The organism is Harryflintia acetispora (assembly GCA_004340125.1).
In the GTDB taxonomy this organism is placed as follows: domain Bacteria; phylum Bacillota; class Clostridia; order Oscillospirales; family Ruminococcaceae; genus Harryflintia; species Harryflintia acetispora.
Genome location: SLUK01000009.1, coordinates 1 through 57671, shown reverse-complemented (window position 1 = coordinate 57671; position 57671 = coordinate 1). Strand labels below are relative to the sequence as shown.

Sequence of the window (57671 nt, the reverse complement as noted above, 5' to 3'; positions counted from 1 at the left end):
ACCACCCCGCCGGTGACCTGCTCCTCGCTGCCCGCGTCCAGCCGCACGCTGGTGGATCGCATCTTGGCCGCCGCGCCCGGCAGCGCGACCGCCAGGCTGAGCACCCCTGCCAACACGCCGACAATCAGCTTTTTCATTCCTTGACACTCCTTTCTTGGGAACCGGTTTTGGCCTTGGCGAAATGGCAGTATTACAACTGCCAAGGTGAAGAACCGGCCGCTTGAAAGACAAACCTTTCAAGCTTTTCCCTCTTTTTTCGATCCTTTAAAACGGCGCCGCCCCACAGTGGGGCGGCGCCGTGTAAAGTCGTCCTTCGCTTTCCAAATTACTCGTAAAGCGGATATTTTTCACACAGCGCATTCACGCCCGCGCGAATCTTGTCGGCACTTCCCTCGAAGTCGGTGGCGGTAAGATAGAGGAACTCGGCGATTTTGTCCATGTCCTCCTCGACCATCCCGCGCGAGGTGACCGCCGGGGTGCCCAGGCGCAGGCCGCTGGTGATAAAGGGGCTCTGCGGGTCGGCCGGGATGGCGTTCTTGTTGGCGGTGATGTACACCTCGTCGAGCTTCTTCTCCAGCTCCTTGCCGGTGATCCCCAAGTTGCGCAGGTCGAGCAGGATCAGGTGGTTGTCGCTGCCGTCCGAAACCATATGGAAGCCTCTCGCGCGCAGCCCCTCCTCGAGCGCCTTGCAGTTTTTGAGGATCTGCTGCTGATAGGATTTAAACTCCGGCTGCAGCGCCTCGCCCAGGCAAACCGCCTTGGAGGCGATGATGTGCATGAGCGGGCCGCCCTGGGTGCCGGGGAAGATCGCCTTGTCGATCGCCTTGGCGTACTCCTCGCGGCAGAGGATCATGCCGCCGCGCGGGCCGCGCAGGGTCTTGTGGGTGGTGGTGGTCACCACGTCGGCATAGGGCACCGGCGAGGGGTGGAGCCCCGCGGCGACCAGGCCCGCGATGTGCGCCATATCCACCATGAACAGGGCGCCCACCTCCTTGGCGATGGCCGCGAAGCGCTCAAAGTCGATGGTGCGCGGATAGGCGCTCGCCCCCGCGACGATCAGTTTGGGCTTACATTCCTTCGCCTTCGCGAGCACTTTATCGTAGTCGATCCGGTGGGTCACCTCGTCCACGCCGTAGGACTCGAAATGATAATACTTGCCGGACATGTTGACCGGCGAGCCGTGGGTGAGGTGCCCTCCCTCTGCAAGGCTCATGCCCAGCACCGTGTCCCCCGGCTGCAGCAGCGCGAAATAGGCCGCCAGATTCGCCTGCGCGCCCGAATGGGGCTGCACGTTGGCGTGCTCGGCGCCGAAGAGCTCCTTGGCGCGTTCGCGCGCGATGTTCTCCACGATGTCCACGCACTCGCATCCGCCGTAGTACCGCTTGCCCGGGTACCCCTCGGCGTATTTGTTGGTCAGCACCGAGCCCATCGCCGCCATCACCGCCGGGGAGACGATATTCTCCGACGCGATCAGCTCGATGTTGCGGCGCTGCCGCGCGAGCTCCTTGTCCATCGCCGCGGCGACCTCGGGGTCGCTCTTTCCCACATACCCGATCGTATCCATCAGATCCCTGTACACCTTCGCCATACCTCCATCTCGTCGGGCCCGCGCCGGGGCCCGCCCATATTCTCTCTCTATTATACATGGTCGGCGCGAAAACACCAATAGCTATGCGGTAAATTTTCTTGTCAGCACAACTTATTCAGAAATCCTTCCCTTCCCTTTTGGAAATTCTATCATCTTGCCACTTGTTTTTTTTGCTGAATAATGGCAGAATAAAATCAGTATATGTATACAAAATTTCGCCCGCGGGCGCGGCCGACAATCGGAGGTAATAATCTGTGGAACATCAACTGGTCCTGGTCCTGGATTTCGGAGGACAATACAACCAGCTCATCGCGCGCCGGGTAAGGGAATGCTCGGTCTATTGCGAGGTTATCCCCTATCACACCCCGCTTCATGAAATCGAACGGCGCGCCCCCATCGGGATCATCTTCACCGGCGGGCCGAACAGCGTCTTCGCCGGCGAGGCGCCCTCGGTCGATCCGAAAATTTTTGAGCTCGGGATCCCGGTGCTCGGCCTTTGCTACGGCTGCCAGCTGATGGCCCAGCTGCTCGGCGGGTCGGTTTGCAGCGCCGAGGTCAAGGAGTTCGGCAAGACCGAGACCCAGTTCGACTTCCAGTCCCCCCTCTTTAAGGGCCTGCCGGTCTCGGGGATCACCTGGATGAGCCACAACGACTATATCGACAGGCTGCCCGCCGGCTTTCAGTCGGTCGCCCATACCAAGGGCTGCCCGGTGGCGGCGATGGAATGCAAGGAGCGCCGGCTCTACGGCATGCAGTACCATCCCGAGGTCAACCACACCGAGAACGGGGTCGCCATGCTGCGTAACTTCCTCTACGAGGTCTGCGGCGCAAAGGGCGACTGGACCATGGGGGACTACGCCAAGCGCTCGATCGAGACGATCCGCGCGCAGGTGGGTGACGGCCGGGTGCTGCTCGCCCTATCGGGCGGGGTGGATTCGTCGGTCGCCGCCGCGCTGATCTCCAAGGCGGTGGGCAACCAGCTGACCTGCATCTTCGTCGACCACGGCCTCATGCGCAAGAACGAGGGCGACGAGGTCGAGGCGGCCTTCGGGGGCGGAGACCTCAACTTTATCAGGATCAACGCCAGGGACCGCTTCCTCGGGAAGCTCGCGGGGGTGGAAGAGCCGGAGCGCAAGCGCAAGATCATCGGCGAGGAGTTCATCCGTGTCTTTGAGGAGGAGGCCAAGAAGATCGGCGCGGTCGATTTCCTGGCCCAGGGCACCATCTATCCCGACGTGATCGAGTCCGGCACCGGGGATGCGGCGGTGATCAAGAGCCACCACAACGTCGGCGGACTGCCGGACTATGTCGACTTCAAGGAGATCATCGAGCCGCTGCGCCTTCTCTTCAAGGACGAGGTGCGCCGCCTGGGGCTCGAGCTCGGACTGCCGGACTACCTGGTCTGGCGTCAGCCCTTTCCGGGGCCGGGATTGGCCATCCGGGTGATCGGGGAGATCACCGAGGAGAAGCTTGAAATCCTGCGTGACGCCGACTTCATCTTCCGCGAGGAGATCGCCAAGGCCGGGCTGGACCGGGACATCCACCAGTATTTCGCGGTGATCACCAACATGCGCTCGGTGGGCGTGATGGGCGACGGGCGCACCTATGATTATACCCTCGCGCTGCGCGGCGTGACCACCACCGACTTCATGACCGCAGATTGGGCGCGCATCCCCTACGAGGTGCTCGACCGCGTCTCGGTGCGGATCATCAACGAGGTGCGCCACATCAACCGGATCGTTTACGACATCACCTCCAAGCCCCCGGCAACCATTGAGTGGGAATGACGCTCGAAACGGCGAAAACCCGCATGAATACAGGCTTTTTTGCCCGTCCATACTGCTCTTGATACTGGATTGATACTATTTGTGTCCGCCCGGTATTCTCAAGAGAAAAATCCCAAAAGGACAAGCAAAACCGCCCTGCTGAACGACAAATTCAGCAGGGCGGTTTTTTTGCTTGTCTTATTTATTTTTCCGCCAAGGGATATAATATTCGCTTTCCAGGCCATCGTCGCAGGTATGGGGCCAGTTGAGTTTCCATTCAAAATACTCTTCCCTGGTGATCTCCCCGGCGTGTAACTCCTGCTGACGAAAAAGCCATTCCCGCATGAACTCGTCCACAAGGCCATACTGGAAGTACATACCCACGGGAGGGTGTGCGGGCCAGTCATCGCTATCATTGTACCGTACAGCGGTATCATCAGCGGCCCCTGCTCTGCCCGGATTGCGGACAAGTTGGAACAGGCGGATAGCGCCAGGGCTGTCCTCGTCCAGCCAGAAGAATGTCCGCATGAAGTCCTCGGCAGAGCCGGGGGCGATGGTGTAGAAGTTCTGGCGGTCTACCCGCAGCGCCTCGGCCATCTTGTCCAGCAGTTCCCGTTTCGGAACACGGTAATTCGTCTCATACTGGGCGATCCGGTTGTCCGCTCCCTTTTCCTCAAAGCCGATAGCAAGCCCCAATTCCTTTTGTGTCATGCCTCGAAAGGTGCGGATTTTCTTTATCTTGTCTCCGACTGTCATAATATCCCACCGCCTTTGCCAATAGTATAGCGCAAAAAAGCGAAAGATGCAAGATAATCTTTAACAAAAATGCGAAATAAATTCTTGACATTAACACTTATGTTAATGTATAATGAAGATGGTGACATTAACATATTTGCGAAACTAAAATAAGGAGGTGCTGACCATGGAAAAGGAGCTGTTTGTGAGAGCAGAGGAGGTCGCCAGGGAGCTGGGCATTTCCAAGCCCTACGCCTACAAGCTGGTGCGGGAGATGAACGAGGAGCTGAAGAAAAAAGGCTTTCTCACCATTCCCGGACGGGTAAGCAGGCGCTACTTCGAGGAAAAATTCTATGGGCTGCGGGACAGACAATAAGGAGGGAACCACAATGCCGGCATACAAAGACAAGGCAAAGGGCACATGGTATGCGTCCTTTTACTACGAGGACTGGACGGGCAAGAAAGTAAAGAAAATGAAACGGGGCTTTCCCACCAAGCGGGAGGCTCTGGAGTGGGAGCGGACATTCCTGCAACAACAGACCGCCGACCTGGAAATGACCTTTGAAAACTTCGTGGCTGTCTATGTGGCGGACATGAAAGGCCGTATCAAGGAAAACACCTGGGGGACGAAAGAGCATATCCTCTACAAGAAGTTGGTGCCGTACTTCGGCAAGCGGAAGATGTGCGACATTCACTCCAAGGAGGTCATCGCCTGGCAGAATGAAATGCTGGGTTACCGGGACAAGAACGGCAAGCCCTACTCTCCGGTGTACTTAAAAACGCTGCACAATCAGTTGAGCGCCGTGTTCAACCATGCGGTACGGCACTACAATCTAAAGGTCAATCCCGCTGCCCAGGCGGGCAATATGGGAAAGCCAAAGGGACGGGAAATGCTGTTCTGGACAAAGGCGGAGTATCTGAAATTCGCCGAGGCCATGATGGACAAGCCCCTTTCCTATTACGCCTTTGAAATGCTCTACTGGTGCGGCGTCCGGGAGGGGGAGCTGCTGGCCCTCACTCCTGGCGACTTCGACTTTGAGAAACAGACCGTCACCATCTCCAAGTCCTACCAGCGGATTAAGGGCAAGGATGTGATTACCGACCCCAAGACCCCTAAGAGCAACCGGGTCATTCAAATGCCCGCTTTCCTCTGTGAAGAAATGCGAGACTATATCAAGAGCCTGTATGGGGTGAAGCCCACCGACCGCATTTTCACGGTGACAAAATCCTACCTCCACCGGGAGATGGACAGGGGTGCGAAAGAGGCCGGGGTAAAGCGGATCAGAATACACGACCTGAGGCACTCCCACATTTCGCTGCTCATTGACATGGGCTTTACGGCCCTGGCAATCGCTGACCGGGTGGGACATGAAAGCATTGATATTACCTACCGCTACGCCCACCTGTTCCCCACCCGGCAGGCGGAGATGGCGGACAAACTGGACATGGAGCGAAAGGGGGCCTAAATCATGTCAGTGAAAAATCTTGACCGACACAACCGCTGGAGAAACAAAACTGTGGCTTTCCGGGTGTCCCCGGATGAGGACAGGGAAATTGAAACCGCTGTGCGGCTCTCCGGCCTTACCAAACAGGACTACATCACCCGACGGCTGCTGTGCCGGGATGTGGTGGTACAGGGCAACCCCAGGGTGTATAAGGCCCTGCGGAACGAGCTGGCCGCCGTTCTGGAAGAACTGGAGCGTATCGAGGCCGGGAATGGCGTGGATGGGGAGTTGCTGGACACCATCCGGCTGATCGCCGCCATCATGGACGGCATGAGGGAGGATTGATAGATGGATAGATTGCAAGAGAAAACGACTGCCCCATATCCGCCTGTTGGCGCAGACGGGGGACAGTCGCTCTCACAAAAACCTAACCAAAGTATAGCAGAGGGCGTGACAGAACACAAGCCCCCGGAAAGAGATTTGGAGGAAATCCTGCGGCAGATAAGCCGGGTCAATGACCCGGCCTATCTGCCTACCGTGTCTATGAATGACCTCTACGAACAGGTGTACCCCGGCAGACCTCCTGTGGTAGACGGTCTGCTCTATGCGGGGACATATCTCTTTGTGGGCGCTCCCAAGGTGGGCAAGTCCTTTCTCATGGCCCAGCTTGCCTATCATGTGAGTATGGGCCTTTCCCTGTGGGGGTATGAGGTGCGCCAGGGGACAGTCCTCTATCTGGCCCTGGAGGACAACCACCGTCGCTTACAGGAGCGGTTGTACCGGATGTTTGGAGTAGAGAGTACCGGAAACCTGTTCTTTGCCATCGGAGCTAAGCAGCTCGGCGGTGGCCTGGAGGAGCAGCTAAAGGGCTTTGTCCGGGAACACACGGACACCCGGCTTATTATCATCGACACCCTGCAAAAAATCCGGGAGGCCGGGGCAGAGAAGTACAGCTATGCCAACGACTATGAGGTAATCACCAAACTGAAACGGTTTGCCGATATAAGCGGGGTTTGCCTCCTGGTTGTACATCACACCCGCAAGCAGCAGGCCGATGATAAGTTTGATATGATCTCCGGCACCAACGGCTTATTGGGTGCGGCAGACGGGGCCTTTCTGCTCCAAAAGGAGCGGCGGGCAGACAACGCCGCCACCCTGGACATTTCTGGGCGGGATCAGCAAGACCAGCGCCTCTACCTCAAGCGGGACGAGGAACGGCTTGTGTGGGAGCTGGAGCGGCGGGAAACGGAGCTGCGGCAGGAGCCGCCTGACCCGGTGTTGGAGGCTGTTGCCGCCCTGGTAACGGCGGAACGGCCAGAGTGGAGAGGGACGGCCACGGAACTTGTCGCCGCCCTGGGGCTGGATATGAAACCCAATGCCCTGGCTATGCGGCTGAATGTCCGGGCGTGGCGGCTGTCCTATGAGTACCACATCCACTATGAAAGCGCCCGAACCCATGCCGGGCGGAGTATCAAGCTCACGTTGGAGGAACCCCAGGCGTGACGACCGTGACAGCTGTGACAGCTTTTCGGAGTGCGGAGGCGGTGTGTAAAACATCGTCACGGTCGTCACGGCTGTCACGGGGAGCGGGGGCGAAAGTCAAGGGGGGCATACCTGCGGGTGGAGATTGCCGCAAGTCAATACAACCCGTACCCCTTGACTTTCGGCCCACGGAAAACACTTGCCGGGCGGTGGAAAGGCCCCTGGCCTTTCCACCCTGCCCAACGGCGAGTGACAAAGTTTAGGCGGGGTGCAGGGTGCCCTTTTCAAAGGGCGGCCCTGCTGGGGGAGGCAACCGCAGTTGCCGGGGGCAAAGCCCCCACACCACCCCGTAGGGCGCAAATGCGCTTTTGATGGCCGTCAGGCTGTCAAAAGTGCTTTTGCGTTACTTTCGCAGAAAGTAACAAAGGCTCGCCGCTTGCGCGGCGGAAAAGGGAGGAGGGATTGATTTGAAAAGGACAATCAGCGCCATGGTGGGCCAAGGATCGGTGAACCATAACAGTAGAAAATTCCACGCCAAGAACACTGACCCGGAACGCTCCCACTTGAATATAACCTACTGCCAGGAGAATATCAAGGCGGTGTACCATGAACTCTTTGACGAGGCTCTGGAACGGTACAACGCTAAACAAACCAGGGCCGACAGAAGGATAGAGGATTACTATGAGAAGATCCGCTCCGGCAAGCAGGAAAAGCCGTTCCATGAAATCATCCTGCAAGTGGGCAATCGAGATGATATGAGCGCCGACAGCGAGGAGGGACAGCTTGCGGCAGCGGTTTTGGACGAGTACATGAAGGGCTTTCAAGAGCGCAACCCCCAACTCCGGGTGTTCTCTGCCCACCTCCACATGGACGAGGCTACGCCCCATCTGCACATTGACTTTGTACCATTCACCACCGGGAGCAAGCGAGGGCTGGACACGAGGGTATCTTTGAAACAGGCGTTAGCGGCCCAGGGTTTCCAGGGCGGCACCAGAGGGGACACAGAGTGGAGCCAGTGGGTGCGCTCGGAAAAGGAGCAGCTTTCCCTGGTCATGGAGCGCCACGGGATTGAGTGGGAGGACAAAGGCACCCACGACAAGCACTTGTCTGTGCTGGACTACAAGAAAGAGCAGCGGGCAAAGGAGATCGCCGTTCTGGAGACGGTCAAGGCGGAGAAAGAAAACCAGGTGGAGAGCCAGGAACGGCGGCTCAAAGAACTTGCCCCGGCGGTGAAAAATATGGAGCGGTTGGCAGCGGATTTCTCCGCCAATCCGGAGGAGATTTTGCCGGAGCCGGGAACGCTGGAAACAGGCCGGGCCTACCGAGAGAAAAAGGCAAAGCCCCTGCTGGCCCAAATCGTCAAGGTGCTGCGCTCCCTGTATCTGGCCTATGTGGAGCTGCGGGGGAAATTTGAGCGTCTGCAAGGGGACTATGGCCGGGTGAGGGAGAGCAACATCCGCCTGTCTGATCGATTGCAGGAGGTCAAGTTGGAAAACAAGGCCATGCGGCAAGTCTCCGCTGACTATGAGCGGGTCAAAAGGGCCTTTGGCCCAGAACAAGTGGACAGAATATTAGAGGCAGCTTACCAGCAGGAACATGCCGAAAAGGAACGGAAACGGGCCGCAAAGTCAAAAATTCGGATAGACGCACGATAATCACCAAAACCGGAGGGTATTCCAGTGAATACCCTCCGATTTTATTTGTGGAATCGGTAAAATGATTTCTTGTTTTTTAGAGCGTACTATGATATACTGCTATTATCCTGATTTGAGGAGTCTATCAAATATGCGGCAAGGTATTCTTAAATAAAATTTGATAATGGGCGCAAAAATGATTGCCCCTTGCAGGGGCTTGGTTTTTGTACCCAATTTTAAGAATACTTTTGCCTTTTTAGTAAATATCGTGACGGACCGCGGCTTATGTAAGTCGTGTATGTTTCTGTGTGTCCGAAGTCATGATCCCCAGCGGTAAAAGTATTAGCCGCTGGGGATTTTTGCGCCCATTCGGGCCTTGTATGGAGGATAGACATGAACATTATCAATATCGGGATTCTTGCCCATGTAGACGCTGGAAAGACGACCTTGACGGAGAGTCTGCTATATGCCAGTGGAGCCATTTCAGAACCAGGGAGCGTCGAAAAAGGGACAACGAGGACGGACACCTTGTTTTTGGAGCGGCAGCGTGGGATTACCATTCAAGCGGCAGTCACTTCCTTCCAGTGGCACAGATGTAAAGTTAACATTGTGGATACGCCCGGCCACATGGATTTTTTGGCGGAGGTGTACCGCTCTTTGGCTGTTTTAGATGGGGCCATCTTGGTGATCTCCGCGAAAGATGGCGTGCAGGCCCAGACCCGTATTCTGTTCCATGCCCTGCGGAAAATGAACATTCCCACCGTTATCTTTATCAACAAGATCGACCAGGCTGGCGTTGATTTGCAGAGCGTGGTTCAGTCTGTTCGGGATAAGCTCTCCGCCGATATTATCATCAAGCAGACGGTGTCGCTGTCCCCGGAAATAGTCCTGGAGGAAAATACCGACATAGAAGCATGGGATGCGGTCATCGAAAATAACGATGCATTATTGGAAAAGTATATCGCAGGAGAACCAATCAGCCAGGAAAAACTTGCGCGGGAGGAACAGCGGCGGGTTCAAGAAGCCTCCCTGTTTCCGGTCTATCATGGCAGCGCCAAAAAGGGCCTTGGCATTCAACCGTTGATGGATGCGGTGACAGGACTGTTCCAACCGATTGGGGAACAGGGGAGCGCCACCCTATGCGGCAGCGTTTTCAAGGTTGAGTACACCGATTGCGGCCAGCGGCGTGTCTATCTGCGGCTATACAGCGGAACGCTGCGCCTGCGGGATACGGTGGCCCTGGCCGGGAGAGAAAAGCTGAAAATCACAGAGATGCGTATTCCATCCAAAGGGGAAATTGTTCGGACAGACACCGCTTATCCGGGCGAAATTGTTATCCTTCCCAGCGACAGCGTGAGGTTAAACGATGTATTAGGGGATCAAACCCGGCTCCCTCGTAAAAGGTGGCGCGAGGCCCCCCTCCCCATGCTGCGGACGACGATTGCGCCGAAAACGGCAGCGCAAAGAGAACGGCTGCTGGACGCTCTTACGCAACTTGCGGATACTGACCCGCTTTTGCGCTGCGAAGTGGATTCCATCACCCATGAGATCATTCTTTCTTTTTTGGGCCGGGTGCAGTTGGAGGTCGTTTCCGCTTTGCTGTCGGAAAAATACAAGATTGAAACAGTGGTAAAGGAACCCACCGTCATTTATATGGAGCGGCCGCTCAAAGCAGCCAGCCACACCATCCATATCGAGGTGCCGCCCAACCCGTTTTGGGCATCTATCGGACTGTCTGTTACACCACTCCCGCTTGGCTCCGGCGTACAATACGAGAGCCGGGTTTCGCTGGGATACTTGAACCAGAGTTTTCAAAACGCTGTCAGGGATGGTATCCGTTACGGGCTGGAGCAGGGCTTGTTCGGCTGGAACGTAACGGACTGTAAGATTTGCTTTGAATACGGGCTTTATTACAGTCCAGTCAGCACGCCGGCGGACTTCCGCTCATTGGCCCCGATTGTATTGGAACAGGCATTGAAGGAATCGGGGACGCAGCTGCTGGAACCTTATCTCTCCTTCACCCTCTATGCGCCCCAGGAATACCTTTCCAGGGCTTATCATGATGCACCGAAATACTGTGCCACCATCGAAACGGCCCAGGTAAAAAAGGATGAAGTTGTCTTTACTGGCGAGATTCCCGCCCGCTGTATACAGGCATACCGTACTGATCTGGCCTTTTACACCAACGGGCAGAGCGTATGCCTTACAGAGCTAAAAGGGTATCAGGCCGCTGTCGGCCAGCCGGTCATCCAGCCCCGCCGTCCAAACAACCGCCTGGACAAGGTGCGCCATATGTTTCAGAAGGTAATGTAAAGATACATAATCGTCAAGACGGCAACAATCAGAAGTTATGGAGGGTAACAATGGAATATCGTAAGGAAGATTTAATGGAAGCAAAAAAGCAAATTTTGGGAGTGGGAGAGAACATGGGAACAGAGGAAAGTAAAAAAATCTGGGAGGAGAACGCACAATTTTGGGATAATGCAATGGGTGACGAATCTAATGAATTTCACAGAGAGGTAGTGCGTCCCAAAGTAACGGAACTTCTATCTCCTAATCCTGCGGATTATATTTTGGATATTGCGTGTGGCAATGGAAATTATTCTTCGTATCTTGCACAAAGAGGCGCTTCGGTTGTCGCTTTTGATTACAGCAAAAAAATGATAGAATTGGCTAAAAGACGGCAATCACAATATGCAAAACAAATTGAATTTTGTGTGGCGGATGCGACCAATAGAAAAAGTATATTAGAATTAAAAAGAAATCGAGCCTTTACGAAAGCAGTTTCTAATATGGCAATTATGGATATTACGGATATTGAACCACTTCTTATGGCTGTTTATGAACTGTTGCAGGAAAGCGGAATTTTTGTCTTTGCAACGCAACACCCTTGTTTTGTCACGTTGACTGAAAAATATATGACACCGCACAGTTACTATGATATAGCGATTGAAGGGCAACCGAAAGAGCAGATTTATTATCATCGTTCCATACAAGATATTTTTAACCTTTGTTTTAGAGCTGGATTTGTCATTGATGGATTTTATGAAGAATGTTTCAAAACCAACAAAGAAATTCCTATGGTAATGATAGTAAGGCTTAAGAAGGTAAAACGTGATACCTTACAATAAATTCAAGTTTGTCGGGTAAATAGCAAAGCCAGCCGAGCCAGCGGGCGGTCAAGATGAACGGGCTTCGCCCACCGTTGACAGCCCCGCCCGGTTTCGCAGTTAGGCAGTCAAGGAGCGACAGCAAGGAGTGCTGCCGCCCCGCACTATTATTCAGAGAGGGGGAATTTCCATGACAGACCAGAAAGCCTATCAAGAATATATCCAGCGCAGGTACAACGCCTCTTGCAAGGCTGTTATCCGCTGTGCCTGACAGCGTCCGTCCGTGCCGGAATTATGTAGAGCTCCACATAATTCTGTTGTATTTCCCAGCCTTTTGTGATACTATTTTGATACTAATAAACTTTACAGCCGAAAATAGCAGGTGGAATATTAACATATTTGCGAAAGTTTTTCCTGCGAAATCACCTCAAATACACCCTACTATATCTGAATTTGCCGAGTGGGAATGATGTCATAGGCCGAAAAAAGCCAGTAATATCGGGCTTTTTCAGCGCCTAACTCCCGCTATGGCAACGATTTGGCAACACTTTTCATTATTCCATCAAAAAAGGACTATCTGATTTTTAAAATCAGATAGTCCTTTTTTTGCTATTTATCAGACTTTAGGCCCTCTATCAGCATATCACTCAAAGCCTGGGAGGGAACCTTGGCCCACCGCTGTGTGGTGTCAAACGCCGATGGCATTCTACAGCCGTTCGGGTAAGTATTGAGAGGAGTGATATTTCATTCAGCTGCTCCCATTTATTTCCAATCCAACAAACAGAAATAGTAATAGTTGGATTATCTGCGGTCAGAGTAAGGGGCATGACCATACAGGAAACCAATGATGAATCAAGATGGTGGCGTTCATGACGTCTCCAGAATTATGTATAGCAAGCAGTGCATATCCCAAATAAATCAAGAGTAGACAACTCAACTTTACCCGTTTGGTTTCATCCTTTTTCTTAAACTATTTATTATCCGTTGCGCTAGATGATATGGGAAAACAAACTGCTTGTACTTTAGCCCCTTTTATGATAGTATAATTATGCTTTTAATCATCATATGGGTATCATCTTCAGCCTTCAGGCTGCATAAATCTTTCGACGATTTCGTCGGGTTTATGCAGCCTATTTTTGTACAATTAAAACAAAATACGAAACCCTATACCGCTCTTAGAAAAGATATACTATTTATAATTATGCTATTGTTTGGAAATGTCGTTTGCTCTTTGTTCGACGAAGCTTCAGCAAACGATAACAGTAAAAATTATAACTTCGGATTCGCGGGAATGCTTTTTTATGTTTTATGATTCGTCGAAAGAAGAAAGAGCATATGTCTATTTGCTAATGGAGGGTTTACATGGATTTGTCAATTATAATGCCATGCTATAATATGGAATCCACTATATTGAGAGCTCTCAATTCTATTTATATCCAAAGTGTGGATTTTAAATTTGAGGTTATTGTAGTCAATGATGCGTCTACGGATAACACAGAAAATTTGCTTAGGGACTACGCTAATAAACATGAAAATTTAAAAATTGTAAATAATGAAACGAATTGTGGTAACGCTCAGTCATTTTACACGGCATTATGTATAGCACAAGGAGACTATTTCTGTGTATTGGATGGCGACGACTACTACACCGTTCCGAATAAATTGCAGCGACAAATTGACTTTTTCCGGCAGGATATTCGTGAAGAATATGCTGCAGTAACACACTACTACATTATGGATTTGGGAAATGGAAACGTCAATATACCAGATCAAACTATACGAGAAAGCTTTACTTATCCAGATTTTTTAACTCAGAATGCTGGTTATTACCATACTTCAACTTACATGTATCGAAATCTTTATCGAGGACATGTCCCACTACATTTTCGCAGTGATGTTTTTCGCGGCGACTCTTCACGAACCTTTTTTACTTTAATGTATACTGGTAAAAAAGTCAAGGTACTTAATTTTGTTGGTTCAGCATATGTGTTTACATACAACGGAATTTGGTCAAGTATGTCACAAAAAAAACAATATCATAGACAATTGCTCTTCCTTCATGGCTGGAATGATATTGTACGATCTTCATTTGAAAAAAACAAAATACAGGCACAAATTGATTGGTGGACAAAAGGACAAGATCAGGCAACAGATGAGCAACGTAGTTATGTTTCCGTTTCTATCGAGGAAGCACTTAGACGTCTTGAGAGACAATGTGGAATATATGCTTTTCGAGAAAAAGATTTCATTTTAAATGCCCTCTATTATTCCGAGTTTATAGATAGTTTGTGTGCAACTTTAGGATATATTTATCGTCTATATCATCCAGAAACTGTTCAGACAGTTGCCGATGTTAACAAAGTTGCTATTGTTGCTTGTGCTCTCAAACCGCATGGTGGTGGCATTTTTCGTGAAATCTTTGAACTAATTGAAATGAATGCAGGGCAACAGGTATATCTATTTGTAACAAATCCCGACAATGTTGATGATGAGGCAATTCAGTTGCTTTCACATTTTCACAATTTGCAAATTATAATTGCCCCTATAGAATTTGAAAAACGTTTGGATTATTTACAGCACCAATGGACACGGATATCTCCTGCTAGAGCGTATTATTATTGTTCACACATGGATACTCTAGCTACTGCTTTAATACAGCAGGGTCCATGTCAAAATGTCACTTTGTTTTCTTATGACCATGGTTTTATCTGTGGCATTTCCAATCCCAACATAAATTATATTATTGCCAAGCGATCGGTAGATGTGGAGCTGCTAAAAAAGTATTTTGAAAATAAAGTTCTGTACATACCTGCTTGGTCGACTAAAAATTCCCACAGTATGGCCCCCTACTCTCCTTTTTTCAACCATTCCTCTTTAATTACCTGTAGCGGAGCTGCGCGATTTTATAAATTAGATGGTTGTCAGCCAGCTTATATAGATTTGGTACTCGACTTACTAAATGTAACGCGCGGAGTACATTATCATTTAGGGCCGTTGCCGGAGGAAAAACGCGCATATATATCTACATATTTAAAAGAGCATAATCTTCCGAAGGATGCTTTTCGCCAGACAGAATGGGTGGAAGATGTTTCCAGCTTTTTGCTGGCTCAGCATGTGGATGTATTTATTGAACCGTTTCCAGTAGTTTCATATAAGCTGAGTCTGGAAGTAATGGCTGCTGGAATTCCTATTGTTGCCTTTAATGGATTTACTCGACTTTCTAATCCAGATTTTATTTATCCTGGTGCAATGCTTTGGAATACTTCAGAGGAATTCATTGAAACATTAAATAATATTGGATCCAAGGAATTAATGGAGCATTCTGCCAAAGCGAAATCTTGGTTCGAAAACAATTATTCATATGAAAAGGTTTATACTTATTTACAAAATAATGTCGCCATGCCACTTCCAGTATGTTCCAAGTCGGAGGATAATGTTTTACGTGAAATACGAGATTATTATCGAATGTTTGGGGAGGATGCTTTCGTAAGATTAATGCTGCCGGAATTCAAAGTCCTGCAAAAAAAGCGCATTGAGATCCAAAATAAAAAGAAATATAAGAAAGAAAAGGAAATAGAAACGGCACAATTATATGCAAGTCATACTTGGCGTATTGGACGAGCCGTTACTTGGTTACCAAGAAAAATTAAAGGCATATTTATACATCCGCTTTGTTCTACTATTCCCATAGAGAAAACTCCGGATGCGATCCGAAGTTCCAATAGCTGGAAGGTAGGGCGCATTATAATGTTCCCTGTGCGCGTTGTGAAAAAAGTCCGTTGGGGTCTTTTCCATATCACTGGAACTCGCTATCAGTTGAATCAGCTCGACAATTTACAAAATCAAATTCTGGATATTCACAACATAAATATCCAGTTAAGATCGGCTCTAAGCAATGTAAATAAAGAGATGCAGGAAATTGAAACACAGCGCGGAAAGGATCTTAATGATATTCTCAAACTTATCCAAAAAGATACCCAATTAACTGATGTTATTTACCATGGGTTACAGCAAGATCGGCAAATAATAAAATCCGATATTGATCTAACTACTTCTCGGATGAATCAAATAGTTAATACAATAATAAGAGCAAATAAAGAAAATAGTTTATTGATGTCCCGGACTATTCAAAGAAATTTTATTGAGCATCTGGACTATCATTTAGTGGATCAATGTAACTTAAACTGTAAATGCTGCAGTACTTTCTCACCAATAGCTAAGAATCATTTTGCCGATCCTCAATCATTTAAACAAGACCTTCGTAAGCTGCATGATCTTGTTGGTGATAAAGTTCTACAAATTCATCTACTGGGTGGAGAGCCTTTGTTACATCCCGAAATAGAAGAGTTTGCTCGAATCGGCAGAGAAATTTTTCCATATGCAAGAATAGATTTTACCACCAATGGTATTTTGGTGTTTAAAATGTCTGATTCATTTTGGAAGACAATGAAAAAATATGATATTGCTTTAAAATATACTCAATACCCCATTGATATGGATTACAAGAAAATGGAGGAATATGTAATTGAACGAGGGGTTAACGTATTTTCTGCTGGAGGGCAAGAAGCGATCCGTTATTTCCGGAGAATACCGCTCAATACGAAGGGGACTTTTAATTCATGGAATTCCTATCTTCGTTGTCCCTACACGGATTGCGCACAATTAAGGGACGGGAAATTATATCATTGTCCAGTTCCTCCTTTCTACGACACTTTGAATGAGCATATGGAGAAAGATGGTATAACTGGAAAGTTCAGGTTATCCAACTTGGATTATGTAGATTTAAACCAAGCAACAGATGGTAAAGAGATTATGGAGTTTATGGCAAATGCTCAACCCTTCTGCCAATATTGTGATATGAATAATATTACAGATGTAGAATGGGGACAGTCTAGTCGAAGTATAAATGAATGGGTTGATAGATAGTCTTAAAAGACTAATCGATTGGAGGACCTTTTAGATATGCGGCATTATAAAATTGCAGTCGCAGGGGCTGGTTACGTCGGAATGGCAAATGCTATGTTAATGGCCTTGCATAATAAAGTTACGGTGTTGGATATTGACGAAGAACGTGTGCAAATGCTTAATCGAAGTGTGTCTCCAATTGCTGATGATGAACTTGAAGATTATCTCACAAATAAAAAATATTGTTTGAGGGCAACGTCATCAGCACAGGAGGCATTTGAAGATGCAGATTTTGTAATAATTTGTACACCCACAGATTATAATTTTGAAAAAAACTATTTCGATACATCTTCTGTGGAAATGGTGTTGGATCATATCATATCTATTTGCCCGAAAACTGCCGTTATAATTAAATCTACTATTCCAGTAGGGTACTGTAAGGGCATTTTGCAAAAAAAGAAATATGCCTCTTTAAGGTTATTATTCTTCCCGGAATTTTTGCGAGAAGGTCACGCATTATACGATAACTTGTATCCATCTAGAATCATAGCGGGCATTACTGGACAAGCAGTTCAGCCTTATGCGGAAACTTTTATTTCTTTACTAAAACAAGGTGCACTCAAAAAAGACATTTCAACTTTGATTATGGATTCCACTGAAGCAGAAGCTGTAAAATTGTTTGCCAACTCATATTTAGCAATGAGAGTTTCTTTTTTTAACGAGTTGGATACCTATGCCGAGTCGCGCAACTTGAATTCTAAATCTATTATAGAAGGCGTATGTGCCGATCCCCGAATAGGAAGTCATTATAATAACCCCTCCTTTGGATATGGTGGGTACTGTCTTCCTAAGGACACCAAGCAACTACTGGCAAATTACAATGATGTACCTAATAATATAATTCAGGCTATTGTTGACGCTAATCGTACTCGTAAAGATTTTATCGCTGAACAAATTTTAAAAAGGGCTGGATATCCCCAAAAAGCGAATCCTATAGTTGGTGTTTACCGCCTAACAATGAAAACTAATTCTGACAATTTCCGTCATTCATCTATTCAGGGAATTATGAAACGCATTAAGGCCAAAGGAATCACTGTTGTAGTTTATGAGCCAGCCTTGGCAGAAAAGGTGTTCTTTAATTCTCGAGTAATTAAATCGCTTGATGAATTTAAGCAAATATGTGATATTATTGTAGCAAACCGTAATAATGAAGCACTGTACGATGTACAAGAAAAGGTTTATACTCGAGACCTTTTTAATAACAATTAGGTTAAGAAACGATATACAGACACCTGCTGCCGGCAGAAGAAGGACTGATCCCAAGTCAAACAGTCGACCTTTTAAGTTGTTACGCGGCCAAGTCGCGCGAGATTTCTCTCAAATGAGACCTTTTTGATCTGATAAGCTTTATTTCAGGCTACCAAATATGTCAATTCGCAAAAAACTGCACTGGTGATATCTTTTTCCGGAAAGAATCTGTCTCACAGAAGGTTTTGGTTAAGCATGATACAATATGTACTGCGGCGAAAGCAGATAGGTTAAAAGTTTTCTCTCACAATTTTGGTACTTCTTGCTGAAGCTTTTATCCAGTTTGTTGGGCTGTGACCAAAATTGGTAGATCAGCTTTGGTATTCAAGCCGCATTTCTTATATTTTAGCTGTAACAAACAGGCACAACAGCTCAAATGGCTTAATTTGTTTTGAATGAATGACAAAACTGTTTATCTGTAGCAATCCCCATCCTTTGCGAGACTTAATTTTAGCAAGAACCTTGGGGATTGGCGTGTAATAAGAAGGCTGGTCAGAGCATTAAGGTCTGACCGGCCTAGTTTGGCGAAGCGGAAGGGTTAACCACTTGTAACATAATTTAATTTATGTTATCATATCGTTGTTAATCACTTACTAATAACGTTGTCCTCATTAGGATTAACAAATGAATAATTGTTTATACTGATAAGACATGGGAAAAAGGCATGCAGCAGAATGTAAAAAGAAGAGGCGGCCAACTGTCTGTCCATTTATTGACCGTCGAGATTTGTTGCTCCCAGAATATGTGAGATGAGAAAGCGACCTCCAGCCAAAGTTGGCTTGGGCAGAGTACCCTTTCTGTTATAGGCGAAGCTGCCGAATTTCGCACAGTACATAGGAGTGCGATCCAGCTCGGTCTTTGGTGTAAAATGTATCAATCAGCATTTATTGCCGTTGCGACGTATACCTCATCGGAAAAGGGAGATTCCCATAGCTGTGTCAGCTTTATCATTTGACCCGCGCTGATATCCGCAGAAGTTTTAGTCTAGATACGGTGGCGAATTAAATGTGTGACAAAATGCTTGAAGCTGAGCAGGTAGCTGTTGGTTTGGAATTAGACCGCCAACTGCTGCGAAAGGAGAGCCGTGAAATTACTTCGTTATATTGCAAATTCATGGGGAAATCTTGGTACGATTGCGCTTCTCTCAAAAGCGTGGGAACGATATGTGATCGATAGAAAACGATTTCGCTCAGGAATTTATAGAACAGTTCCTGATATTGCAATACGGTGTGCTATACCGTCGGAAAATCAAAAGGTGTTTGCAAGTGAAGCTGGCCGGCCTTTCAGAATTTGTTATTTAACACATTGTTTTTTCCCTGATAAAAGCGGTGGTACCGAGCGTTTTGTCCTGAACCTGGCGAAAGAGCAACAACGAGCCGGCAACGATGTCCGAATCATTACTTTGGGGAAGCGTGATATACACTGCTACCATCATAGGGTTCAGAACATCCTTTATGAAAATTTTGAGTATGAGGGGCTCCCCGTCACTCAGCTTCGCTACCAACGGACACCGCGCGGATTATATTATGACGCATTTCTTGACGAAGAACCAAGTATGGCCGCCTTTGCACAAATTATTCTGGATGAATACCATTTCGATTTAATCCATGCGGCCTATCCACAGCCCTTTGCCGCTTTTCTTAAAGTATGCCGCATGCAGAAAGTTCCATATCTTGTAACCACGACCGACTTCAATGTCATGTGCCATTACTCAACCCTTGTTAATAAATCGGGTCAATTTTGTATTAGCAGTAATAAAGGGGCGCAGTGCCGAAAAGACTGTAAAACATATGGGCTCAAGGATCCATTAAAACGCTATCAAAAGGCTTCTGAGCTGTTGTGGGGCGCAGGATATATCACAGCCCCCTCGGAATTTGTCGCCCGTGTGCTGGCCCCGGAATTCGACAAACTTCCGATTTTGGTCGTACCGCACGGTATTTCAAAGGATTTTCACCCTACTTGTAACAGAATCCAAACCAGACGCTTTGTTTACGCAGGAACTCTTTCAGGTCTGAAAGGTGTTCATCTTTTGCTTGAGGCATTTCACAAGATATCGGGCAACGATTTAATACTGGATATTTATGGTGACGGAGATGCGAAATATATCAGTCAATTGAAAGCCCTGGCCAAAGGAGATTCGCGCATCGTTTTTCATGGTGGCATCTCCAATTCCGAGATAGCACAGGTATATCAAAATAGTGACTGCGTGATTGTTCCTTCGATTTGGTTTGAAACTTATAATTTCGTTCTTCGGGAGGCTCTTGCTTGTGGCTGTCTGGTCGTCGCATCGGAAATTGGCGCAATGCCGGAAGCAATGGCCGAAGGGAGGAACGGCTTTTTGTTTCCAGTAGGAAATGTTACGGCGCTACAAGAAGCTATAGAAAAGGCCATTGGGTTTGACTGGAATCTTTATCTACAGGCGTCATTCCCAAGAATTTCTGATGAAGCCGCGCGATATGAGGCGCTTTATCGTAAACTTTTGACGGGAGAGAAGTTCCATGCCGAAAATCAGCGTCATTATTCCGGCATATAATCATGAAAAATATATTGCAGCTACTATAGATTCCATTCTTGCGCAATCCTTTTCCGACTTTGAAATCGTAGCGATTGACGACGGTTCACCTGATCATACTGGGGAAATCCTAGATGCCTATGCCTGCAAAGATGCACGAGTACATGTCTATCATCAAAAAAATGTCGGTGTTGCTGAAACTTCAAACCGTGGAATTCAGTATGCCACAGGTGAGTGGATTGCCTTCTGCGGCAGTGACGATACCTATCCTCCCAGAGCGCTGGAGCATCTGCTGAAAAAAAGTGATCAAATGGATGTAGTGATTGGCGAGTACACCTGTCGCTCGGATCGGGGATTGTCCCAGTATATGCGTTATCGCCGCAGAAGGAACTCGTTCACTGGTTTGATGTTTGCCTCCGGCGCGATGTGGGGAAAGCTTTTCCGCCGCACATTTTTGGTTGAGCACCAGCTTTACTTTCCAACACTTACCATGGAAGAGGACGTTGTGTTCATTGCGCAGATGGCAGTTCTCTCCCCGCAATATTCAATTGTTAGAAAAAACACCTATTATTATTGGAACCACGATGGCGATGGCGCACCATCGCTAACTCACCGCAGCGACATTAACTCCTTCGAGCAGCGACTGAGAGGTAAGCAGATGATGCTCGATATTTTTCGTGAGCATTACTTCACTGCGGATTGGGAAACCCATTTTATTGGCAGTGCATTAACCTTGGCAGATTATCTGTTGGGCCTCTTTCAGCCACAGGATCGGGAACGGGCATTTGCACTTTTTTGTGACTTTCTCTTCCAATATGACTGGAGCGGTAAGGACCGCCAATTTGAAGGGTATTTTAACATGCGGTTGGACGAAATGCTCGCCGGCGGAATCGAGCTGTTCTACCAAAGGAATATGCAGTTTGATCTTAAAGATAGAATCTATTATAAGTTTGCCACAGGGCAAATTGGCTTCCGATATATTATAAAATATATGGAGGCATGGGCAAGATTCAAACTTTCCCTCTACAGAAAACGAGGAGGATAAAACAGTGAATGTTAAAAAGACAACCTTCGCTCAACGTCGTAACGATACGGGAATGCTGACCTTTCTAGAGGCTCGTCGAGACATTCCGTTTGATATCAAACGTATCTATTATATTTTCGATGTTGCCCAGGGGGCGCGTCGCGGCTTTCACTCCCATAAAACGTTAGAGCAATATCTTATCTGTATCCATGGAAGTTGTAAAATCTTGTTGGATGACGGGAAAACTCAGGAGAATATCCTATTGGATGATCCAAGTACCGGTTTATATGTTGGTCCCGATACTTGGAGGGAGATGTACGATTTTTCATCAGGGGCCGTGTTGTTGGTGCTCGCTTCCGAGTACTATAGCGAGGACGATTACATCAGGGATTATAATAGCTTCTTGGCTTACTTGAAGGAGAAACAGATATGAGGGTTCCGTTCTCAGATTTTTCTCCCATGCACGGAGAAATTCGAAACAAAATGATTGATACTTTTGTTAAGGTTTACGATGCCAACTGGTTCATCGGCGGTCAGTATTGCGATAAATTTGAGAAGGATTTTGCCCGTTTTTGTGGAACTTCTCACTGCATTGGATGTGGAAATGGTCTTGATGCATTGCATATGATACTGCTGGCGGCGGGTATTGGCAAGGGCGATGAAGTGATTGTTCCAGCGCAGACCTACATTGCAACGGCGTTAGCAGTAACATACGCCGGAGCAAATCCGGTATATGTGGATATTGAATCTCAATATTATTCGCTTGATCCGATGCTTGTGGAAGCTGCGATTACCCCCCGGACCAAAGCAATTATCCCGGTGCATCTGTATGGACAAGTGGGCCGTTTCGACGAAATTGCTGCCATCGCCAAGCAACATAATCTACTGTTGCTTGAAGACGCCGCACAGGCGCACGGAGCCTCCTACAAAGGTTGCCGTGCGGGCAGCCTTGGCGATGCCGCGGGCTTTAGCTTCTATCCCGGAAAAAACCTCGGGGCGCTAGGTGACGGCGGCGCGGTTTGCACCAATTCCGACAGTATTGCCGACATGGTGCGCGCGCTGGGGAATTACGGCTCACACAAAAAATACATGCACGAATACAAGGGTTTTAATTCTCGCCTTGACGAGCTTCAGGCGGCATTACTCGACATTAAGCTCGACTGCCTTGAGCGCTGGCATGAGAGTCGGTCACGGATCGCACAACGCTATTTGGCAGGAATCAAAAACCCAATAATACAGCTCCCCGCCGTCAATCCAGACAGTGTGCACGCCTGGCACTTATTTGCTGTGATGGCCAAAGACCGTCCCCGGCTCGAAGAGCATCTTTGTAAGCACGGTATTGGCTATCAGATCCATTACCCAGTGGCGATGCATCTGCATCAAGCTTACCGCGATCTTGGGTACCACAAGGGGGATTTCCCTGTAGCGGAGAGGTCCGCAATGCAGGAACTGAGCCTGCCGATTTATTATGGAATGCCAGATGATCAGATTGATTATGTGATTAATGTGTTAAACGGTTTCTAGAATTTTTATTAGCAACAAACATTACACTAAGTTCATTTTACAGGTACGGGAGAGGTATATGGCACGGATAATCGTTAGTTACTACAAAATGCAGGAAGTAGAAATAAATAGCCGGATGTACTACTTTGAAGCATTCGCTAAGGAACTTAAGGAGCAGGGTAACGATGTATTTATATTAAATACTGCGTATTTTAATCAATATAACTCCAATATTGTCCACAAAAAACATTTAAATAAATTGCTTTTGGATGCCGCTATTCACTTTGATCCGGAACTAATTATCACTTTTAATCACAGGATTCCAAAATCATTTTTAGAGTATTTTGATCTCCCAATTATAATCTGGGATGGTGATAGTCCGGAATATTTGTGTGATTCGGAATATATAAAAGCGAATATAGGTAGATATAAGATCTTTACGATTACTAATAGCTGGAATTCCCAATATTTGAGTTGGGGGTTTTCCCCATCCAACATCTTTTATATGCCGAATGCCACATCGATAAAAGCTGTTCCGATGGAACAAACTATGAATGTTTCCTTTTTAGGGGCGCGTCTCTGGACAGATTTAACGGTATCTCGAAATCTCAAACGCAACGATTTGCTGACAGAGTTTAAATCTATTGTTGAAGAAAGCTTGACGACAGGAAATGTAAACCCTGACTATTACCTCAATAAGTATTTAAAAGGCGAAAAAGAACTCTATGGATGGGACAAGAAGAAAATATATTCGCTTTTTGACTATCGTTGGTTAACTTTGTCCAATATGCTCGACCTCGGATTAACCATCAGTGGACATCACGCTAGGTGGAACGATTTTGCGGAATTTATGCCTCAACTAGTAGCAGCTTACAATCCGCAGCGCGTCTGGACGTTGGAAGAAAATTGCTCATTTTATAACAGTTCAAAGGTGTCCCTTTGTCCTATGCATCCACAGGCGGCTGGCCATGCGTTTTCTTGGCGTGCCTTTGATGTTATGGCATCAAATGCCTGTCTGTTGGCTTCTGAGAGTTCCGAGCTTCGTGACTTAACAAAAGGCTATTTAGAAATACCGACCTTTTCCTCCCCTTACGATGCACGGACTTTGTGTAAGCAGCTCCTTTTAGATAATAACAGACGACGGGAGTACGTGGCAAAATCCCAACAATATATTGAAGAAAATGCACGATGGGTCTATCGTTTTAGGGATGCACAGGACATACTTCATATTCCTTTGGTTGAACTGAATAGAGAAGGGCAACTTGTTGATATTTTGGTTGAAGACGAGGATATCGTTTGCTGTTTGAATGCCCATAGCCCAGATGTTGACAAAACCAGCATGCCATGCTTTTTATTCAACAGAAATGCAGATATTTGTGATTTGAAGGTTAATCTACAAAGAATATTTGAGAAAAGAAATATCAAGCGCGGAATGAAAGTGGGATTGGGGTGCGTTATTATCGCTGCTCTTCTACGTTTAACACAGACGGCCGGAACGATAATACCTTTATTTACGGCTCTGTTTTCATATACTTTCTTTATATATTTATCTGTGGCACTTTGTTGGATTGGATTTTTTATGATAGCAGCGGAATGCATTGTTGTTTCAATGAAATTAGTAGCCAAATTTCAAACATACTTCAAAAGAAGAAACGGTGGGATGTCCATATGAGCGTTGTACCTTTATCAGCCTTTATATTGAAAGGCATCCAGTTTTTGAAAAAAAAGGGCTACGATCGACCCATGCGGGAATTAGGGTACATGGCTTCCTTAGCCGGAATTTTGGCTATGATAGCATTTACTGGAGCCAGTTTCTTTCTTTTTGGTGTAGCTTTATTTGTCGGCGGAGTTTTTCTTGGTGTAGGAGGAATTGCCATCCCACTACTGTTGGCTTTGAGGGGGAGAATGCAATATAAAGCAACCAACTTGAAAACAGATTCACAGCGAGCGAGGGTTTTACAATATAAAAAAAATTTAAGAAAAGTAAGGAAAGAGCATAACTTGATTCATGTTGTTTTTTATTGTGATGGGGGTGAATTTTGGAATACATTTGACGCCTTATATCATCGCTTACAAAAAGATGCTCGATTTAGAGTATCCATCCTCGCTGGTCCTGAAATGTTGCATGATAACATTGTTCATTATCATGCTTGTAATTTTTTAGAGTCCCTTGGGCTTCCATATATCAAGGGATATATAGAAGAGGATAAACGGTGGATTAACTTACATGAAATTACGGCGGATTATGTCTTTTACAACAGACATTATCTTTCCAAGCAGCCGAAGGCACTGTCGCACATTGCAGCAAAACAAATAGGAAAGACTTGTTATATTCCTTATGCTACATGTTCAGCCTCCGGAGAAACTCAAGATACCGTTTGCGGATTCAATGAGCTAAAACACTTTGATTTTGTGTTTACAGAAAATGAAAAGCTAACAGAAATTTATGAAAGCTATAAGCATAAATGTCCTGGGGCCAGGACTACCATTGCTACTGTTGGAAGTCCAAAATTTGAAAAGATTAAAATGCTTTCACTAGCCTCCGTAGATGATAGTAAAAAATACAAACAAATCATTTTGTATACACCAAGATGGCGATTTACAGAAGGAACATGTAGTTTCTTTGATTTATATGAGTATTTCTTTGAGTTAGTACAGAAACATTCAGATGTTTATTACATATTTCGCCCTCACCCATTGATGCAATCAGAGATCTCAATTAATTGGGGTAGAAAAAAATGGGAAGATTTTCAAGCCTTATTTAAACAGTACCCAAATTGTGAGATAGATACGAATGCATCCTATGACTTATCCTTTACTCGTGCTACGGTTTTGGTATCAGATTTAAGCTCTATGATGTTTGAATTTATTGTAACGGCAAAGCCTGTAATATATATACATAAAAAAGAGGTTTTCAACCGCTTTGGCAGTAGCGTAGCGTGCGGATTTTATCATTGTGTCAATGTTGATCAGGTTGATTCTTGCTTGGATGCGCTTAGGGAAGGAAAAGATTCCTTAAAAGAGAAAAGAGAAGCTGTACTTAAAAAAGAGTATCTTTTGAGTGATGGACATTCTATCGACAGAATTAGGGACATCTTAATAGAGGATACTGCATTAACTTGTCATGTAAAATGAACGGGGGGGAAAATAGTGATACATCCATTGTCTGATGTGACAAGCAAGCACATTGGAGAGGGCACAAATATTTGGCAATTCTGTGTTGTACTGGATGGAGCTAAGATAGGAAACGGTTGCAACATTTGCAGTCACTGCTTAATTGAGAGTAATGTTGTAATTGGAAATAATGTTACAATTAAGTGTGGTGTCCAAATTTGGAATGGAATGACCATTGATGATAATGTTTTTATTGGACCAAATGCAACATTTTGTAACGACAAATATCCGATCTCGAAAAATAAAAACTTTAAGCTGGAAAGAATACATATACATAAAGGCGCGTCTATTGGAGCCAATGCCACTATTCTTCCGGGTGTGGAAATTGGCGAGTACGCTTGTATCGGGGCTGGGGCTATAGTGACAAAAGACGTACCTGAAGGTGCTTTAATCATCGGAAAATTTTAAAATGCATTTTTATTGGCAAAATATTAGCATTTTGCAGAAAGGCAGGATTAAATGGATATTGCAATAATAATCGCCGGCGGCAGCGGTCACCGGATGCAGCAGGATATCCCAAAGCAATTTTTAAATGTATATGATAAACCCGTCTTGGTTTATACATTGGAAGGCTTTCAAAGGCATCCTGAAATCGATGCAATAGAAGTGGTTTGCCTTGACGGATGGCACGATATTCTATGGGCCTATGCGAAACAATTCAATATTGATAAGCTCAAATGGGTTGTTTCGGGCGGAGCGACCGCGCAGGAATCCATTCGCAATGGTGTGTTCAACTTAAAGGAGGTGTGTACTTCCGATGACATTATCGTCATACATGACGGAATACGCCCCATGGTAGATAATGGAGTGCTAAACGATATCCTAATCAAGTGTAGGCAGTATGGCAATGCTGTAACATCGCTTCCGTATACAGAACAGATATTTGTGGCGGATGATGATGAAATTTCCACAACACGGTATATCCCGCGTGATATGTTGCGACGCGTATCCACGCCACAGGCTTATCGCTTTAAAAAGTTGCTTTGGGCTTATGAAAAAGCATTTGCAGAGGGAGTTGGAATTCAAAACTCTACTTATGCAAATACATTGATGGTGGATTTGGGAGAGCGCCTTTATTTGGCTGCAGGTTCTGAAAAAAACATTAAGTTGACTACCAAAGACGATCTTGAGATGTTTAAGACGTATATAAAGATGGAAAAGGATAGTTGGCTGAAATAGGAGATTTTAAAAATGCGATTGTTGGAAAATAAAAAGTACCAACAGATACTCGATCGTCTACTTTTGGATTTTCCAATGTGGGAGAAACTTAATGGAAAGACCATTTTTATTTCTGGCGCTTCAGGGATGATAGGCAGCCTCTTGGTAGACGTGATTATGGTACGAAATATGCGTTCTTCTAAGGAGTCGCGCTGCCATATCATAGCCTCTGGTAGGAATGAAGCAGTGGCAAAAAAACGTTTTTACAAATGGTATGATCAAGAGGAATTTTCTTTTCTGCCACATGATATCAGTAATCCGCTCAGGCTGTCGTATACGCCGGATTTTTTGATTCACGCCGCAAGTACGACTCATCCACTCGCATATTCACAGGAACCAATAAACACGATTCTTGCCAATATTATGGGAACACACAATCTTTTGGAGCTTGCCGCTGAAAATACGCAAAGCCGTTTTTTACTTCTTTCCAGTGTCGAAATTTACGGAGAAAACCGTGGCGATACAGAATACTTTGCGGAGGATTATTGTGGGTATATAAACTGTAATACACTACGTGCCGGTTATCCAGAGGCGAAGCGCACCAGCGAGACGCTCTGTCAAGCCTATATTACACAGCGAAATGTGGATGCCTGCACTATTCGCTTGCCGCGTATCTACGGCCCCACAATGCGAATGTCGGATACAAAAGCGATTGCGCAGTTTATAAAGAAAGGATTATCAAAAGAGGATATCATCTTAAAAAGTAAAGGAAACCAGCTCTACTCTTATGCTCATACCGCTGATGCTGTCCAAGGTATCTTATGGGTGCTTTTGTGTGGGGAGGTTGGGCAGGCTTATAATTTAGGCGACCATCGTTCTGATATCACATTGTATGAACTGGCTCAAACTGTTGCACAATACACGCAAACAAAGGTGGTATCCGAACTGCCCGATGAAATAGAAGGCAGAGGATACTCAACAGCAACTAAAGCACTGTTGAATGCAGAAAAGCTGTCTAAACTCGGTTGGAAATCACGATATGATATTAAAACCGGTATTTGTGAAACCATCGATATTTTGCAGGACGTATTTCAGAAGGGTGATATGACATGAAAGGAATTATTTTAGCAGGAGGTTCTGGTACCCGCCTTTATCCGCTGACCCGTGCGGTTTCCAAGCAAATGCTCGCAATCTATGACAAGCCGATGATTTATTACCCGCTGTCTACCCTGATGTTGGCAGGAATTCGAGAAATTTTAATTATTTCAACACCTCGCGATATCCCTGCCTTTAAAGAACTGTTGACGGATGGAAAACAGCTTGGTCTCAGCCTTACCTATGCTGTGCAGGAAAAGCCAAACGGTATTGCGGAAGCGTTTATCATTGGAGAAAAATTTATCCACAAGGACTCGGTCGCATTGGTATTGGGGGATAATATTTTCTACGCTCGCGGTTTTACCGAAATTCTGCAAAGAGCTGCCTCCCGTGAAAAAGGTGCAACAATATTCGGTTATCCGGTTCAGAATCCGAGTGAGTTCGGCATTGTCGAATTCGACTCTGATGGCAACGTCCTTTCCCTGGAAGAAAAGCCCAATAAACCAAAATCGAATTATGCCATACCGGGATTGTATTTCTACGATAACAGTGTGGTGGAGATTGCTAAAGAGATTAAGCCTTCTGCGCGCGGTGAAAAGGAAATTACGTCGGTAAATAACGAGTACCTACTTCGTGGCCTGCTACGGGTCGAGCTGCTCGGCCGCGGTATGGCATGGTTGGACACAGGAACATACGACGGGTTGCAGGAGGCCTCAACATTTGTTAATATTATTCAAAAACGCCAGGGACTCTACGTTTCATGTATAGAGGAGATCGCTTACCGAAAAGGCTTTATCGATAAGGATCAGCTTTTAAAACTAGCCCAACCACTAATGAAGACAGAATACGGAAAGTATTTGGTGATGATTTCGGAGGAAGAAATATGAAAAATATTCTGATTACCGGCGGGGCGGGATTTATCGGTTCAAATTTTGTGCACCACGCATTGGAAAAATATAAAGAAATTAATGTTGTGAACCTTGATGCCTTGACCTATGCCGGAAATCTGGAAAACTTGAAATCGATCCAAAACGATCCGCGTTATACTTTTGTAAGAGGGGATATTCGCGACCGGGCTTTGATAGAAGATTTATTTAGGACGTATAATTTTGATACTGTAGTAAACTTTGCTGCCGAAAGCCATGTGGATCGCAGTATAACAGAACCTGAAGTTTTTCTTACGACCAACATTATCGGCACACAGACGCTGCTGGATGCCGCCAAAAGGGCGTGGAAGAAAGCGCCGGAGGACAAGTACTCCCGCGAATATATTGACGGTGTGAAATTTTTGCAGGTATCCACCGATGAAGTTTATGGGGCACTTGGAAAGACGGGTATGTTTACAGAGACCACTCCGCTTTCCCCAAACAGTCCATACTCCGCTTCTAAGGCTAGTGCGGACATGGTGGTGCGCGCCTATCATGAGACATATGGCATGCCGATTAATATTACGCGCTGTTCCAATAACTACGGCCCCTATCAATTCCCTGAAAAGTTGATCCCGCTGATGATCCATAATTGTCAAAATGACATCCCACTGCCGGTATATGGCGACGGTATGCAAATTAGAGATTGGTTATATGTTGAAGATCATTGCAGTGCAATATGTACAGTTTTGGAAAAAGGAGTTATCGGCGAGGTATATAATATCGGTGGCAATAATGAGAAAGCAAATATTGAAATTGTAAAGCTATTATTGAATTCTCTGGGAAAGAGCGAGAGCCTGATAACCTATGTGCAGGACCGCCCTGGGCATGACAGGAGATATGCCATAGACAATACCAAGATAACCACGCAGCTTGGCTGGAGCCCGGCGTATACATTTGAGCGGGGAATTGAGAAGACCATTGACTGGTATCTGAATCATTGTGATTGGATGAAGAGAATTACATCAGGAGCGTATCAAAATTATTATAAAGCCATGTACCGATAAAAAGAGATAGAGTGAGGGATTCCTGTGTTTCAAAAAATGATACGGTATCGTTTTTTATTTGAGGAGCTGGTTAAGCGAGATTTTAAACAAAAATATAAACGAACGGTGCTGGGAATGCTCTGGAGTCTTCTTGCGCCTTTGTTACAATTGGCCGTGATGGCGCTGGTCTTTACCCGATTTTTTGGCCGCAGCACCGAGCATTATGTTATTTATCTATTCTGTGGAAACCTCCTTTTTTCCTATTTCAATGATGCCACTACTGGTGGAATGCGATCCCTAATGAGCAATGCTTCTGTCTTTACAAAGGTCGATGTACCAAAATATATGTTTTTACTTTCTCGTAATATCCAGGCATTTATCAATTTCTGCTTGACACTGGTTATCTTTTTCATTTTTATTGCAATCGAGCCAGGGTTGCCTTTTCGCTGGAGTTTCTTTCTCCTGCTCTACCCTATCGCTTGTATCACCATCTTCAATATCGGGGTTGGAATGGTACTTTCGGCGCTCTATGTGTTCTTCAGAGATATTGAATATCTGTATAGCGTTTTTACTATGCTGTTGATGTATCTTTCAGCAATCTTTTACAACATCAGCGCCTATTCTCTAAATATCCAATATTTATTTTACGCTAATCCTGTTTATGTCTATATTCGTTACTTCCGCAAGATTGTTATTGATAACAGCATTCCCGCACCAAGTTTTCATTTGCTCTGCGCCTTCTATGCGCTGGTGATGCTCGGAATCGGTTGTTGGATGTACAAGAAATATAACCACAGATTCCTGTATTATGTATAAGGGGGCAGCAGTATGATTTTAGAGTTGCACGATGTTGCTATCCGTTATATGACCGGAGATTTCAAGGAGATCGGCATTAAAGAATATGTAATACGAAAACTCAAACACAACTACACTGTCCGGGAATTCTGGGCAGTGGACGGCGTAAATTTTTCACTTGAGCAAGGAGATATGCTCGGCATTATAGGAACAAACGGTGCAGGAAAATCAACACTTCTCAAAGCAATTTCCGGCATTATGGAACCGACCAAAGGCAGTGTCTACCGCGAGGGCACAATTGCTGCGCTACTCGAATTAGGCAGCGGCTTTGATGGCGACCTGACAGTAAAGGAGAACACTTACCTGCGCGGTGCAATGCTGGGCTATACCCGTAAGTTTATGGATAAAACCTACCGTGATATTATTGCATTCGCTGAATTGGAGGAATATGAGGATCGGCCGTTTAAACAGCTCTCCTCCGGGATGAAATCCCGTCTGGCCTTTTCCATCGCCTCTCAAGTTCGCCCTGATATTCTGATCCTCGACGAAGTGCTTTCGGTTGGAGACGGCGCGTTTCGTCAAAAGAGCGAAAATAAAATGCGGGAGATAATCGGTAGCGGAGCCACGACGATCTTGGTTTCCCATATGCTGCAACAAGTACGCGAAATGTGTAGCAAAATACTTTGGTTACACAAGGGCAAACAGATTGAATTTGGCGATGATGTCGAGGCTATTTGCGATAGGTATCAAAATTTTTTGGATGGTAAGATAAAGCTTTAGTTTAATTTTGTTTATCTGTTCACCTGCTCATTGTCTTAGCCTGTCCAGGTCTTCCTCACTCAGTGACTTCTGGAATTTACCTCTAATAATAATTTTTGGTCAGTATCCCGCGCTTATTGCTAGCAACCTATTGGCTAAATCTCTCTGGTAAACATCGCGATGATATCGCGGAAATCAAACTACTATAGTTCCAGATATCTCAAATAAATGAGGACCATATGCAAATCATCTTTTACCCCCAGCAGGATTCCTCGCAGGAGTTGCGTGAACAAATCCTCGCGCTCGAGGACCGTGCCTGGCCATCTTTGCGCGGTGCCCCCTGGCCGCAGAGGGAGCACCGCGTTTCCCTTTGCGGTAAAGAGAACGGCCTGCTGATCGCCCACGCCGCCGTCGCGGCTGCCGCGCTTTCCTATAAGGGACAATCCTACCGCGCCTTCGGGCTGTGCGAGGTGGTCGTTGCCCCCGAATATCGGGGCCGGGGATTGGCCCTTGCTCTGATCGCCGCCGCCCGGGAAACTATGCAGCGGGAGGGCGCAGATTTGTGCGTTTTCACCTGTGAGCCTGAGCTTTGCGGGCTGTACACCCGTGCCGGATGGCGGCAATTGGACCGTCTTTCCGTTTGCGGCGGGACCGCCCCAGGAGCCCTTCACAGCGATTCACTGGGGCTGTGCACCCTGCTGAGCTTATTTTCGCCCAAGGCGGTTTCCCATCAAAGCGACTTTGCATGCGGGGAGCTGATCCTCCCCCTGGAGGAGGGCGAGCTGTGGTGAGCGCGCCCGGCAAACCATCTGAAACGGAGGTACCTTCATGAACCGTTCGCTCGGCGTCGGCTACTGCGGGCTGGTCTGCGCCCTGTGCAGCGAGAGCGAGGGCTGCCCCGGCTGCAAGCAGGGCGGCTGTCCTAAAAAAGACAGCTGCAAAAATTATCTCTGCTGCACACAAAAGGGATATTCCGCCTGCCACGAATGCGCCGGGTTTCCCTGTACGGATAGCATCCTACATAAAATGCGCATACGCGCTTTCGAGCGCTTCATCGCCCGCTGGGGCGAAGAAGCGCTGCTCGACTGTATGGAACGAAATGAACGCCAGGGGCTGGTCTACCACTATCCGGGCGGACATGTCGGGGACTATGACAAGCCGCAGAGCGAGGAGGAGATCATCGCCCTGGTTTTAAACGGAAAGGAGCAATCACAACTATGAAAAACTTTTCTTATTATACCCCCACCCGGGTGGTCTTCGGCAAGGGGGCCGAGCTGCAGACCGGGGAGCTCATCAAGGCGCAGGGCGCCAAAAAAGCGCTGATCCACTACGGCGGCGGCAGCGTCAAGCGCACGGGGCTGCTGGAGAGGATCTGCCAGTCCCTGGATGATGCGGGGGTGGAATACGTCCTGCTCGGCGGGGTGGTGCCCAATCCCCGGATGTCCAAGGTCTACGAGGGGATCGAGCTCTGCCGGCGCGAGGGGGTCGACTTCCTGCTCCCGGTGGGCGGCGGCAGCGTGATCGACTCGGCCAAGGCGATCGGCTACGGGCTGTGCTACGACGGGGATGTCTGGGACTTCTACGCCAAGAAGGCGGTCCCCAAGGCCTGCGCTCCCATTGGCGCGGTGCTCACCCTCTCGGCGGCGGGCAGCGAGATGAGCGATTCATCGGTGCTCACCAACGAGGAGGGCTGGCTCAAGCGCGGCTGCAACAGCGATTTGTGCCGCTGCCGCTTCGCGGTGATGAACCCCGAGCTGACCTACACCCTGCCCCCCTACCAGACCGCCTGCGGGGCGACCGACATCCTCATGCACACCATGGAGCGCTACTTCACCCGCGAGCCGGACACCTCCCTGACCGACGCGCTGGCCGAGGGCCTCATGCGCACTGTGATCGAGAGCGCCAGGACGGCGCTGCGCGATCCTCAAAACTACGACGCCCGCGCCCAGATCATGTGGGCGGGCAGCCTCTCGCACAACGGCCTCACCGGCTGCGGCACGGTGGGCGACTGGGCCAGTCACCAGCTCGAGCACGAGCTGGGCGGCATGTTCGACGTGGCCCACGGCGCGGGGCTCGCCGCAATCTGGGGCAGCTGGGCGCGGTACGTCTATAAGGAAGACCCGGCGCGCTTCGCGCAGTTCGCGGTCAACGTGCTGGGGTGCAAAAACGATTTTGCCGACCCCCGGCGCACCGCCCTGCGCGGGATCGAGGCGATGGAGGACTTCTACCGCTCAATCGGGATGCCCACCAACCTGCGCGAGCTGGGGGTCGAGCCGACCGAGGAGCAGTTCCGTGAGCTCGCCTACAAGTGCAGCTTCCAGAACACCCGCACCATCGGCAGCTTCAAGGTGCTTAACATCGACGACATCGAAGCCATCTACCGGATGGCGAAATAACGATAAAAACGGGGAGCTTTATGAAAAGCTCCCCGTTTGTTTTATGTAGCCTATTTTACCTTCGCGGCGGCGCGCTGCTGGAACTTGTCCCGGTTGACGATCAGCCGCAGGTGGGTCCCCTTGCCGACGATCCCCTCCCGGTCCTCGCAGAAGATCTTGAAGAGCACCTTCTTCCCCTCGATCTTGATGATTTCGGCGGTAGCGGTGATCTCCATCCCGGCGGGCACGGCGCTGATATGGGCCAGGTCGATCTGCGCGCCGACGGTGGTCTCCCCCTCCTTGAGGCAGTCCTGCACGCAGGCACAGGCGGCCTGTTCCATCAGCGAGAGCATGACCGGCGTGGCCAGCACGCCCACATCCCCGCTGCCCAGGGCGCTGGCGAGCATCCCCTCGTCAACCTTGGCGCTGACCTGATACGATTTCCCCATATGCATATTCTGTTTCCATTCCTTTCCCAGACACCGGCGCCGATTCCACCCGGCAGTTTCACCAAACATCTATATGTTGCATTATAAAAAAAGACGAATTGTTTGTCAATCCTAAATCGACATGTTATAATACCTTTGGTTTATTTTTCTTAATAAAAGGTGGTGCTTTGCTTGCTGCTCGAGCTCGATCATATCTGTAAAAGTTTCGGCGTGGACGTCGTGCTGCAGGACGTCTGTCTCTCTTTGGAGGAGGGGGACCGGATCGGCCTGCTCGGGCGCAACGGCGCGGGCAAGTCCACTTTACTGAATATCATCACCGGAAGGCTGGACTACGATTCCGGCTCGCTTTCCATCGGCCGCGGGGTAACCCTCGGCTATCTGCAGCAAAACGGCGCGCTGGACCTGCAAAACACCATCGAAAGCGAGGCCGCCTCGGTCTTCCACGACACCCTTGAGCTGGGGCGGCAGCTGGAGGCGCTGCGCCTGCGGTTGTCATCCCTCCCGCAGGACGATCAGTCCCGCGCCGGGCTGCTCGAGGAATATGACCGGATGAACACCGCCTTCGAGGCGCAGGACGGCTACCAGATCGACGTGAAGATCAGCACCGTCCTCAACGGCATGGGCTTCGGGAATTACGACCGCCGCCAGCCGGTGGCTGAGCTCAGCGGCGGGGAGAAGACCCGCCTGGCCATCGCCAAGCTCCTGCTGCAAAACCCCCAGGTGCTGATTTTGGACGAGCCGACCAACCACCTCGATTTCGTCACGCTGGGCTGGCTGGAAGAATACCTGCGCGCCTACCGCGGGGCGCTGATCGTGGTCTCCCACGACCGGTATTTTCTGGACAGCGTGGTCAGCGACATCTGCGAGCTCGAGCGGCATGCCCTGACCCGGTACAAGGGCGGGTATTCCCAGTTCGTGCGCCAGAAGGAGGAGCGGCTCGACTACTGGCGCAAGCAGTACGAACGCCAGCAGGAGGAGATCGCCAAGATGGAGGACTACGTCGCGCGCAACCTGGTGCGCGCCTCCACCTCGGGCAGCGCCAAGAGCCGGATCGCCGCGCTCGAGCGCATGGAGCGCATCGACCGCCCGCCCGGGGAGCTAAAGGATTGCAAGCTGCGCTTCGCGCTGGATTTCGAGCCCTACAAGGACGTGCTGATCGCCGAGGAGGTTTCGGTGCGCGTCGGCGAGGGGGAAAGTGAAAAGCTGCTCTGCCAGGACATTGGCCTGCACATCGAAAAGGGCGAGAAGGTCGCCGTCATCGGCCAAAACGGGGTGGGCAAGTCCTCCCTGCTGCGGGCGCTGCAGGGGATGATCCCCCACGGCGGCCGGGTTAAATGGGGTACCAACGTCAAAATTTCCTACTTCGAGCAGGAGAACCGCCAGCTCTCGCCGCAAAAGACGGTGATCGCCGAGCTGCGCGACCGCTTTCCGCGCAAGAGCGAGACTGAGCTGCGCACCCTGCTCGGCTCCCTGCTGCTGCAGGGGGACGACATCTATAAGCAGATACGCGACCTCTCGGGCGGCGAGCGGGCCAAGGTCGCCTTCGCGCTGATCATGCTCGAGCGGGCGAACGTGCTGATCCTCGACGAGCCGACCAACCATCTCGACTACTCCACCAAGGAGGTGCTCGACGAGGCGCTCTCCTCCTACCAGGGCACCATCCTGATGGTCTCGCACGACCGGTACCTGCTCAACCGCGTCCCCAGCCGGATCATCGAAATGTTCCCCGACCGGCTGCAGAGCTACGCCGGCGGCTACGACTACTATAAGGAGCACAAGGTTTCCCCGCAGGAGGTGCCGCAGCAAAGCGAGCCGCAGGAGCAGCCAAAGCAGAACCCCTATTACCGCTCCAAGGCCCAGCGCGCCGCCGAGCAGCGCCGCAAAAGCCGGCTCTTATCACTCGAGGGCGAGGTCTCAGCCCTCGAGGAGGAGATCGCCGCGATGGAGCGGCAGCTCGCCTCGCCAGAGCTCGCCAGCGATTATCAAAAGCTGGGTGAGCATTGCGCCCTGCTCGAGGAGCGCCGCGCGCTGCTCGGCGCGCGCATGGACGAGTGGCTCGCCCTCACCGAGGAAACGGAGTAATTATGCCCCATAAGGGATCGATGCAGGAAGGGCCCGCCGGCTTCGGCGGGCCCTTCCTGTTGGGGATGTTTTCCTCAGCGGCGAAATTGGGGGATCGCCGCCATATAGACGGGCCGTAGGCCCGCCGGTAAACCCATGGGGGGATATGGGTGTTACCCGATGTTAATCAGCCGCCCTGGAAGACCCGCAGCACGGGCGCGGTGGCGGTCACGGCGTTGCCGGAGGCGTCGGTGTAGGAGACCTCTCCCATCACCCAGACGTTTTCAAAATCCCAGCCCGCGTCTTCAAAGCGGGACTGATCTGCGAACTGCGAGAGCTCCAGCGGGGCGGCGTTGGTGTTGTCGCCCGAGGGTAGGCTCCCGTAGCTGGCAACACCCTTGAGGTAGAAGGAATTTCCCACCGTACCAGAGCGGATGTAGGCGGCGATGCCCGCCGGCTTCGGGGAGGTGAGCTTAGCCGGCATGGCATAGGTCTTGTCAATCTGTGAAGAGTAGGACATGCAGCCGGTGATCCCGCCTGCACCGTAGGACTCGTCCTTCGTTGTCGTCAATTGGCCGCCCACGGTGTAGCAGTTCTCGATCCTGCCCTCGGCCCAATGTACAAGGGGGCTGGCATGGTTGTTTGCGCTCGCGTCGATGTCCTTGCCGTAACAATACTCCACAACCGACGTGGTATCCCCAGAAACCGGGCCCGCGCCGTTGGTGCCGGAAAAGGACAGCTCTTCAAAGCCTAGGTTGCGCAAGGTCGATCCCTTTACGCCAAAGATCGCCGCGCTGCTGTTCGCAGCGGTGCAACGCACCGAGCCGTCCCGGATGACATGCCCGTTGCCGTCATAAACGCTGCCGGCGCCGAGCTTTACCTCTTCGTTTTTTTGCTGCGAGTAGGTGTGGTCCCCAAAAATGATGTCCGCCGTCTGCATATAATAGCATTTCTGCGTGGCGTGCTGGTTGATGTGCAGCAGCTGCCCGAGCGTCCCGACGAGATAGGGGTCGGCCTCGGTGCCGCTGCCGATCTGGAAGCGGTCCGCCGTGGCGCAGGAACAGCCCTTGGCCGCGCTGGCCTCTATGCTGGCGCTCGCCGCGCGGTCAAACCCCGCGCGTTCGCCGGAGGGATAAGCCGTCACCCGCACGGTATATGTGCCGGGATTGGCCGCGTCGATATTTTCAATTGGCAGGAAGCAAGCGGCATCCGCGACATGCTCGCGGGAGGCGATTACGCGCTCCCCCTCGAGCAGCTCATAGGTGTAGTCCTTCGTCCGGGTACTGGCGGGGTCCAGCGCCACATGAAAGCCATACTGCCGCTGTGCGCTCCCGGCCTGCGCCGTGAGGCGCAGAGCGCCCTCCTGCGCCGCGGCCGGAAGGGCTGCAAGCGCCAGCAGGCAGGCGGCCAGGGCCGCGCCGATCAGATGTTTCATGCCATTTCCTCCCCATCGGAAAAGACCGGTACCATACGTTACTGTAGGTCTTTTTTTAAGTCTCAATATCCAGAATATACCAAAATTAAATAAATTTTATAACAGTTCGTCCTAATTATATCCTGTTCTGGGAGAGAATGCAAGCAAAAAGGGCCGTAAACGGCCCTATCCCCTTTAAAAAAAGACCTGTAGTAACGTATACTATAGGCCTTTTTATTTTTCTGCCATTGCATGCCTTCAGCGCTTTGCAAAGACCCGCAGCACGGGCGCCGCGGCGGTCACGGCATTGCCGGACGCATCATTATAAGTGATTTCCCCCATTGTCCAGACATTCTCAAAATCCCAGCCCGCGGCTTCAAAGCGGGACTGGTCCGCGAACTGTGAAAGCTCCAGCGGGGCGGCGTTGGTGTTGTCGTTGCCCGGTAGGCTCCCGTAGCTGGCGGTGCCCTTGAGGTAGAAGGAATTGAGGATGGAACCCGCGCGGATATAACCGATCCCGCTGATCTTCGGCGCACTCAGCTTGGCGGGAAAGGCATAGGTTCTCGCTACGGTGGGAGATACCGCACCGGGACTGCCCAGATACCCGATCAGACCGCCCGAACCGTAAGTGCTGTCCGAAGTCGAGCTCGCCTTGATCCCGGCGGTATAGCAGTCCTCCGCCCCGATACCCCAGCAGTTGATCAAGCCGCCCGCGTGGTTTCTTCCCACCGCGTTGATGTTAATTGCATAGCAGCGCTTGACCGTCCCGCTGTGGCCGCCAACCGGCGCCGCGCCGTAGCCTGAGCTGTTGACCGAAAAGGTCATGTCCTCAAAGCCCGTATTGAGCAGGTTCCCGTTCTTGAGCGAAAACACCTCGGCATTGTCCCCGGTTCTGGTGACCTTCACCGACCCGCCCCGGATCACATGCCCGTTCCCGTCATAGGTGCTGCCGCTGTGCAGCTTGACGACACCGTAGTCGTCCACCATACTGGTGTAGTCCCCGAACTGGATGTCCGCCGTCTGCATATAGTAGCATTTCTGCGTGGCGTGCTGGTTGACGTGCAGCAGCTGCCCGAGCGTCCCGACGAGGTAGGGATCGTTTTCGGTGCCGCTGCCGAGCTGGAAGCGGTCCGCCGTGGCACAGGAGCAGCCCTTGGCCGTGCCAAATTCCTTCTGGATGCTCGCCGCCCGCTCAAACCCCGCCCGCTCGCCGGAGGGATAAGCCGTTACCCGCACGGTATACCTGCCGGGACTGGCCGCGTCGATATTGACGATCGGCAAAAAGCAAGCCGTGTCCGCGACATGCTCGCGGGAGGCGATTACGCTTCCCCCCTCGAGCAGCTCATAGCTGTAGTCCTTCGCCCGGGCGCTGGCAGGGTCCAGCGTCACGTATACGCCGTATTCCCGCCGCGCGCCGGCCTGCTGCGCCGTGAGGCGCACACCGCTCTCCTGCGCTGCGGCCGGGACGGCCGACAGGACCAGCAGGCAGGCCGCCAGGACCGCGCCAATCCATCGTTTCATACCATTCTCTCCCTTTCACAAAAGACCGATAGCATAGCATGCTTCCGGTCATCCCCTGGCAGGGAATCGGCAAAAAGACAGGTTCCGGCTTGAATTTTCTCCCAGAACCGGGTATAATTAGGACGGAATTTGACGAAGCGGACGCTTTATTTCCACAAACCGGAAAATACAGCGCAAAAAAAGACCTACAGCATGCTATGCTATAGGTCTTTCTTTTTATCTTGTCATTCCCACTTATTTTTTGGACTTGGGCTTTTTGGGCGGCTTTCCCTCGATGAGGGGGTGCTTCTTTGAGGCAAATGCGCCGGTGGAAATGGGCAGCCCCTTCTTCTCCAGCCGCCACTCGGCGAACTGCCGGATGAGCGAGTAGATCACCGCAAAGAGGGGTACGCCGATAAACATCCCGACCAGCCCCAGCAGGCTGCCGAACACGGTGATCGAAAAGACCACCCAGAAGGCGGAAAGCCCGGTCGAATCGCCTAAAATCTTCGGGCCGATGACATTCCCATCCAGCTGCTGCAGCAGCAGCACGAAGAGCGCGAACCACAGCGCGGTGACCGGCTCGACCATCAGCAGGATCAGGATGGAGGGGATCGCCCCGATGAACGGCCCGAAATAGGGGATGATGTTCGTCACCCCGACGATCACGCTGATCAGCATGGCGTAGGGCATTTGGAACAGGTTCATGCCGCAGAAGCAGAGCACCCCAATGATCAGCGAGTCGAGCAGCTTGCCCGAGATGAAGCCGCTGAAAATCTCATGGCTCTGGTGGGTGATGTCCAGAATTTTCTGAACCACCGGGCTGGGGATCAGGGCGTTCATCAGCTTTTTGATCTGCGCGAAGAAGCGCTCCTTGCTCAGCAGCATATAGATCGAGATGATGATCCCCAGGATGAAATTGAGCACCCCGGTGGTGACCGAAAGGGTCGCCTTCCAGACGTGGGGGATCGCGTCGGTGAGCACCCCGGTCACCGAGCTGAGCACCTGCTCGAACGCCTTCATGATCTGCTGTAAGGTCGAGGTCGGCAGGTTATACAGGTCATATTTCGCGATGATGTCGTTGGCGAACGCCTCCACACTAGTCATCCAGCCCGGGATCTGCACCGCGATACTCGTCACGCTCGAGACGATCTGCGGGATGACGATCCAAAAGAAGATGGTCAAGACGATGATGGTGACGATGTAGGTCAGAATCAGGCAGATCACCCGCCGCGTACCGCGGCGCAGGCGCTCCCCCGTGAGCCTTGCCAGCAGCCGCTCGATGGCGTTGAGAATGGGACACAGGATGTATGCGAGCACGAACCCGATGATGAAGGGGGTGAGCAGGGAAACGAAATTCCCCAGATACGCCCATATCTTCGGGAAGTTGATGATCGCCGCAACCACCACGGCCGAGACGGCAACCACCAGCACCGCATAGATCGCGATGGTGTTATATTTCCTGTTAAAGTCCGGCTTCACGCAGCAGCCTCCATTTCAAATTAAACGTCCCAGGGTATTGCAACAGCAGGATGAACCCCTTCACCCTGCTGTCAAATCAGTTCAGCCCAGCGCCTCCATAAAGACCTCGTAGCTCGCCACATCCGCGGGCGGCACGATTGCGCCGCCGGAAATCTGGGTGCCCAGGCGCTCCATGCGGCTGACGACGTCCTCCGGCACCTTGACCGAGCAGTCCAGCTTGAGGCAATTCTCAGCCAGCCCCAATGAAAGGGTTTCCCCGCCCTTGCTCCCCGCAAGGTAGCGGTTCGCCGTCTCGCACATCGCGTTCCCCACCTGCTTGACCGCCACGGCCAGCATGCCGTCCACCCGGTCGGTGCGGTCGGCGCAGATCACATACCGGCCGCTGTCCAGCGCCGCTTTGAGCGCCGCGTCCACATCGTCGAGCGCGAAGACCACCTGCGCCCGATCCCCGAACAGCCCGGCGGCCAGCTCTCCCGCGCTGGAGTCTGTGTCCTCGGCGTAGCGGACCGCCACCTCGATCGTCCTGCCCTGCTCCCTGGCGCCGAAGGCGGCGCCGGCGCGGTAACCGTATTCATATTCCTCGCTGCGCGCATCCCGCGCCTGTGCGACGAAGCCGACCTTGCCGCCCTGTGGCATATAAGAGGCGACATAGCCCGCCAGGAAAGCGCTCTCCTGGCTGCGGAAGGTCACCCCATAGACGTTCGGCATGGGCGCGCCGGGGTCGGCATCGAGCAGTGCGAAGCTGGTGCCGGAGTGCTCCTGCGCCGCGTAGAGGAGCGGGTCGCCCATCTCCTTGCCGACGGCGAAGACCAGCTTCTGCCCCGCGAGCTTATTAAGGCTGTCCCGGTATTCTTCGCTCGATTGGCTGTCCTGCTGCTTGGCGCTTGCCGACAGTTTTTTCTTCACTGTCTCGAGGCCCTGCACCGCCTGCGCTCCCACGCCGCCGTCCGCCTGCGCGGGCGTCGCGAGTCCGACGCTGAGCTTCCCTTTGCAGCCGCCCAGCGAAACCGCCAGCACGACCGCCAGCAGCAAAGTCATGATCCGTTTCATGGTTGTCCCCCCAAAGTTGACGGCGCGCACCCAAAAAGCGCGCCTTTCGCTTGTGCGCTCCTGACAATGGGTAGCTGGATCCAAAACAGGGCCAGCCCTCCATGACGGGCGCTTTTCTCTGTTTGCATAGCCGGGCGTTCCAAGGGATTGGCCCGGGCAATCAACTGGATTTATTATAATACAGATTGCCATAATTTACAACTTCTATTCTAACTTTCGCTGCGGTTTCAGCAGCCGGACGCGTGGAAAAATCTTCGGAAGCGTCTTGACAAGTTTTTGGGGTGATGCTATAATCAATCATGCTGATTGCGGCTCGTCCCTTTTGGGGATTTTGCCGGCAGCATATAAAATGCGGATATGGCGGAATTGGCAGACGCGCTAGATTCAGGTTCTAGTGGGGGCGACTCTGTGCAGGTTCAAGTCCTGTTATCCGCACCAGATTTTATTGAAAGAAGTCGACTGCTTTTTAGCAGTCGACTTCTTTTGTTTTATATTACTGCTTAATCCATTCTATAGGGTCTTGAAGTGCGCTTTTGGAATGATCCGGTGTTTCACGGCAACAATATTAACACTTAAGCAACGAAAGCGGCGGGTGAAAATGGACATTTTTGAGAACTATCTGCTCCAAATAGAAAACCAGGATCACCGCGCCCTTTTGCGAAAAACTCTGCATTGGGTCCAGAAGTCTTTTCCCCCATTGGAGCCGCGGATCGCATGGAATCAGCCGATGTTTACCGATCACGGCACGTTCATCATTGGATTCAGCATTGCAAAGCGGCATTTCACCGTCGCGCCGGAGGCAAAGGGGATGGAACGCTTCTCAAGCGAAATTGAAAGAGCCGGATACAGCCAAACGCCAAATCTGTTCCGTATCAAATGGGGCGAACCGGTCGATTATCCGCTGCTGGAACGCATAATCCAATTCAACCGGGAGGATAAGGCGGATTGTCCGACCTTTTGGCGAAAATCGGAAGTATCCCGTCAATAGGTACTCCCTGTCCTATTGGTGCTTATGAATCCATCCATATCTATCCGGTATTCCGACACCGTCCGAGGATAATTGACAAAAATACGCTCTGCCTTTACAATGAATCAAAAATAGGAGGTGGAGAGATGCCAGCGGGATTGGCTCGCTATATGATGCAACTGCGCATGGAATCGAAAGCAAAGGAGAATCAAAACAAACCGCCAATTACTTCTCCAGACGTCGTCCAGACGACGGCCTTCTTATTTTCCAAAAAATCGAGTCATGTTGGTGACAGCGGTAAACTCCTATTGGCCAAGCGAAAAACCGACCGAAACGACCGCTACCTTGTGAAACATGAATTTGCAGATTGTGCGTGCAACAAGTTTGTTTATACCAATTCAAGGAGAAACGGCGCCGCAGTCTCCTCGTGCTCGCGCAGTGTTCCAGCATTCGTCTTTGTATCTCCACCGCATTCATGATTTCCACCGCCATCGACGCGGCAATAGATTGCCGTCAGGTTTTTCTGCATACCCCCCTCCTCTTTTTCCTTTTATGAAGACCCCTTTCGCTATATGATGGAAACGGAGCTTCCGAGAAAATAGAAAGCAGGGACCGCACACCGTTTCGGTGTGCGGTCCCTGCTTTCTACCCACTAGCCTTCCCGCTTATTAACCGGAAAGAGTACGCCGGTCTGCAGCTCTTCGGGGTCCCCCACCTCGTTTTCATCCCGCAGGTACCGCTCGATGGCTGGCCCGCAGACCTCGTAATCCGGGTGAGACGACAGCCACGCCCCGATGGCCTCGTAGGCGTAGCGGATGGTCTCATACGGCCCGGTGTGGGTGACCGCGGCACAGAGCGAGGCGGGCAGCGTTTTCACGTCCGGGTGCTCTCCCGCCACCTCGACCTGGGCCTCCACGTCCGCCTGCTCATAGGAAAACTCCTCCCCCAGGCAGACAAGCTGGGTGGCGCCGCTGCGGCGCAGTCCCCGCCGCTCCATTTCGCGGTAGAGCTCCGAGAACAGCTCGTGCACCTCGCCGATGGCGATGGTGCGCCGCAGCCCCAGCACCCGCCGGGATGGTGTCTCCATTAAAATGACATGGTATCTTGACAAATTGATTCCCTCCATTTTGCTCATGTCCTCCTCCATCCGGCGAAGGGCGCGCCGCAGCTCGCCCAGCTCCCGGTAGGCCGTCACCCGCCGGCGCTGGACGGCGACAGCCAGCTCTTGAGGCCCAAGCTCCAGTAGCACCCCGATCTCAGTGAGTGAAAAGCCATAGCCTTTGAGCGTCTCAATTTTATGCACCCTGGCGAGCTGATCCGCTTCATAATAGCGGTAGCCGTTTTCGCTTCCGGTGCTAGCCGGGTGCAGCAGCCCGAGGCGGTCGTAATGCCGCAGCATCCGCGCGCTGACCTGGCACAGCCTGGAAAATTGCCCGATGGTGAACATCGCTTTCTCCTTTCTTCTATCCTGAACCGGTCCATAAGGAGAGGATACACCTTGTCATATTGTCAAGGTCAAGAGGGAATCGAGAAAAATTTATAAGCTAGCGGATTTCATATTTAAACCGGTCCCCCAGCACGATCTGCCGGGTGCGGTGGACCGGGATGTCCGGCTCTTCGAACATCAGCTCGCGCACCAGCAGTACCGGCGTGCGTTTTTTGACCCCGAGCTGGGAAGCCTCCCACTCGTTTGCCCGCGCGATTTCGATGCTCTTGCTCGGGCGCAGCCGGGTGATCCCGAAGCGGGAAGTCAGCAGCGCGTAGATCGACTCGTGCTCCAGATCCTCCTTGATCAGTGGGCAGAAGCGCTCGGTGAAGAAATTTTCTTCGAGCACGACCGGCACTCCGTCGGCATAGCGCAGCCGGTGCAGGTAGAGGATCCGGCTGTCAGAAGCGACCCCGAGCTCGCGCACGTCCTCCTCCCCGGCGGGCCTGATCGCCACCGAGATCAGCTTGGCCCCCGGCACCACCCCGTTGCGCTGGCAGACCGAGGTAAAGCTGAGGTTTTCCATAATGTTTTCCCCGATCTTGGGGTTGCACACATAGGTGCCCTTCCCCTGCCGTCGGGTGAGGTGCCCCTCTTCCACCAGCTCGGTGAGCGCCTTGCGCACCGTCACCCGGCTGACGCCGTAGTGGTCGCTCAGCTCCATTTCGGTTGGCACCCGTTCTCCCCGGCGCAAGGAACCGGCGTTGATTTGCGAGAGCAGGTCCTCCTTGAGCTGCTTATAGAGCGGGGTGGAGGAATGTTCATCCAGCATGGTCCGCTTCTCCTCTCATTTGCACAATTTATTAGTGCAATAAATTTATAATACAATTAGTTGTATTTGTATTATATAATTTTTATAATCCAAAATCAATTGGATAAAAAGAATAAATATATTAAAATTAATTAAATTAAACTGGATGATATTCTAAATTTTAAAAAACCTCTTTACAAATAAATTGTATCTATGATATTATCTGATCGTAGAACAATACATACATCGCATGAAGGAGGAAATGAAATGTTCAATTTTGACATTCCCCGGTATGAAAAGGTCGTCGGCGACGCGCTCGCGCTGCGCCCCGAAATCGAGAAGGCGGCGGACGAGATCAGCAAGCAGGGCTACTCCAACATCTTCTTTATCGGCTGCGGCGGCACCTATGCGCACTCCCTGCCGCTCAAGTACATGCTGGACACCCAGTCCGAGATCGAGTCCCACTCGGTGATCGCCGCGGAGTTCATGCTCATGGGCCACAAGAAGTTCTCGAAGGACAGCGTCTGCGTCTTCTCCACCCGCTCGGGCAACACCAAGGAGATCGTGGCGGCCGCCAAGTTCTGTAAGGACGCCGGCGCCAGAGTGGTGATGTACGTCTCGAACGCCGGGACCCCGGCCTGCGAGTACGCGGATTACCTCTTCTGCTCCTTCGCCGAGGACGACGTGCTCTGCGAAGCGATCTACCTGACCAACATCCCCTTCGTTGCGCGTATGATGTATAACGCGGGCGCTTTCCCGAAGTATGAGCAGTTCGCCGACCAGCTGCAGAAAATCACCCCCTACCTGATCAAGGGCAAGGAGCTCTATGAGGACCGCTGCAAGGCGATGGCCGAGCATCACAAGGACACCGATTACCATATGGTCATCGGCGGAGGCAACCTCTGGGGCGAGGCGTACGACTACGCGATGTGCATCCTCGAGGAGATGCAGTGGATCAAGACCAAGTCCATCCACGCCGCCGAGTTCTTCCATGGCACCTTGGAGCTCGTCGAGGAGGACACCAGCCTGATCCTCTTCTTCGGCGAGGACGAGACCCGTCCGCTGATGGACCGTGTCCTCAACTTTGCCAAGAAGATCACCAAGGAGATCAACATCTTCGACACCAAAGAGGTCGAGCTGCCCCTGGACGAGGAGTTCCGCAAATACATCTCCCCGATGATCGTCTACACCATCACCGAGCGCCTGAGCTGCCACCTCGAGCATGTGCGCAACCATCCGCTGACCACCCGGCGCTACTACCGCCAGATGGAATATTAATCGGTCCTTACCGGTGTTTTCGGGAAGCCGCGAGCCCAAGCTCGCGGCTTCCCTTTTCGTCTGCCGGAGCGCCAGGCAGCATGGACGCGCTGCCCGCCGGCGGGCCGATGCAATCTGGACTTTCCGGGGGAACTATGCTAGAATTTTGCCGGGAGGGGGAGGGTGCGCTTGAAATGTCCGATCTGTAGTATGACGGCGTGGAGTGCGCCAGCTGCGGCTACCGCTCCACAGAGCCGAAGGAGCGTGGGGAGGCTTTCTCCTGCCCGGGCTGCGGCGCGGCGGGCAGGGGCGCGTTCTGCCAGTACTGCGGCGGCCCGGCCCCGAAGAAGGAAGAGCGGCCCGCAACGAAGGAAGCGGAGCAGCCCCCGGCAAAGGGCGTTTACTCCTGTCCGAACTGCGGAACCAAAAGCACCGGGCGTTTTTGCTCGAACTGCGGGTTCGCCATCGACGCCATCTCCCCGCCAGAGCCGGTCCTGCCGGCGGCGCCTGTAAAAAACGTCTATACCGCGCGGGAAAACGTGCATAAACCCGCGGCGCCCGCGCTTATGATTAGCAGGAGGAACCGTGGTCCGCCTTCGTCCTCTGCCTGTTTGCGGGCGGTTTTGGCTTCCACAGGTTTTATGTGGGCAAGACCGGGACCGGGCTGTTATACTTCTTCACCGGAGGCCTGTTCCTGGCCGGCTGGATCTGCGACCTGATCTGTATTTTGACCGGCATATTCAGGGACGGTGAAGGGAAATATCTGAAGTAGAAACGTTGAACGCGGGAGGAGGGCCAAGGTTTGGCCTTCCTCCCAATATCTTGTGCGTAGGCGGTCGGAAAGGAGAGAGCGTGTGGCAAGGGATATCTGTGCGGTGGCGCTGGCGGGCGGCGGCTCGCGGGGGGCCTATCAGGCGGGGGTCTACCAAGCTTTGCAGGAGTGCGGGATCGGGTTCCAGATCGTGACCGGCACCTCGGTGGGCGCGCTCAACGGCGCGATGATGGTGCAGGGGGACCTCGGGGAGATGCTCACCCTCTGGCAGAGGATCACCGCGCAGGACGTGGCCAACGTGGACATCGACAAGGCGATCGAGAGCCCGGTGGCGGGCGCGGTCTACGCCGAGTTTTTAAAGAAGGCGGTGCGCAGCGGCGGGGTGGATATCTCGGGGCTCGAGGCCCTCATGCGCGCGGTGGTGGACGAGGAGCGCTTCTTTCGCTCCCCCACCGACTTCGGGCTGGTGACGGTGGAGTATCCCTCCCTGCACCCGGTGGTGATGAAAAAGCGGGACATCCCGCGTGGGAGGCTCTGCGACTACCTGATCGCCTCGGCCTCCTGCTTCCCCGCCTTCCCGGTCCACCAGATCGGCGAGAGCCGGTTCATCGACGGCTCCTATCACGACTACCTGCCGATCAACGTGGCGGTGGAGCTGGGGGCCACCCGGGTGATCGCGGTGGATCTCGAGGCGGTCGGGCTGCGCCAGCGCCCGAGGATTGCGCCGGAAAACCTGACCATGATCCGGCCCTCCCACCCGCTCGGGCCCTTTTTGATGTTCGAGCCGGACAGTGCGCGGCGCAACATCCGCCTGGGCTACCTCGATGCGCTGCGCGCCTTCGGCAAGGCCGAGGGCGGCTGGCTGACCTTCCGCGCGGGGGAGATCGAGGCGCTGCGGCAGCGGCTGCACCCAATGCTGGAGAAGGCCGCGCAGCTGCTCGGCGAGCCGGACGGGGAATCCCTCTGGCGGCTGCTCTTCGAGCGGCAGCTGCAGCAGATCCGCCAGAGGGAGGGCGACTGGTTCGAGCGCGCGGTGCTCGACCTGGGGGAGTGGTACGCGCTGGACGACGAGGCGCTCTACACCGCCGACGGCTTTTGCTATGAGCTGCTGCTGCGCTTCAACGCCGGGGAGGCGGGCGAGAGCGCGGAGATCGCCGAGGTGCTCTCCCGGGCGGGCAGCGCGGTCCAGCTCGCGCAGCAGGCCGCCGAGTTCGGCCACCAGCGGCTGGTGGCGCACCTCTACGCGGGGATCCGTGACTTTTCCTATGGGAACGGCGAGCGCGGGGCGCTTTGCCGGGGGGCGGCCGTGCTGCAGCGCGAGGCGGCGTGCGCCATGCTGCTCTTCGCGCTCAAGCGCACCCTGGCGCAGGAAATATAAGAAGACATAAAGAGATTGGCCCGGCCCCCTTGCGGGCTGGGCTGTAAAAATGTTATAATTTGATTGTCTTTGAGCGCACTGCCTTTGTTGAAATTTTAGTACCTTAGGGGGTCGTATTGATATGGATGTCCAGGACATTAAGAAAATTCTGAACGCGACGGTTTACTGCGGGGAGGAATTCCTCGAGCGCGAGGTACATACCGCCTGCGGTTCCGACATGATGAGCGACGTGCTCGCCTTCGTCAAGGACCAGTCGGTGCTGCTCACCGGGCTGGTCAACTCCCAGGTGGTGCGCACCGCCGAGATGATGGACATGGTCTGTATCGTCTTCGTGCGGGGCAAGCGCCCGGACGAGACGATGATCACACTGGCCAAGGACTACGGGATCGTCCTGATGAGCACCGGACTGCGCATGTTCACCGCCTGCGGCCTGCTCTATGAAAACGGGCTGAAAGGCGGGTGCAACGCCTAGTGTCGGAGCCAATTAAATTATCCTATCACGTCCCGGGGGATGACTTCACCCGCGCGGGCGAGGCTTCCAGCGCGGTCAAAAAGACCCTGAAAAAGCTGGGCGTCCATCCCGACGTGGTGCGCCGGGTGGCCATCGCGATGTACGAGGGCGAGATCAACATGGTGATCCACGCCCACGGTGGGGAGATCGAGGTGGAAATCCACCCCGACATCGTCAAGATGGAGCTGCGGGACACCGGCCCCGGGATCGAGGACATCTCCTTGGCCATGCAGGAAGGGTACTCCACCGCGCCCGACGAGGTGCGCAACCTCGGGTTCGGCGCGGGCATGGGATTGCCCAACATGAAAAAATACACCGACGACATGCGCATCGAAAGTGAGCTGGGCGTCGGCACCACCGTCTGGATGACGGTGAAGAACGAATAAAACGTGCGGGCGCGCCCCAGGCGGCGGGCCCTACGAAAGGGAAAAGGTGGGTGTTGCTTTGATGGAAAGCTATTTCCATTCAGTTACGCTCGACAGGGATGCGTGCAAGGGCTGCACGCACTGCGTGAAGCGCTGTCCGACCGAGGCCATCCGGGTGCGCGGCGGGAAGGCCAAGATCATCAGGGAGCGCTGCATCGACTGCGGGGAATGTATCCGGGTCTGCCCCCATCACGCAAAGCAGGCGATCTTCGACCCCCTCTCGGTGATCGACAGGTTCCAGTATAAAATCGCGCTGCCGCCGCCGGCGCTCTATGGGCAGTTCAACAATCTGGACGATGTGGACATCCTGCTCAACGCCCTGAAGATGATGGGCTTCGACGACGTGTTCGAGGTGGCGCGCGCCGCCGAGATCGTCTCGGACGCGACCAGGCGGATGATGAGCACCGGGCTGCTGCCCCGCCCGGTCATCTCCTCCGCCTGCCCGGCGGTGGTGCGCCTGATCCGGGTGCGCTTCCCCGAGCTGATTCATAATATCCTTCCCATCCACGCCCCCATCGAGGTGGCGGCGCGCATGGCCAAACGGGAGGCCGCGCAGCGCACCGGGCTGCCGGCCGATCAGATCGGCGCCTTCTTCATTTCGCCCTGCCCGGCCAAGGTCACGGCGGTGCGCATGCCGCTGGGCTCCAGGCGCTCGGCCGTGGACGGGGTGGTCGCGGTGCGGGACGTCTACCCCAAGCTGATCCATCTGATGAAGGAGGTCAGCCTCCCCGAGGAGATGGCCGGCTCCGGCCGCATGGGGATGGGCTGGGGCTCCTCGGGCGGCGAGGCGGCGGCCCTGCTCAACGAGCGCTACCTCGCGGCGGACGGGATCGAGAACGTGATCAGCGTTTTGGAGGATTTGGAGGACAACAAGTTTACCGACCTCGACTTCGTCGAGCTCAACGCCTGCAGCGCCGGGTGCGTGGGCGGGGTGCTCAACGTCGAGAATCCCTATATCGCCAAGGCCAAGCTGAAAAGGATCCGCAAGTACCGCCCGGTGAGCTGCAACCACATCGAGGACGAGGTGCCGCGCGAGGTGAAGTTCGACCAGGCGGTCGAATACCAGCCGGTGATGGAGCTCGACCCGGACATCCGGGTGGCGATGGAGAAGCTCGGGCGGATGCAGGCCATCGAGCAGAGCCTGCCTGGGGTGGATTGCGGCTCCTGCGGGGCGCCGACCTGCCGGGCGCTGGCCGAGGACGTGGTGCGCGGCTTCGCCAGCGAGGACGACTGCATCTACCGCCTGCGGGAGATGCGCGAGGCGATCGAACGGCTCCAGGAGAGCCAGAGCGCCATCAAGGAGTAGGAGGTCTACAGTCATGAAACAGGTAAGCGAGCTGGCAAAGGCTCTGGGCTTCGAGGTGGTCAGCCCCGGGGAGGACCCGCACCGGGAGGTCAGCGGCGGGGTCTACTGCTGCGACCTGCTCTCGATTGCGATGGGCCGCGCCAGGAGCGACGGGGTCTGGGTGACGGTGATGGCCAACGTCAACGCGGTGGCGGTGGCGGTGCTCTGCGATGTGGCCTGCGTGGTGATCGCCGAGGGGATGGCGATCGACGAGACGACCAGGCAGAAGGCGGTTGACCAAGGGGTCTGCCTGCTGCACACCGACCTGCCCATCTACGACGCCGCCAAGGCGGCCGACCGGTTTTTGAGCGATGAAGCTTAGCTACGATTTACATATCCACTCCTGCCTCTCGCCCTGCGGGGACAACGACATGACGCCCAACAACATCGTCAACATGGCGATCCTCAACGGGCTTGACGTCATCGCGCTCACCGACCACAACTCCTGCAAGAACTGCCCGGCCTTTTTGGAGGCGGCGCAGCGCAGCGGGATTCTGGCCATCCCCGGCATGGAGCTGTGCACCAGTGAGGAAATCCACGTCGTCTGCCTCTTCCCGGAGCTCAGGCAGGCGATGGCTTTCGATCGGGAGGTCTACCAATACGTCCCGCCCATCCAAAACGACCCGCGTATCTTCGGCGAGCAGCTGATCCTGGACGGGGAGGATCGGCAGATCGGGCAGGAGGAGCGCCTGCTCATCAACGCTTCATCCATCCCGATCGACGGGGTGGGTCCGCTCGTTTCGCGCTTCGGCGGCTTCTGCTTCCCGGCGCATGTGGACAAGGACGCCTACAGCGTGCTCTCCAGCCTCGGGTTCATCCCGCCGGAATGCGGCTTCACCACGGTTGAGGTTAAAAATCCCGACCGTTTTTTTGCCGTGCCGGAGAACCTGCAAAAGATCAAGGGCATGCTGGCGGTGACCGATTCGGACGCGCATTATCTCTGGGACATCGCGGACGGGCAGCGTTTTCTGGACCCGCAGGCCTGCAGCGCGCGCAGCGTGCTGGAATACCTGCGCCGCGGCGGGGCATAATGGTTTTGTTCCTTTCTGTAGAAAAACAAAATTAGGGGTTGATTTCCCCGGAGAAATCCAGTATAATAATTAGGCGTGATAAAAAGCATGCGGTGGACAAGCCCGCCGCGCACAGAATTGAATCGTTATATATGGAGATGTCGCCTAGCTGGTCGAGGGCGCACGACTGGAAATCGTGTAGGCGTCAAAAGCGTCTCGAGAGTTCGAATCTCTCCATCTCCGCCATATTTTGTCGAAAGAAGCCGAATGCTGAAAAGCAGTCGGCTTCTTTTTTAAAATATAACCCTACGTATAGTTTCAAGTGATAGTTTGAAACTCTTTTCCTCAACGTATAAAATATAGGCAAAACCAAAGAAACTTCGAGGGTTCAAGTCCTCGGAATAAGCAAAACATTATGACATTACCCTGCCCAAGAGCCAAAGATGAAAATTATTTATTTCAATCTATTCGCAGAAATATACGTAATATTTAGTTAATCTTAGTTTTTCGATACATCAATCGAAAAATTTGATTTAACATCTTGACAAAGGAGTAATATTTTGCTAGAATAATCCCAGAAAGGAGTGAATTAGATGGATAACATAATTTTAAAATCCTTGTCCGTCGAGAACTTCGCTTCGTTCGCTGAGTTGAGTGAGTTTACAACGGAAACGGATTCAAGCAAAAAGGAGTACCTAGATAATACATTCATAAATGGAGATATACGCTTCAATAAAGTTTCTTTTCTCTATGGTGCCAATGGTTCAGGGAAGACTTTTTTTTGTAAAATTCTTAGAGAGATACAACGACTCTTAACCTTATCTCCGCTACTTGCCGCACCCAATAGCTCACAGTTTCTCTCAACGCCACAAGTTAAGGGATTAGACGTTCCGGTAAAGCCTTTTGTATTCGACATCCATTACAGAGAAAAACCAACTACCTTTAAAATTGATATTGTTATGTCTGCCATTACGTATCACTATGAATTTTCAGTTCAGGGGAAGACAGTTGTAAGAGAACTTCTCACCAAAAAATATCGCCGGACAGAAAAACTCATAGAACGTACATCACCTTTATTTAAAGACATAATATTACGTTCGGAGTTAAAAGGGTTCGAATCTGCCAAACAGACAGTGAAGCCAGAAGCACTTTGCCTCCCAGTTGCTGCAATGTTGAACAATTCACTAGCAGACCAACTCAATACTGCTATCTGTGGCATTCAAGTTGTAAGTATGGCCGCAGGCCGTCTAAATCCCCTCAACCCTAAAAAAACCTTTACAAAGGAGCGTATAGACAAATATATACGCATTATCCAAAAAGCAGATCCTACAATCCGTAATATAAATGTATCCTCTTCTGAGGAAGAAATCGCTCGTCAGAAAATTGATGTCGATGATTTTGAAAACAGAGAGATAATTGCCACAAAAACAACTGTTAGTGTCGATACGAAACATGTTGTATACAACAATGGTGTGGAACAAGAAGAGCAAGCACCCATTACTTTTTTTGCAGAAGAGTCCCTGGGAACTATAAAACTTTTTACAGCTTTACCCTATCTCTATGATGTTTTAGAATCAGGCGGTGTTCTTATTATAGATGAACTAGAAAATGGATTGCATCTCTCGCTTGCAAAAGAAATAATTAATCTATTTAACAGCGAGAGCAGCAATCCTAAACATGCACAACTTATATGCACCTCCCATCAGCCTCTTTTGCTAGATGGAAATTACCGGCGTGACCAGGTATGGGTTTCAATTAAAGACTCTTTTGGACAATGTTCGTTGCACAGACTGAGCGGATTACAGACCCCTCGTGCTAAAGTAAACCTGACAACGCAAATTTTAAAAGGTGCTTTTGGATGTAATCCCAAACTGTTTTTTGACAATAACACATAATGAGTAAAAGAAAAGACACCAAGCTGCAACTTGGTGTCCTGCGGGACGACAGAAGCACAGGATGTTGTACTTTGTCATAATGCTTATTCATTGTACCACGCTTAAATCCTGATTGCAATATGAAATCTGTGTCCAGAAAGGAAAATAAACGCAGGCTTTTTCTTAAAATGTGATGATATAGATTATTATTTTATAAAGAAGGTAGAAAATGATTATTAAGTACAAATATTACATCTGTCGCTGTGGCAAAAAAGTTATTCCCGTTACTAATCCATCTAAATGCCCTCATTGTGGGCGCATTATCCGTTTAAAGTGAGGTGCATATTATGAGTAAAGACCAACATGTAACTCCTCATCCCGCTGGCGGTTGGCAGGTTAAAGGCGCAGGAAATTTACGAGCAACTGTTCGCACTTCCACGCAAAAGGATGCCATCAATGTAGCACGCACGATTTCGCAGAATCAGGGCTCTGAATTAGTTATCCATCGTCCAAATGGCCAAATCAGGGATAAAGATTCGCATGGAAAAGATACTTTTCCACCTAAAGGTTAAATTACTTAAAAGCGGGAGGCCGAAGTATATACTTCGGCCTCCCGCTGTGAACATGAGCAACTTTACACCCCATTTCATTTTTGCTAAAATGGATTCGACGGTTCGCGGACTTAACTATCTGCGAACATTTACATCTCGTTTGTCCGCTAAAGACACAATCCCGCTTAGAGCCATTCTAAGCGGGATTTCTTTATTTAAAAGCCACTCACAATGATTAACGAACGTATAGAGGCGGGAACAGCGGCGCCGGCGGGATCGGGGTTATTTCCCCCACCATTCGCTGCCCAACCTGCAAGGGCCAGCGGACCGCTCATATCGCTCAAAGACACGCCCACGCGCTTCCTGGATATCATGCCGGACGCGAGACATGTCGCGCGGGGCGGGGGCTCCTGGACCTCCGGGGAGTCTTCTGGCGCCGCCATGGCCTTTGATCCCATGCGCTTGCGGAAAACCATGCAAACGTGCTTCAACGCAGCTAAAAAACAGAACGGCGTAACCTCAATAGAGGTTACGCCGTTGAGGTCTGCCGCATTGCAGCGCAGCCCCTGGTTTCTTTTTACTGGAATTCACAGTGTGGGGCGCCGGGTCATGAAACACTTGATGACCCGATGGTCAGCGTCTCCTGGGCGGAGGTATAGCCCAACACGGAGGCGGAGAACCGGTAGGAGCCCGGCACCGTCAACGCGTTGGCCGTAATCGTCATCCTCGCTTCATTCCGTAAGAACCTTTCGATATTGACAGACGCGGCGGGCTCTCTGTCCCATGTGATCTTTAGGCTGGTAGCGTCCGGGACACCCTGCGCAGTGATGGTATACATTACGTTGTCGCCGATTCTATCCGTCATCGTGCCGCTCCCGCTGATGATAACCTGCCTACTCTGGACGGTGTACCAGTCGGAGCGGACGTTGCCGCTGGTATCCCCCTTACCCTCCACGCGCACCCGAACTTCATCCCCCGCCTTCACGTCGGTCCCGTCGATATAGAGCGAGGAATCCGTCTCGCCGCCGAGGGCGCTCATACCGCCGGATGTCCGCACGAACCACTGGTAGCCCGCGCGGCCGTACGGCCACGCATAGCGGTAGGACACCTGTGCGTCCACCGTCTTGCCCACACTCACGTCGCCGACAATGCTTACGCCGGTGATGTAGTTTTTATTATTGAGACTCTGGACGGTGTACCAGTCGGAGAAGGCGCTGCCGCCGGTATCCCCCTTGCCTTCCACGCGCACCCGAACTTCATCACCCACCTTCACGTCGGTCCCGTCGATATAGAGCGAGGAATCCGTCTCGCCGCTGAGGGGATACACGCTGCCGGCGGATGTCCGCACGTACCACTGGTAGCCCGCGCGGCCGTACGGCCACGCGTAGCGGTAGGACACCTGTGCGTTCACCGTCTTGCCCACATTCATGTCGCCGACAATGCTTACGCCGGTGATGTAGTTTTCATCATCGCGGCGGTTACCGTCACTGCGGGAGGAGGACGGGCTTTCCGCCCTGCCGCCCGCGATCCGGTTCACTTGCGGGACGTTTGAGCCAAAGGTCGCTTTGAGGGCGGCTCCGCGATTGTTGAGTGATACCAGGCCGACCTCGGCGTTCCTCTGGAGTGAAGCTACTGCTGGTCCGTTCATCGCGACATGACCGGCTCGTCCGTAGATGAACGCCGTTCCAGAGAAGTTGAGGTTAAAGGTTTCCACGCTCGCATCGGATTTCAGGTAGAAGCGCGTATCACCGAGGGAGGCGTTGAGCGTGATCGTGTCGAAAGTGCCGGAGAGTGCAAGCTGAATACTCGTGCCCAACGCGATTTTGCGGTCGTCGCCATTTTTGTCCGTAAAGCGCACGCAGAGCTGCCCTGTAGGCTCATAGCGGTAGAAAGCAATGTCGAACCCTTCGCCGCCCACGGCGAAACTGCCGGTCTGGACGCCGCCCTGGCGGATGGTTAGCGTATCGCCGGAGAGGGTCAGAAAACAGATTTCAGCCTGTGGCTCCGGCAAGGCCGCAATCGCGCTGGAGCCGAAAGCGCATACCATCATTACCGCTGTAAGCAGACACCACAGGCAACGCGTACTTCTTCTCATTTGAATCATTTTCATTGGCACCTCTTTTCAAATCGTTGCCCGCAGCGTATATCGCGGGACTGGCGTTTATTATCCATACAGCACCCCATTTCCAATTATAGTTTGGATTGCCGTCAATTTCCTTGTCATCCTCTCCGCCTTCCCCCCGTCTCGTGCCGTCGACACGGGCAGTGAATTCAGGAGCGGGAAAAATGCCGCCAGCAAAGCAATCATTGGATTTGGAGAAGTCCTTTCAGTTTGTTAATAAAATGCGTCATTTATCGCGCTGCGAATTTTTCAGTCAGACGCTTTCCACACACCGCGCGCTCCATCTGTAAAATTCTCCTGACTTCATTATAGGAAAAAACCCCTCGGATTTCAATAAGCTGGCCGGGACTTGCAATTTTTGGCCGAAAATAGCATTGACAAAATGGTCTTGACAGAGAAATAATTTCAGTGCCGGGGAAGGAGCCTTATTATTTGAAAGCCATGGCGTGGTCGAGGCTGGTAGTCACAAACACCAGGGCAACCTGCCGGTCCCTCTCCCGGATTTTTCCGGCGGTAGTAATGCCGGATCCCCCCTCCACATGTCTGATCCAACGTCCTCACTCTTGTCATCCGTAAAGCTGATGAACGTGTTGATATTTTCCAGCACCCGTGGCCCAGCAAACCGGTGCGGAATTTTTCTTATCTCCCACGAGGCCGTTTTCAGCACCGATCACGCCTTCATAATCAGCTTGAGGGTAGCGGAACAGGATGCACTGAAATTTCACGCCGTCCCATATCGTAAAGTGGTCGATGTAACTTTATCCGGATGCTCCCCGGCAACAGAGCAGGCCGTTGACTTTAGTCAACGGCCTGCTTTTTACACCCCGACCCATTGTCCCGATGCGGCGCTTTGGAAGGCGGCCTCGCAGAGCTCCATGTCCCGCGCCCCCGCCGCAAAGTCCGCGTAGTCCCGCCGCGCCCCGGGCTCCAACAGCGAGCGGTAAAACTGCTTAAACCCCTGGTAGAACGCCCCCGGGAACCCTTCG

The 57671-nt window shown here is 51.5% G+C and carries 49 protein-coding genes, 2 tRNA genes and 1 pseudogene (1 of these 52 running past the window's edge); 40 read left to right on the top strand and 12 right to left on the bottom strand.

Going from position 1 to position 57671, the window contains the following annotated elements; translation table 11 throughout:
* Both EDD78_RS10375 and glyA read right to left on the bottom strand, forming a co-directional pair.
* Positions 1–137 carry the beginning of a hypothetical protein gene (locus EDD78_RS10375; RefSeq protein WP_132084884.1) on the bottom strand. The gene continues 850 nt to the left of window position 1, outside the view, so the window shows 137 of its 987 coding nt (coding positions 1–137); the start codon lies at positions 135–137; its stop codon lies off the left edge, out of view.
* 188 nt (positions 138–325) lie between these two features.
* The gene (gene glyA / locus EDD78_RS10370) at positions 326–1579 is read right to left on the bottom strand and encodes a serine hydroxymethyltransferase (protein WP_132084883.1); all 1254 of its coding nucleotides are present in this window, start codon (positions 1577–1579) and stop codon (positions 326–328) included.
* A 263-nt stretch (positions 1580–1842) separates the two neighbouring features.
* Here glyA and guaA point away from each other — a divergent pair, with 263 nt between their 5' ends.
* Positions 1843–3375 carry a glutamine-hydrolyzing GMP synthase gene (gene guaA, locus EDD78_RS10365; RefSeq protein ID WP_132084882.1) on the top strand — a complete coding sequence of 511 codons (1533 nt, stop codon included), beginning with the start codon at positions 1843–1845 and terminating at the stop codon, positions 3373–3375.
* Between the two features lie 177 nt (positions 3376–3552).
* Here the strand turns inward: guaA and EDD78_RS10360 are convergent, their stop codons facing one another.
* Positions 3553–4110, bottom strand: a complete 558-nt coding sequence (locus EDD78_RS10360; RefSeq protein ID WP_004010378.1) for a helix-turn-helix domain-containing protein — start codon at positions 4108–4110, stop codon at positions 3553–3555.
* Positions 4111–4276: 166 nt separating this feature from the next.
* Here EDD78_RS10360 and EDD78_RS10355 point away from each other — a divergent pair, with 166 nt between their 5' ends.
* The 25 genes from EDD78_RS10355 (at position 4277) to EDD78_RS10225 (ending at position 34301) form a co-directional block, all read left to right on the top strand.
* A complete protein-coding gene (locus tag EDD78_RS10355; RefSeq protein ID WP_004010379.1) occupies positions 4277–4465 on the top strand; it encodes a helix-turn-helix domain-containing protein in 189 nt (62 codons plus the stop codon).
* Between the two features lie 13 nt (positions 4466–4478).
* Entirely contained in the window at positions 4479–5555 is a 1077-nt protein-coding gene (locus tag EDD78_RS10350; RefSeq protein WP_004010380.1) for a site-specific integrase, read from the top strand.
* A 3-nt stretch (positions 5556–5558) separates the two neighbouring features.
* Entirely contained in the window at positions 5559–5879 is a 321-nt protein-coding gene (locus EDD78_RS10345; protein ID WP_004010381.1) for a plasmid mobilization protein, read from the top strand.
* Between the two features lie 3 nt (positions 5880–5882).
* Positions 5883–7037, top strand: coding sequence for a helicase RepA family protein (locus EDD78_RS10340; protein WP_031474225.1), 1155 nt, complete (start codon positions 5883–5885; stop codon positions 7035–7037).
* Between the two features lie 446 nt (positions 7038–7483).
* Positions 7484–8671 (top strand): plasmid recombination protein, encoded by a 1188-nt coding sequence (locus EDD78_RS10335; RefSeq protein WP_228275371.1) that lies wholly within the window; start codon positions 7484–7486, stop codon positions 8669–8671.
* 372 nt (positions 8672–9043) lie between these two features.
* Positions 9044–10963 (top strand): tetracycline resistance ribosomal protection protein Tet(W), encoded by a 1920-nt coding sequence (gene tet(W), locus EDD78_RS10330; RefSeq protein WP_031474227.1) that lies wholly within the window; start codon positions 9044–9046, stop codon positions 10961–10963.
* Between the two features lie 50 nt (positions 10964–11013).
* On the top strand, positions 11014–11781 hold the full coding sequence (locus EDD78_RS10325; RefSeq protein WP_004010385.1) for a class I SAM-dependent methyltransferase: 768 nt from the start codon (positions 11014–11016) through the stop codon (positions 11779–11781).
* Between the two features lie 1341 nt (positions 11782–13122).
* Positions 13123–16686 (top strand): glycosyltransferase, encoded by a 3564-nt coding sequence (locus EDD78_RS10310; protein WP_132084881.1) that lies wholly within the window; start codon positions 13123–13125, stop codon positions 16684–16686.
* A 36-nt stretch (positions 16687–16722) separates the two neighbouring features.
* Positions 16723–17934 carry a nucleotide sugar dehydrogenase gene (locus EDD78_RS10305; RefSeq protein WP_132084880.1) on the top strand — a complete coding sequence of 404 codons (1212 nt, stop codon included), beginning with the start codon at positions 16723–16725 and terminating at the stop codon, positions 17932–17934.
* A 1123-nt stretch (positions 17935–19057) separates the two neighbouring features.
* Positions 19058–20506 (top strand): glycosyltransferase, encoded by a 1449-nt coding sequence (locus EDD78_RS10300; RefSeq protein WP_132084879.1) that lies wholly within the window; start codon positions 19058–19060, stop codon positions 20504–20506.
* The gene (locus tag EDD78_RS10295) at positions 20472–21530 is read left to right on the top strand and encodes a glycosyltransferase family 2 protein (RefSeq protein ID WP_132084878.1); all 1059 of its coding nucleotides are present in this window, start codon (positions 20472–20474) and stop codon (positions 21528–21530) included. Before EDD78_RS10300 ends, EDD78_RS10295 begins: the two co-directional genes overlap by 35 nt.
* A 4-nt stretch (positions 21531–21534) precedes the next feature.
* The gene (locus tag EDD78_RS10290; RefSeq protein ID WP_207668672.1) at positions 21535–21942 is read left to right on the top strand and encodes a sugar 3,4-ketoisomerase; all 408 of its coding nucleotides are present in this window, start codon (positions 21535–21537) and stop codon (positions 21940–21942) included.
* Positions 21939–23033: a DegT/DnrJ/EryC1/StrS family aminotransferase gene (locus EDD78_RS10285; protein WP_132084877.1), complete on the top strand. Its 1095-nt coding sequence runs from the start codon at positions 21939–21941 to the stop codon at positions 23031–23033. The genes EDD78_RS10290 and EDD78_RS10285 overlap by 4 nt, the downstream gene beginning before the upstream one ends.
* Before the next feature lie 58 nt (positions 23034–23091).
* Positions 23092–24684 (top strand): glycosyltransferase family protein, encoded by a 1593-nt coding sequence (locus EDD78_RS10280; RefSeq protein WP_132084876.1) that lies wholly within the window; start codon positions 23092–23094, stop codon positions 24682–24684.
* Positions 24681–26147, top strand: coding sequence for a CDP-glycerol glycerophosphotransferase family protein (locus EDD78_RS10275; RefSeq protein WP_165873191.1), 1467 nt, complete (start codon positions 24681–24683; stop codon positions 26145–26147). Before EDD78_RS10280 ends, EDD78_RS10275 begins: the two co-directional genes overlap by 4 nt.
* A gap of 15 nt (positions 26148–26162) precedes the next feature.
* Positions 26163–26594 carry an acyltransferase gene (locus tag EDD78_RS10270; RefSeq protein ID WP_132084874.1) on the top strand — a complete coding sequence of 144 codons (432 nt, stop codon included), beginning with the start codon at positions 26163–26165 and terminating at the stop codon, positions 26592–26594.
* 51 nt (positions 26595–26645) lie between these two features.
* A complete protein-coding gene (locus tag EDD78_RS10265; RefSeq protein ID WP_132084873.1) occupies positions 26646–27365 on the top strand; it encodes an IspD/TarI family cytidylyltransferase in 720 nt (239 codons plus the stop codon).
* 12 nt (positions 27366–27377) lie between these two features.
* Positions 27378–28457: an NAD-dependent epimerase/dehydratase family protein gene (locus EDD78_RS10260; RefSeq protein ID WP_132084872.1), complete on the top strand. Its 1080-nt coding sequence runs from the start codon at positions 27378–27380 to the stop codon at positions 28455–28457.
* The gene (rfbA, locus tag EDD78_RS10255) at positions 28454–29326 is read left to right on the top strand and encodes a glucose-1-phosphate thymidylyltransferase RfbA (protein ID WP_132084871.1); all 873 of its coding nucleotides are present in this window, start codon (positions 28454–28456) and stop codon (positions 29324–29326) included. Before EDD78_RS10260 ends, rfbA begins: the two co-directional genes overlap by 4 nt.
* A complete protein-coding gene (rfbB, locus tag EDD78_RS10250; protein WP_132084870.1) occupies positions 29323–30372 on the top strand; it encodes a dTDP-glucose 4,6-dehydratase in 1050 nt (349 codons plus the stop codon). The genes rfbA and rfbB overlap by 4 nt, the downstream gene beginning before the upstream one ends.
* A 24-nt stretch (positions 30373–30396) precedes the next feature.
* Positions 30397–31167: an ABC transporter permease gene (locus EDD78_RS10245; protein WP_286170844.1), complete on the top strand. Its 771-nt coding sequence runs from the start codon at positions 30397–30399 to the stop codon at positions 31165–31167.
* Between the two features lie 12 nt (positions 31168–31179).
* Positions 31180–31926, top strand: a complete 747-nt coding sequence (locus EDD78_RS10240; RefSeq protein ID WP_132084868.1) for an ABC transporter ATP-binding protein — start codon at positions 31180–31182, stop codon at positions 31924–31926.
* Between the two features lie 218 nt (positions 31927–32144).
* Positions 32145–32696 (top strand): GNAT family N-acetyltransferase, encoded by a 552-nt coding sequence (locus EDD78_RS10235; RefSeq protein WP_132084867.1) that lies wholly within the window; start codon positions 32145–32147, stop codon positions 32694–32696.
* A gap of 37 nt (positions 32697–32733) precedes the next feature.
* On the top strand, positions 32734–33126 hold the full coding sequence (locus EDD78_RS10230) for a DUF3795 domain-containing protein (protein WP_079698619.1): 393 nt from the start codon (positions 32734–32736) through the stop codon (positions 33124–33126).
* The gene (locus EDD78_RS10225) at positions 33123–34301 is read left to right on the top strand and encodes an iron-containing alcohol dehydrogenase (RefSeq protein ID WP_132084866.1); all 1179 of its coding nucleotides are present in this window, start codon (positions 33123–33125) and stop codon (positions 34299–34301) included. The genes EDD78_RS10230 and EDD78_RS10225 overlap by 4 nt, the downstream gene beginning before the upstream one ends.
* Positions 34302–34351: 50 nt before the next feature.
* On the opposite strand, the gene EDD78_RS10220 is transcribed toward EDD78_RS10225, so the two are convergent.
* On the bottom strand, positions 34352–34729 hold the full coding sequence (locus EDD78_RS10220; protein ID WP_159448929.1) for a thioesterase family protein: 378 nt from the start codon (positions 34727–34729) through the stop codon (positions 34352–34354).
* Between the two features lie 171 nt (positions 34730–34900).
* Between EDD78_RS10220 and EDD78_RS10215 the strand changes: the two genes are divergently transcribed.
* Positions 34901–36811 (top strand): ABC-F family ATP-binding cassette domain-containing protein, encoded by a 1911-nt coding sequence (locus EDD78_RS10215; protein ID WP_165873190.1) that lies wholly within the window; start codon positions 34901–34903, stop codon positions 36809–36811.
* Between the two features lie 166 nt (positions 36812–36977).
* On the opposite strand, the gene EDD78_RS10210 is transcribed toward EDD78_RS10215, so the two are convergent.
* The 4 genes from EDD78_RS10210 to EDD78_RS10195 form a co-directional block, all read right to left on the bottom strand.
* Positions 36978–38225: a hypothetical protein gene (locus EDD78_RS10210; protein ID WP_132084864.1), complete on the bottom strand. Its 1248-nt coding sequence runs from the start codon at positions 38223–38225 to the stop codon at positions 36978–36980.
* Between the two features lie 237 nt (positions 38226–38462).
* Positions 38463–39725, bottom strand: a complete 1263-nt coding sequence (locus EDD78_RS10205; RefSeq protein ID WP_132084863.1) for a hypothetical protein — start codon at positions 39723–39725, stop codon at positions 38463–38465.
* Positions 39726–39959: 234 nt separating this feature from the next.
* Positions 39960–41186, bottom strand: a complete 1227-nt coding sequence (locus EDD78_RS10200; RefSeq protein WP_079698613.1) for an AI-2E family transporter — start codon at positions 41184–41186, stop codon at positions 39960–39962.
* Between the two features lie 81 nt (positions 41187–41267).
* On the bottom strand, positions 41268–42236 hold the full coding sequence (locus EDD78_RS10195; RefSeq protein ID WP_159448927.1) for a BMP family ABC transporter substrate-binding protein: 969 nt from the start codon (positions 42234–42236) through the stop codon (positions 41268–41270).
* A 351-nt stretch (positions 42237–42587) separates the two neighbouring features.
* On the opposite strand from EDD78_RS10195, the gene EDD78_RS10190 reads away from it, so the two are divergent.
* Together EDD78_RS10190 and EDD78_RS10185 are read left to right on the top strand one after the other, a co-directional pair.
* Positions 42588–42674, top strand: a tRNA-Leu gene (locus EDD78_RS10190).
* A gap of 160 nt (positions 42675–42834) precedes the next feature.
* Positions 42835–43224, top strand: a complete 390-nt coding sequence (locus tag EDD78_RS10185) for an iron chaperone (protein ID WP_079698610.1) — start codon at positions 42835–42837, stop codon at positions 43222–43224.
* A gap of 367 nt (positions 43225–43591) precedes the next feature.
* Here EDD78_RS10185 and EDD78_RS14025 read toward each other — a convergent pair whose 3' ends face one another.
* From EDD78_RS14025 to EDD78_RS10175, 3 genes are all read right to left on the bottom strand, one after another.
* Positions 43592–43732 (bottom strand): hypothetical protein, encoded by a 141-nt coding sequence (locus EDD78_RS14025; protein WP_165873189.1) that lies wholly within the window; start codon positions 43730–43732, stop codon positions 43592–43594.
* Between the two features lie 123 nt (positions 43733–43855).
* A complete protein-coding gene (locus EDD78_RS10180) occupies positions 43856–44650 on the bottom strand; it encodes a MerR family transcriptional regulator (protein WP_132084861.1) in 795 nt (264 codons plus the stop codon).
* Between the two features lie 97 nt (positions 44651–44747).
* Positions 44748–45461, bottom strand: a complete 714-nt coding sequence (locus EDD78_RS10175) for a GntR family transcriptional regulator (protein ID WP_079698607.1) — start codon at positions 45459–45461, stop codon at positions 44748–44750.
* 246 nt (positions 45462–45707) lie between these two features.
* Between EDD78_RS10175 and EDD78_RS10170 the strand changes: the two genes are divergently transcribed.
* The 11 genes and pseudogenes from EDD78_RS10170 to EDD78_RS10120 all read left to right on the top strand — a co-directional run bounded on the left by EDD78_RS10170 (position 45708) and on the right by EDD78_RS10120 (position 54584).
* Entirely contained in the window at positions 45708–46718 is a 1011-nt protein-coding gene (locus EDD78_RS10170; protein ID WP_079698606.1) for an SIS domain-containing protein, read from the top strand.
* 574 nt (positions 46719–47292) lie between these two features.
* Positions 47293–47469: pseudogene (locus EDD78_RS10165) on the top strand (TM2 domain-containing protein); the annotation flags it as partial.
* Between the two features lie 82 nt (positions 47470–47551).
* Positions 47552–48847, top strand: coding sequence for a patatin-like phospholipase family protein (locus EDD78_RS10160; protein WP_165873188.1), 1296 nt, complete (start codon positions 47552–47554; stop codon positions 48845–48847).
* Positions 48848–48968: 121 nt separating this feature from the next.
* A complete protein-coding gene (locus EDD78_RS10155; protein WP_079698602.1) occupies positions 48969–49319 on the top strand; it encodes a DRTGG domain-containing protein in 351 nt (116 codons plus the stop codon).
* Positions 49319–49744: an ATP-binding protein gene (locus EDD78_RS10150; protein ID WP_079698601.1), complete on the top strand. Its 426-nt coding sequence runs from the start codon at positions 49319–49321 to the stop codon at positions 49742–49744. The genes EDD78_RS10155 and EDD78_RS10150 overlap by 1 nt, the downstream gene beginning before the upstream one ends.
* A 61-nt stretch (positions 49745–49805) precedes the next feature.
* On the top strand, positions 49806–51089 hold the full coding sequence (locus EDD78_RS10145) for a [Fe-Fe] hydrogenase large subunit C-terminal domain-containing protein (RefSeq protein WP_079698600.1): 1284 nt from the start codon (positions 49806–49808) through the stop codon (positions 51087–51089).
* Positions 51090–51102: 13 nt separating this feature from the next.
* Positions 51103–51450, top strand: a complete 348-nt coding sequence (locus EDD78_RS10140; RefSeq protein ID WP_132084859.1) for a DRTGG domain-containing protein — start codon at positions 51103–51105, stop codon at positions 51448–51450.
* Positions 51440–52159: a PHP domain-containing protein gene (locus EDD78_RS10135; protein WP_132084858.1), complete on the top strand. Its 720-nt coding sequence runs from the start codon at positions 51440–51442 to the stop codon at positions 52157–52159. Before EDD78_RS10140 ends, EDD78_RS10135 begins: the two co-directional genes overlap by 11 nt.
* 133 nt (positions 52160–52292) lie before the next feature.
* Positions 52293–52384, top strand: a tRNA-Ser gene (locus tag EDD78_RS10130).
* A 347-nt stretch (positions 52385–52731) separates the two neighbouring features.
* Complete coding sequence (locus EDD78_RS10125) at positions 52732–54033, top strand: AAA family ATPase (RefSeq protein ID WP_132084857.1); 1302 nt, start codon at positions 52732–52734, stop codon at positions 54031–54033.
* 326 nt (positions 54034–54359) lie between these two features.
* Positions 54360–54584, top strand: a complete 225-nt coding sequence (locus EDD78_RS10120) for a DUF2188 domain-containing protein (RefSeq protein ID WP_207668671.1) — start codon at positions 54360–54362, stop codon at positions 54582–54584.
* Positions 54585–55170: 586 nt separating this feature from the next.
* Here the strand turns inward: EDD78_RS10120 and EDD78_RS10115 are convergent.
* Positions 55171–56673, bottom strand: coding sequence for a hypothetical protein (locus tag EDD78_RS10115; RefSeq protein WP_132084856.1), 1503 nt, complete (start codon positions 56671–56673; stop codon positions 55171–55173).
* Between the last annotated feature and the right edge of the window lie 998 nt (positions 56674–57671).

What these genes read in the sequence shown, in the direction of transcription:
- EDD78_RS10360 (WP_004010378.1), bottom strand. Translation starts at nt 4,110, where the DNA reads ATGACAGTCGGAGACAAGATAAAGAAAATCCGCACCTTTCGAGGCATG.
- EDD78_RS10355 (WP_004010379.1), top strand. Translation starts at nt 4,277, where the DNA reads ATGGAAAAGGAGCTGTTTGTGAGAGCAGAGGAGGTCGCCAGGGAGCTG.
- EDD78_RS10350 (WP_004010380.1), top strand. Translation starts at nt 4,479, where the DNA reads ATGCCGGCATACAAAGACAAGGCAAAGGGCACATGGTATGCGTCCTTT.
- EDD78_RS10345 (WP_004010381.1), top strand. Translation starts at nt 5,559, where the DNA reads ATGTCAGTGAAAAATCTTGACCGACACAACCGCTGGAGAAACAAAACT.
- EDD78_RS10340 (WP_031474225.1), top strand. Translation starts at nt 5,883, where the DNA reads ATGGATAGATTGCAAGAGAAAACGACTGCCCCATATCCGCCTGTTGGC.
- EDD78_RS10325 (WP_004010385.1), top strand. Translation starts at nt 11,014, where the DNA reads ATGGAATATCGTAAGGAAGATTTAATGGAAGCAAAAAAGCAAATTTTG.
- EDD78_RS10310 (WP_132084881.1), top strand. Translation starts at nt 13,123, where the DNA reads ATGGATTTGTCAATTATAATGCCATGCTATAATATGGAATCCACTATA.
- EDD78_RS10305 (WP_132084880.1), top strand. Translation starts at nt 16,723, where the DNA reads ATGCGGCATTATAAAATTGCAGTCGCAGGGGCTGGTTACGTCGGAATG.
- EDD78_RS10295 (WP_132084878.1), top strand. Translation starts at nt 20,472, where the DNA reads ATGCCGAAAATCAGCGTCATTATTCCGGCATATAATCATGAAAAATAT.
- EDD78_RS10285 (WP_132084877.1), top strand. Translation starts at nt 21,939, where the DNA reads ATGAGGGTTCCGTTCTCAGATTTTTCTCCCATGCACGGAGAAATTCGA.
- EDD78_RS10280 (WP_132084876.1), top strand. Translation starts at nt 23,092, where the DNA reads ATGGCACGGATAATCGTTAGTTACTACAAAATGCAGGAAGTAGAAATA.
- EDD78_RS10275 (WP_165873191.1), top strand. Translation starts at nt 24,681, where the DNA reads ATGAGCGTTGTACCTTTATCAGCCTTTATATTGAAAGGCATCCAGTTT.
- EDD78_RS10265 (WP_132084873.1), top strand. Translation starts at nt 26,646, where the DNA reads ATGGATATTGCAATAATAATCGCCGGCGGCAGCGGTCACCGGATGCAG.
- EDD78_RS10260 (WP_132084872.1), top strand. Translation starts at nt 27,378, where the DNA reads ATGCGATTGTTGGAAAATAAAAAGTACCAACAGATACTCGATCGTCTA.
- rfbA (WP_132084871.1), top strand. Translation starts at nt 28,454, where the DNA reads ATGAAAGGAATTATTTTAGCAGGAGGTTCTGGTACCCGCCTTTATCCG.
- rfbB (WP_132084870.1), top strand. Translation starts at nt 29,323, where the DNA reads ATGAAAAATATTCTGATTACCGGCGGGGCGGGATTTATCGGTTCAAAT.
- EDD78_RS10240 (WP_132084868.1), top strand. Translation starts at nt 31,180, where the DNA reads ATGATTTTAGAGTTGCACGATGTTGCTATCCGTTATATGACCGGAGAT.
- EDD78_RS10235 (WP_132084867.1), top strand. Translation starts at nt 32,145, where the DNA reads ATGCAAATCATCTTTTACCCCCAGCAGGATTCCTCGCAGGAGTTGCGT.
- EDD78_RS10230 (WP_079698619.1), top strand. Translation starts at nt 32,734, where the DNA reads ATGAACCGTTCGCTCGGCGTCGGCTACTGCGGGCTGGTCTGCGCCCTG.
- EDD78_RS10225 (WP_132084866.1), top strand. Translation starts at nt 33,123, where the DNA reads ATGAAAAACTTTTCTTATTATACCCCCACCCGGGTGGTCTTCGGCAAG.
- EDD78_RS10220 (WP_159448929.1), bottom strand. Translation starts at nt 34,729, where the DNA reads ATGGGGAAATCGTATCAGGTCAGCGCCAAGGTTGACGAGGGGATGCTC.
- EDD78_RS10210 (WP_132084864.1), bottom strand. Translation starts at nt 38,225, where the DNA reads ATGAAACATCTGATCGGCGCGGCCCTGGCCGCCTGCCTGCTGGCGCTT.
- EDD78_RS10205 (WP_132084863.1), bottom strand. Translation starts at nt 39,725, where the DNA reads ATGAAACGATGGATTGGCGCGGTCCTGGCGGCCTGCCTGCTGGTCCTG.
- EDD78_RS10195 (WP_159448927.1), bottom strand. Translation starts at nt 42,236, where the DNA reads ATGAAACGGATCATGACTTTGCTGCTGGCGGTCGTGCTGGCGGTTTCG.
- EDD78_RS10185 (WP_079698610.1), top strand. Translation starts at nt 42,835, where the DNA reads ATGGACATTTTTGAGAACTATCTGCTCCAAATAGAAAACCAGGATCAC.
- EDD78_RS14025 (WP_165873189.1), bottom strand. Translation starts at nt 43,732, where the DNA reads ATGCAGAAAAACCTGACGGCAATCTATTGCCGCGTCGATGGCGGTGGA.
- EDD78_RS10180 (WP_132084861.1), bottom strand. Translation starts at nt 44,650, where the DNA reads ATGTTCACCATCGGGCAATTTTCCAGGCTGTGCCAGGTCAGCGCGCGG.
- EDD78_RS10175 (WP_079698607.1), bottom strand. Translation starts at nt 45,461, where the DNA reads ATGCTGGATGAACATTCCTCCACCCCGCTCTATAAGCAGCTCAAGGAG.
- EDD78_RS10170 (WP_079698606.1), top strand. Translation starts at nt 45,708, where the DNA reads ATGTTCAATTTTGACATTCCCCGGTATGAAAAGGTCGTCGGCGACGCG.
- EDD78_RS10155 (WP_079698602.1), top strand. Translation starts at nt 48,969, where the DNA reads ATGGATGTCCAGGACATTAAGAAAATTCTGAACGCGACGGTTTACTGC.
- EDD78_RS10145 (WP_079698600.1), top strand. Translation starts at nt 49,806, where the DNA reads ATGGAAAGCTATTTCCATTCAGTTACGCTCGACAGGGATGCGTGCAAG.
- EDD78_RS10140 (WP_132084859.1), top strand. Translation starts at nt 51,103, where the DNA reads ATGAAACAGGTAAGCGAGCTGGCAAAGGCTCTGGGCTTCGAGGTGGTC.
- EDD78_RS10135 (WP_132084858.1), top strand. Translation starts at nt 51,440, where the DNA reads ATGAAGCTTAGCTACGATTTACATATCCACTCCTGCCTCTCGCCCTGC.
- EDD78_RS10125 (WP_132084857.1), top strand. Translation starts at nt 52,732, where the DNA reads ATGGATAACATAATTTTAAAATCCTTGTCCGTCGAGAACTTCGCTTCG.
- EDD78_RS10120 (WP_207668671.1), top strand. Translation starts at nt 54,360, where the DNA reads ATGAGTAAAGACCAACATGTAACTCCTCATCCCGCTGGCGGTTGGCAG.
- EDD78_RS10115 (WP_132084856.1), bottom strand. Translation starts at nt 56,673, where the DNA reads ATGAAAATGATTCAAATGAGAAGAAGTACGCGTTGCCTGTGGTGTCTG.